This is a genomic window from Kitasatospora sp. NPDC092039 (genome assembly GCF_044756065.1).
In the GTDB taxonomy this organism is placed as follows: domain Bacteria; phylum Actinomycetota; class Actinomycetes; order Streptomycetales; family Streptomycetaceae; genus Kitasatospora.
This window is the reverse complement of sequence record NZ_JBIVSD010000006.1, coordinates 294,235-350,763: the sequence shown is the minus strand read 5'-3', so window position 1 is coordinate 350,763 and position 56,529 is coordinate 294,235. Positions and strand designations below refer to the sequence as shown.

The window sequence follows — 56,529 nt, the reverse complement described above, 5'->3', positions numbered from 1 at the left end:
GCACGATCAGCCCCGAGCCGATGAACATCCCGACGTGCTCCGGCACGGCAGCGGTGCCCCGGGTGAACAGCAGGTCACCGGGCTTGAGCGCGTCCGCCGAGACGGCGGTGCCCTGCTTGACCTGCTCGTAGGTGGTCCGCTCCAGCGAGATGCCGGCCGACCGGTAGGCCACCTGCATCAGCGAGGAGCAGTCACACCTGCCCATCGGGTCCGCACCGTGCGAGTTCGCGCAGGTGCCGCCCCACTGGTAGGCAGTGCCCAACTGGCCGAGCGCCCACCGGATCGCCGTCTGCACCGGCTGCGGTGCGTCGGCCGGGATCGTGTAGCCGCCTGGCAGCGAGCCGGCCGGGATCGTGCCGAAATCGCTACCGTCGCCGCCCGCCGTGGGCGTCCCGCAGCCGCCGCCCGCTGTCGGGCTGACGCTCGCGCCGGCCGCTGGCGTCGGTGCCGGTGCCGGTGCCGGTGCTGGTGCCGGCGTCGGGTTCGGCGTGGGCGAGGCACCGGCGGCGGGGGCGAGCAGCGGCGCGAGGGCCTTCTGGAGCGCCTCCGCCAGGGGCTGCCACTTGGCGTAGGCGTCGGGGAAGCCGGAGCGCTGCACCGCCTGGGCGGCCTGGGTGACGGTCATCGACTCCCAGCCGTTGACCTTTTGAAGTGCCTCATAGAACTTCGTCGAGGCGTAGACCGGCTGCATGATCTGCTCCGGCGTGCCCCAGCCCTGGCTCGGCCGCTGCTGGAACAGGCCCAGCGAGTCCCGGTCGCCGCCGTTGACGTTGCGAAGTTCGCTCTCCTGCAAGGCCGTTGCCAGGGCGACGACCTGCCCGCGCACGGGGATGTGCATCGCGACGCCGGTGGCCTGGATCGTCCTCGCGTTGGGGATCTGCTCGGACGGCTTGCTCAGCCCGGCCACGGCCGGAGCCGACAGCGGACTGGAGCCCTTCAGGATCGCTTCGACCTGCGCCGCCACCGCCGAGGAATCCACACCCTGCGGACTTCCGCCAGGAGGGCAGGAACTGGACGCGGCGGCCGAAGCGTTGCCCGCGCCGACGATCGCCACGGGCAGGGCCAGCACCAGCGGACCGCAGGCGACGACACCGACGAGCGCGCCGACCGTCTTCTTCACGACGGCCCCCGGTCACCGGGCAGCGGCCGACCGGGCAGGGGAAGAGGATGAGGGCACGGGTGTGCCAGGGCATGCTGCATCGCAGCGGCTCCTCGGGGATGCGTAGGAGAACGCGGTGCCGGCCTCTCGTTCGGAGAAGTCGCCGGCACCGCGCCGGTGGTGAAACCGCCCTCGTTCAGGGCGGGCCCGGGTCACGGGAGTCGGTAGCTCCGGGACGCCGGTCTCGGGTCACGCGCGGCAGTCGGCCGCGCTCGTAATCTCAGCCGGAACACGATGGCGCTCCTCGGGATCGGGGGAAGGGGCGATGCTGCCCACGTGGCTCCGCGGGCACAGGACAGCACGGGTCAACACGTGCCGGGCCAGGCGCGTTTGGCCTGCTGCCAGGTCGGCATGGCGAGACAGTAGGGGCGAAAGTCGGCCGCACCAAACGACCCCCGGCCAGGCCCGGAACCCGCAGCCGGCCGTTAGGTACGGCTGCCGATCGCCGCTACCTTCCTCGGCATCCCCGCTCCCGGCGGCTGCCGCCGGGAGCCGCCCGGAGCGGGCCCAACCGCGCCCCGAAGGAGAACCCGTGACCTACACGCTGCACCGAGGCGACGCCCTCACCGTGCTCAAGACCCTCCCCGACGAGAGCGTCAACGCCGTCATCACCGACCCGCCGTACAACAGCGGCGGCCGGACCAGCTCCGAGCGCACCAGCCGCGACGCCCGCGCCAAGTACGTCACCAGCGGCAGCAACCACGACCTGAAGACCTTCCCCGGCGAGAACCGTGACCAGCGCTCCTACCGGGCCTGGCTCACCGAACTGCTCACCGAGGCGTACCGGGCAAGCACCGAGCACTCGGTCGCCATGGTCTTCAGCGACTGGCGGCAGGAACCGACCACGAGCGACGCGCTGCAGATGGCGGGCTGGACCTGGCAGGGCACCATCCCCTGGATCAAGCCCGCCAGCCGTCCCCGCAAGGGCGGCTTCAAGCAGTCTGCGGAGTTCATCATCTGGGGCGTCAAGGGCACCCTCGACAACAGCCGCAACCTCTATCTGCCTGGCCACTTCATCGCGAGCCAGCCCCGCAAGGACCGCGTCCACATCACCCAGAAGCCGCTGGAGATCATGCAGCAGCTCGTTCAGATCTGCCCCGAGAACGGCGTGGTCCTCGACCCGTTCACCGGCAGCGGCTCGACCGGCGTCGCCGCCCTACGCGAAGGCCGGCGCTTCGTCGGCGCCGAGCTCAGCCCGCACTACGCCGACGTCGCCGAACAGCGGCTGCGCGCCGAGCTGACCCAGGACGACCTCGTCCTCGCAGGACCGGAGGCGTGAGCGTGAGAACCGTCACCCGGCCAAGGGGCCGAAGACGCGAAAGGGCGGCCGGAGCACCAGACTCCAGCCGCCCTTCCCCGCCCCGTCAGGACTCCTCGACCGCCCGCCGGATCAACGGCACCGCCTTCTCCACGTCCGCCGACGACGCGATCCGCACCTTCAGGTCACCCGTGCCCAGGTGTCCGATGCCGCGCACGTCCCGGGTGAAGCCCTCCTCCAGCTCCACCGTGTCCGGGTCCAGCCGCAGGTATACCAGCAGCGCCCGATGCGACGGCGACGGCCGGAAGACCACCGACGCCACGTTCAGCAGCCGCTTGTAGGCGATGTAGTGCTTGAGCACCACCACCTCCAGCTCACCCGCCGCGGTCAGCGCTTCGTCCAGCTCGCCGTACAGATCCCGGAGACACTCCGGTACGTCGCCGACGACCGGCAGCTCGGCCGCCTCGGCGGCAGCCGCCGGCATCGAAGGCGTGGTCGGTCTGCGTACGGCTGCCTGGCTGACGGCGGCGGAGACCGGCTCGACCAGCTGGAGGCTCAGCAGCCCGCCGTCGAAGATCCGGTAGCGGACCAGCTCGATCGGCCAGGCCCGGCCCAGGTCACCAACGGCAACCCGGTCGTGGTGCGAGAACCCGGCCGCGATGCACAGCGCCCGGGGAGCACGCCAGTCGATGGACTCGGCCGCCTCGGACCCCAGCCTCTCCCTGACGAGGGCCTCGAACTCGTGGTGGCTGCTCTTCAACCAGGTGAGGTAGGAGACGGCCTGCGAGACGACTCCGCTGTCGTTGCCCTTCTTGAACTCGATCACGACCGGCACGCCGTTCTCGTCCAGGCCGAGCGAGTCCACCCGGCCCCGGTGCCACGGACCGGTCGGGTACTCCGACGCCAGGAACCGGATGCCGAGCATCGCCTCCATGCTCGCCTCCACCCGGCGCTGCAGCTGCACCTCCAGCGCCACCGTCGAGCTGCGCAGCTCCACGTCCTGGCCGTCTGCCCCGAGTCGGAACACCTTGAGATCGCTCACCCAGCCCCCTTCGCGCGATTGTACGAAGGAGCCAATCGAAAACAGCACTCCCATATTCCGGATCTGATGCGACAACGGTGGCCGCCCGGGTCTGTACAAAGTGCGGCTCTGTCCCGTAATCGGTGGCAATGAAGCGTGACGGGTGCCGTTGGCAGGTCATGCGAAATGTCAACGAGCTGGTGGGCACGGTGTTTTCCGGGTTGTCGCCGCTGGTGATCGAGGGCGTAGTGGACGAGGGTGAGGTGATTCGGGTGCTGGCCCGGCCCCAGGACGGTCCGCCGCCTTGCCCGGCCTGCGGGGCGCCGACGGATGAGGCGGTTCGCCGCGCGTGCCGGATCGTCCGACATCAGGACGTGGCCGGTTGCGGCGAGCAGCACGCAGGTGGCCGCGAACACCGCAGCTCCGCCCCACTCGTGCGACTCGTACCGTTTCCATGGCGACCCATCGTCGCATCCCCCACGGGCGCCCGGCGACGCCCCGCAACTCCGGGCGACGGAACATAGTGTGACGCACATCACATCATTGCGTTGGAACTCGGACCGCCTTGCGCTCGACCAACGGTCCAGCGCCTGCCCGTGATTCGGTCGTCGGCAATCGTCGGCCCGCGGGCACGCGACGGGGATGGGCGTTGAGGTGTCGCCCTCGGTCCGTGCTCCCGGAGCATCCGGCCGCGGCGCTCCTCCCCGTCCGGGCCCGAACTGTGACCCACCGTTTCCAGCCTGAGGGCAAGTGAATCCCGTCCCTCGGGACGAGACGGGCCGGCCGGCGGCCGGCCCGGGACAGGAGAGCAGCAACCGTGCGAGACCCCGACCTCCCGATCGCCACGTTCTGCGGCAACTGCAACTGCGGCTGTCCGCAGCTGTTACTCGACCCCGACGCCCCCGCGGACAAGCGGGTGCGCATCACCGACGACTTCGGCCAGCAGATCCAGATGAGCCGCGAGCAGTTCGCCGACCTGCTCGCCCAGGCGAAGTCCGGCGCGCTCGACGCCGCCACTGCGGCGGTCTGACGGACCGTAGGCGGGACGCCCGGTACCGCGCTCCCGCGCCGCCGGGCGTCCCGTCCCTGTCCACCGGCCGGTGCCGCCACTGCGGACCATCCGATGGACGGATCAACACCTTGCCCGGTGTGCCCGGCGGTGTTCGCCACGCGGGCCGCCATGAGACCCGGCGTCCGTGACGGAGGCCGATGGCGCCCCAGGCCACTATTGCGAATAAAGTGCAGTTGCTTAATCTAGGCAATAAGGAGCTGCACACATGGTGGGATCGCCGGTAGTCCTGGGGATCGAGTCGTCCTGCGACGAGACCGGCGCGGGCCTGGTACGCGACGGCGTACTACTGGGACATGCGGTGGCGTCGTCCATGGACGAGCACGCCCGCTTCGGCGGCGTGGTACCCGAGATCGCCGCGCGTGCCCACGTGCACGCCATGGCCCCCGTCGTCCGGGAGGCACTGGACCGGGCCGGGCTCACCCTCGCCGATGTCGGCGCCGTCGCCGTCACCGCCGGTCCGGGCCTGTCCGGCGCCCTGCAGGTCGGCCTGGCCGCCGCCAAGAGCTACGCCTTCTCCCTCGGCGTCCCGCTCTACGGCGTCCACCACCTCGCCGGGCACGTCGCCGCCGCCACCCTTGACGGCGGGCCGCTGCCGAACCCGTGCATCGTCCTCATCGTCTCCGGCGGCCACACCTCACTGCTGCTGGTGCGCGACCTCGCCCGCGACCCGATCGTCCACCTCGGCGACACCCTGGACGACGCCGCCGGCGAATGCTTCGACAAGGTCGCCCGCATCCTCCACCTGCCCTACCCCGGCGGCCCGGCCATCGACCGCGCCGCCCGCGACGGCGACCCGAAGGCGATCCGCCTGCCCCGCCCGCTCAGCGGACCGAACGACCCCCCGTACGCCTTCTCGTTCTCCGGACTCAAGACCGCCGCCGCCCGCTGGGTCGAGGCCCAGCGCGCCGCCGGCACCGAACCGCACGTCCCCGACGCGGCCGCCGCCCTCCAGGAGGCCATCGCCGACACGCTCACCCGCAAGGCCGTCCGGGCCTGCACCGACCACGGCATCGACACCCTCGTCGTGGTCGGCGGCGTCGCCGCCAACTCCCGCATCCGCGCCCTCACCGAACAGCGCTGCGCCGCCGCCGGAATCACCCTGCGAGTCCCGGCGCTACGCCTGTGCACCGACAACGGTGCCATGATCGCCGCCATCGGCGACCTGCTCGCCCGCTCCGGCGCCGAACCCGCACCGATGAACATCTCCATCGACCCCTCCGCCCTGCTGGAATACGCCGCCCTCACCCCGCTCGCCACCACCCTCGTCGCATGACGACCGCCGAGGTCCGCCGACTCGACCCCAGCGAGCTGCTCGGCCTGGCCGCGGACCTCCGCGCGGTGTACGCACGGGCCTTCGAGCGGCCTCCCTGGCACGAGCCCGACCACAAGGCGGACGACTACCTCGCCCGCCTGCGAAGCGACGTCGCCCGACCGGGGTTCACCGCAGTCGCCGCCCTGGACACCTGCGGCCGTCCTGTCGGCTTCGCCACCGCCTGGACTACCCCGCGGCTGTTCCCCTCCGACCGCTGCCACCCCTACGCCAGGAAGGCTCTGGGTGACGGCGCCACGCGCGAACTCCTTTGCGGCGCACGCGAGATCGACGAGTTGGCAGTCCATCCGGACCATCAGCGGAAGGGGATCGGAGCGGCGCTGCTGGAGGCGGTGAGCGCGGACGCGCCTGGCGGACGGTGCTGGCTGTTCACCGCCGCCGCCGCGGGCGGGCCGATGGATTTCTACCTCCGGCTCGGCTGGCAGCCGGTCACCCGGCCGGCGCCGCACCCTGCCGGCGTCCTCGTCCTGCTCGGGCCCCGGCACCCGGGCGCCGACGTGGCCACCCGCCGGGTAGCTCTTGTCGGCGCCACGCAGTGACGTTCATCCCCCGGCCCCGCGCCGGCGACTCACCGGTCGGTGACCTCCGACCTCATCGAAAGGCACCGTGATGGCCACACCCTCTCGAACCGACGGCTCCGCGGACCGACGCACCCGCGTCCTCGGCCGCCCCGTCGACACGTACCCGCAGATCGCGCCCGAGGCCGACCGGGGCCGGGTCCGGCGGATCACCGAGGTCGGCGACTCGGTCCTCCACCGCCCCTGCCGGCCCGTCACCGCGTTCGGGACCGCCCAGCTCTCCCGGCTCGTCGACGACATGTTCCTCACGATGTACGCCGCTCGGGGCGTCGGCCTCGCCGCCAACCAGATCGGCGTCGACCTGCACGTGTTCGTCTACGACTGCCCCGACAGCGACGGGATCCGCCACGTCGGGCACATCGTCAACCCGGTGCTCGACGATCCCGCCGGGCCCCGCAGTCTCGTCGAGGCGAGCGAGGGCTGCCTGTCCGTTCCCGGGCCCCGCCGGGAGCTGGGCCGCGCCGACCACACCGTCGTACGCGGTGTCGACAAGGACGGGAACCCGCTGGTGCTCGAAGGCACCGGGTACTTCGCCCGTTGCCTCCAGCACGAGACCGATCACCTCGACGGCATGCTCTACATGGACCGCCTGTCCGCCCGCGACCGCCGCACGGCGCTCGCCGAGTCCGCGGAGCAGCGCGAACGGGTCCTCGCCGAGCGTCTCGCCCGCGCCGAGCAGATGGGAGCTGCTCACGCCGTGGAGTGACCGGAAGAGCGGCGGTGATCTGCTCGCCGGTCGGCCGACGTCCCGCTTGCCCGGTCCCGTGGAACGGCGGCCGGGCAGCGCACGCGATCGTGAGGAACGCTGTTCGGGCGCCCTGCCGTCACCCGGGCGGTGCGGTGAAGCGGTACCCGGAGTCGATCAGCGCGGGCAGGAACCCGGTGAGGGCCGACACCGTCTGCGAACGGTCCCCGCCACCGTCGTGGGTCAGCACGATCGCCCCCGGCCTCAGCTCCTTCATGAGCCGCCTGGCGATCACGTCCGTTCCGGGCTCCGCCCAGTCCCGCGGGTCGACCGACCAGCCCATCGACCGCATCCCCAGCTCGGCACAGACCCTGAGCGTCGTGGCGGACCAGTCCCCGCCCGGGGCCCGGAACCAGGTGGGGGCCTTGCCGGTGATCCCGGCGAGGAGTTCGGACGTCTGCCCGAGCTCTTCGCGGACCTTCGCCTCGGCAAGGCTGCGCAGGTTCGGATGGCTCCAGGAGTGGTTGGCGATGTGGTGCCCACGACCCGCGATCTCCCGTACCAGCCCGGGGTGTTCGGCCCCGTTCTCACCGATCAGGAAGAACGTCGCCCGGATGCCGTGCTTCTCCAGGAGGGCCAGGACGGCCGGGGTGTACCTCGGGTGGGGGCCGTCGTCGATGGTGATGGCCACCACCTTGCGGCCGGCATCGAGCTCGTTCACCGGCCGGCTCTCCGCCGCCGTGGGGATCCGCGGCGCGGTGGGCGAGCCCGTGGCGGCGACGGTGGCGGCGTCGCCCGGCGCGGCCGCCGAAGTGCGGGACGTCTCCGGCGCTGCCGGGGCCGACGGCCCAGGAGGCGCCTCGCCCGCATTGTCGGCGGTCGGCCTGGCGCTGCTTTCCTCGGCCCGGAAGGAGGTTCGGCCGCACCCGGCGGCCAGGAACGACAGCCCGGCCGTCGCCAGCAGTGCTCTTCGTGAGGTGATGTGACGATACGACAGCATCTCGTATGCGTCCCCCGCCGGGATCGTCCTACTCGACGACGACCCCGGCGGGGGTACGGCACCACCCGGATGGGGCCGGGAGCACGACCACCGGTCCTCCGAGTCGCTTCGATCAGTCGGAGCCGGCCGCCGTCCGGCGAGCCCGGCGCTCTCGGGCAGCGCGCTCGCGACGCTGGTCGGCCGGGCCCCCCGGCGCCAGGGGCGGCACCCGGTGCGGCTGCCCCTGCGCGTCGACAGCGACGAACACCAGCTGCGCCGTCGCGACCCTGGTCACCGGACCGGTGAGGTTCCACCGTTCCGCCGTGACCACCACTGAGACGTCCATCGAGGTACGCCCTGCGTGATCGACCCGGGCGCGGACCGTCAGGAGGTCACCGGCCCGGACGGGAGCGAGGAAGGACATCTCCTCCACCGACACGGTGACCGCGGGCACGCCAGCGTGACGGCCGGCGGCAGCGGCTGCGGCGTCGTCGATCAGCTTCATCACCACGCCGCCGTGCACCGTGCCGTAGAGGTTGGTGTCGTGCTCGCTCATGATGTGGGCGAGGGTGACCGCCGAGTCCGCCGGCGTGCGGGAGACGGCCGGGTATGTCGTCACTCCGCCGTCACCGCCCCCGCGGCTGCCGGGGCGGCGGTCCGCTTCCCGGCCGCCCCCATGACGGCATGCCGGTGTGAACGGGCCTCGGGCCCGGGGGCGGCGCACCGAGTGATGTGCTCCACAGAACTCTCCTTCGCGAGTTCGCGGACCGGGGCGCGCGGAGGAGCACGAGGAGGACGGCTACGTCACCTCCTGCCGTCGCCCGCCCACGGGGTCACGGTGAGACCGCGGACCCCTGCGGTCCGCGGGCAGCGGCAGGTCTTCGGACTCGCGGGCACGGCCACCCTGATTCCAGGGCGGACATCTACTGGCCGTCGCTTCCCAGGCCCGGCCGGGCCCAGTGCGTATGACGGCGGTCGTTCCCACTCACCGCTGCGGGGCAGTCCCGGATTCCCACCGGGTTCCCTCTTGCGACGCGCCTGCCTGGCGGACAGGGCGAACCGACTGCGCGGGCCACTCTACGTCGGCCACCGGGGCGGGTGCCGCGCTCCGGCCGCGTATCCGAAGGTGCGGACGGACCGCGGGGCCGGGTTCAGGGCCGACCCGCGGTGGACTCCCGGACGTTCAGCGCCCAGTCGTGGCGCCGGACGACGCCGGGCTCGGCCGCACCTGACAGCAGGTCGCCGAGGAGGGTGGCGCAGGCGCGCCCGTACTCCGCGGCCCGCAGGTCGACGGCCGTCACCTGCGGACTGGAGCCGCGCGCCGCCGCGCCGTCCACGCAGGCGGCCACCAGCAGGCCGGTCCCCGTCCGCAGGCCCGCGTGCGCCGCGGCCGCGAGCACGCCGGGCACCGCGCCGTCGGGGGCGCACACCACCGCGTCCAGGCCCGGGACCCGGGCGATCAGGTCCGCGGTGGCGGCCTCGGCCTCGGCCGGGGTGGCCGCGAACGGGACCGTCCGCACGACCACCTCGACGCCCTGCCGCCGGCTCCAGTCGTCGGCGGCGGCCCGCAGTGCCGCGGCCCAGTCGGAGCCCGGGCCGGGGGCGAGCAGGGCGGGGCGGCGGGCGCCGCGCGCGGCGAGGTGGTCCAGCAGGGCGGCCAGCGAGGCGGCGTTGTCGCACACCACGGCGCCGCTCGGCGCGACGCCTCCGCCGAGGTAGCGCTCGCCGGTCACGACCGGCACGCCCGCGTTCAGCAGGTCCGGGACGGAGGGGTCGTCAACCTCGGGGTCGATCACCAGCAGGCCGTCGACCCGGGAGGAGAGCCCCTCGCCGGACGCCGTACCGGGGGCCAGCAGGACCAGGTCCAGCCCGTCCTCCCTCGCCCGCTCGACCGCGCCGAACGCCAGGTTCATGTAGTAGTCCAGGCGTGTCCCGGTGCGCGGCAGGTAGAGGCCGATCGCGCCGGTGCTGGCCCGACGCAGGCTGCGCGCCGCGGTGTTCGGCCGGTAGCCGAGTTCCCGAGCCAGATCCCGGACGCGCTCGCGCGTGCTCTCGGAGACCCGGCCGGAGCCGCCGAGTGCGTTGGAGACGGTGCTCTTGGACACCCCGGCCGCCCGGGCTACGTCGATCAGGGTCACGGGGCGGCTGGTCACAGCCCGGAAGTCTAGACGCAGCCCTGCGTCGATCTCCCGCTCCGGTTCGCCATGCCTTGCTGGAACGTTCCAGCAATGCTTAGGGTGCACCTGCTGGAACGTTCCAGCAGAAGCGCCCGACGAATAACGTGACCAGTGCGACTGGGCGCACGACGGACGCGCGCGATCGGCCCGGCGCCCGGCGGTTCGCACGTTCCGACCTGACCGACCAGGAGACACCCGCATGACGCGCGGATTCGATGTTGTGGAGACCGGTATCGCCGACCTGCGCGCGGCACTGGAGAAGGGCGAGACCACTGCGGTCGGGTTGCTCGACGCCTACCTCGCGCGGATCGACGCGTACGACCGGCCCGGCACCGCGACCGCGCTCAACGCGATGGTCGTGATGAACCCGGACGCCCGCGCCGAGGCGGAGGCCTCCGACGCCCGCCGCGCGCGCGGCGAGACGCTCGGCCCGCTGGACGGCATTCCGTACACGGCGAAGGACAGCTATCTGGCGAAGGGACTGACGGCGGCGGCCGGCTCGCCCGCGTTCGAGCACCTCGTCGCCCAGCGCGACGCCTTCGCCATCGAGCGGCTGCGGGCGGGCGGGGCCGTCCTCATCGGCCTGACCAACATGCCGCCGATGGCCAACGGCGGCATGCAGCGCGGCGTGTACGGCCGGGCCGAGAGCCCCTACAGCGCGGACTGGCTCACCAGCGCCTACGGCTCCGGCTCCTCCAACGGCTCGGGCACCGCGACAGCGGCCTCGTTCGGCGCGTTCGGCCTCGGCGAGGAGACCTGGTCCTCGGGCCGGGCTCCGGCCTCGTACAACGCGCTGTGCGCCTACACCCCCAGCCGCGGCGTGATCTCGGTGCGCGGCAACTGGCCGCTCGTGCCGACCATGGACGTCGTCGTCCCGCACACCCGTACCATGGCCGACCTGCTCGAACTGCTCGACGTCGTCGTGGCCGACGACCCGGACACCCGCGGCGACCTGTGGCGCGCCCAGCCGTGGGTGACGCTGCCCCCGTCGTCGCAGGTGCGCCCCGCCTCGTACCCGGCCCTCGCGTCCGCCGATCCGGCGGCGGCCCGTGCCGCACTCGCCGGCAAGCGCGTCGGCGTGCCCCGGATGTACATCAACGCCGACTCCGACGCCGGGACGAACCCCGAGGGCGGCATCGGCGGGCAGACCGGCCAGCCGGTCGACACCCGCCCCTCGGTGATCGCCCTGTGGGAGGCCGCCCGCCGGGACCTGGAGGCGGCCGGCGCCGAGGTGGTCGAGGTCGACTTCCCTGTCGTGACGAACTACGAGGCCGACCGGCCCGGCGCGCCCTCCCTGTTCACCCGCGGCCTGGTCAGCCGTGACTTCCTCACCGTCGAGATCGAGGACCTGTCCGCCTGGGCGTGGGACGACTTCCTGCGCGCCAACGGCGACCCGGCGCTCGACACCCTCACCGAGGTCGACGGCGACCGCATCTTCCCCAAGCACGAGGGTGAACTCCCGGACCGCTACACCGGGTTCGACGACTCCATCGGCGACTACCCGCGCATCGTGCGCGAGCGCCCCTACGCGTCCTTCACCGACATGCCGCACCTCGAAGACGGGCTGCGCGGGCTGGAGGAGACCCGCCGCGTCGACCTGGAGGAGTGGATGGACGACCTGCGGCTGGACGCCGTGGTGTTCCCCGCGGTCGCCGACGTGGGGCCCGCCGACATGGACGTCAACGAGTCCTCCGCCGACCTCGGCTGGCGCAACGGCGTGTGGGTCGCCAACGGCAACCTGGTTCCCCGGCACCTCGGCATCCCGACCGTGACCGTCCCCATGGGCACCATGAGCGACATCGGCATGCCCGTCGGGCTGACCTTCGCCGGCCGCGCCTACGACGACAACGCCCTGCTGACCCTCGCCGCGGCCTTCGAGGCGACGGGCACCCGGCGGACGGCTCCGCCGCGCACCCCGCGCCTGCCGGCCGAATGACGTGACGGCGTCGCGGCACGCCCCCGGGGTGTGCCGCGACGCCGCCGGTGTGAGGGTCGGCACAGGAGTCGTACGACAGGCTTTAGGATGACGGGTCCGCTCGTCCCGCATCCTTGGAGCCGCCCGTGCCCACCACGATCATCAGCGTCAGCGGCATGGACTGCGGCCGCTGCGAAAGGGCCGCGGTCGCTCAGCTCAAGACGGTGCCCGGCATCACCAAGGTCTCCGCTCACGCACCCACCGGACGGATCACGATCACCTGTGATCCGGCGCTGGATGACGATGCCCTTCGGGAGGCCGTCGCCCGCACCGGCTTCACCTTCCTGCGCCGCGTCTGACGCGCACGCCCTACCGGTCGTCGCTCGGTCCTGGCGGGCGCAGCCCCGCGGACCACTTCTCCTCGATGCGGCCGAACTTCCACACCGCGAGCGCGACGATCCAGGTGACGAAGAACAGGCCGACGATGACGAAGCCGACGGCGTTGAGGTCGAGTCCGCTCACCCAGTCCCAGAAAGCGCCGTGCAGGTCGAGCTTGTCCGCGAGCAGGGAGAGGATCTCGACGCTGCCGATGATCAGGGCGACGGCCACGGACAGGCCGGTGATGGTGAGGTTGTAGTAGACCTTGCGGACCGGTTTGGAGTACGCCCAGCCGTAGGCGAAATTCATGAACGTGCCGTCGATCGTGTCGAGCAGGCTCATACCGGCAGCGAACAGGACCGGCAGGCAGAGGATCGCGTACCAGGGCAGGCCGGAGGCCGCACCCGTGCCGGCGAGGACCAGCAGAGCGATCTCGGTGGCGGTGTCGAAGCCGAGCCCGAAGAGCAGGCCGACGGGGTACATCTGCCACGGCTTGGTCACAGCCTTCATCACCCGGCCGAGCAGGCGGTTCATCAGGCCGCGGTGGTCGAGCTGCTCCTCCAGGGCAGCCTCGTCGTACTCGCCCGCGCGCATCCGCCGGAAGACCTTCCAGATCTCGGCGAGGATGACGAGGTTGATGGCGGCGATCACGTAGAGGAACGTGCCGGAGACGGTGGTGCCGATCAGGCCGGTCACATTGTGGAGCTGGGACGCGTCGTCCTCGACCGGGCCGGCCAGGGCTTTGATCCCCAGAGCCAGCAGGGCTGCGAGGCCGAAGACGATGCTGGAGTGCCCGAGGGAGAACCAGAAGCCCACGGACACCGGCCGCTGGCCGTCGGCCATCAACTTGCGGGTGGTGTTGTCGATGGCGGCGATGTGGTCCGCGTCGAAGGCGTGCCGCATTCCCAGCGTGTAGGCGGTGACGCCGATTCCGACACCGAAGCCCTTCTCTCCGAGGCTGAGGCCCTGCGGGGCGACGAGCGCCACGAGCACGAACCAGCCGACCACGTGCAGGGTCGCGATGAAGCCGGCCATGCCGGCGAGTCGGGTCCACTCCTGCCGGGTCATGGAGGCGCCGATGCGCCTGAGGGCGGATCTGCCGCCCTCGCCGGAGGGGCTTTCGGGCGCGGCTGACATGGGCGTCTCCCTCGGTCGCGGGGCGATGGCCGGAATCACTGAGCGCACTTCGTTCGCAGTTGCAATATCTTTGCAACCGGAGCCCGTGTCGACAGGCGCGCGGGTAGCGCGAGGAGGCGCAGTGGATCGCGAGGCAGCACTCGTACGGAACCCCACGCCCCTCCCCGTGGACGATCCCACCCGGTCGGCTGCATCCGGGCCGGACTTCGACCACCTGGATGACTGCCGTCGGCTGCTCCGTGAGGCCGGCGCCCGCTGTACCGGCCCGCGTCTGCGGGTGCTCGGCGCGATCCGGGAGCACGGCGGCCATCTGACTGTGGCCGAGATCCACCAGCGGATCACCTCGGACGGCCGGAACATCAACGTCTCGACCGCCTACCGGTCGGTCGACCGCCTCGTCGAGCTCGGGCTCCTACACGCCGTACGCGGAGCCGGGGGAGAGTTCAGCTACGGGTTGGTCGGCGAGCCCCACCACCACGCACTGTGCGTGGAGTGCGGGCGGATCGCGGAGTTTCCCGACCGCCTCGTGGCCCATGGTCTGAGGGCCGCCGGCTTCCACACGGGTTTCAGGATCGAGGCCCTGGTGGTCAGCGGCCTGTGTCCGGATTGCCAGGAGGGTCGGAGCGGCTGACGCAGGGTCGGCCGTGCGTCCCGGCGGGCGCCGGTTGGGAAGACGATCAGCAGCGGAAGGGCGGGCGCCCCGTGCGGCCGACGGGGCCGACCCCGCTGGCAACATGCTGGGGCCTACTGCTCGCAGGTGCAAGTCATACGCAATAGTGTGGGACCGGCACGATCATCACCGTCCTTCCGAAAGGGGCCGTCCCAGCATGGGCGCCTACTCGCTTCCCGACCTGCCGTACGACTACTCCGCGCTCGAGCGGGCGATGTCCGCCGAGATCCTGGAGCTGCACCACTCCAAGCACCACGCCGCCTACGTCAAGGGCGCGAACGACACCCTGGAGCAGCTCGCCGAGGCCCGCGACAAGGACCAGCTCGGCGGCCTGGTCGGCCTGCAGAAGACCTTCGCCTTCCACCTGTCGGGCCACGTGCTGCACTCGCTGTTCTGGCAGAACCTCTCGCCCGAGGGCGGCGACCGCCCCGAGGGTGAGCTGGCCGACGCCATCACCGAGCACTTCGGCAGCTTCGAGGCCTTCAAGAAGCAGCTCACCACCGCCACCACCGGCGTGCAGGGCTCCGGCTGGGGCATCCTGTCCTGGGAGCCGCTCGGCAAGCGCCTGATCGTCGAGCAGGTCTACGACCACCACGGCAACGTCGGCCAGGGCACCACCCCGCTCCTTGCCTTCGACGCCTGGGAGCACGCCTACTACCTCCAGTACCGCAACGTCCGCCCCGACTACGTCACCCGCCTGTGGGACGTCGTCAACTGGCAGGACGTCCAGGCCCGTTTCGCGGACGCCAAGAACGCCTGACACAGGCCCACGCCCGACTGCCGGCAGGCGTTCGCGCCCCGGCGGTCGGGCGCACCCCTGTCCGTACCACCACAGCGCCGCTCCGCGCCGCCGCTTCCGTACTTCGTCGCGTACACCCGCGTGACGAGACGTTCCGGCACGGCGTCTAACCGTGTGCCGGCACCGCATCGTCCAGCAGGCGCACCACGCGCTCGTCGCACAGCGCGTACCGGACGATCCGCCCGGACCTGGTCGGCTTGACGACGCCCGAAACCCGCAGCAGGCGCAGGACCTGCGAGACGGCCGGCGGATTCATCCCGCACGCGAGCGCGAGATCCGAGACCGCGATCGCCCCCGCCGCGCGCAGGGCCACCAGCACGGCCAGCCGCCCCGGCTCGGCGAGAAGCGCGAACCTGTCAGCGGCGCCCTGCAGTCGGTCCCGGTCGTTCGCCGCCGCGGCAGCCGCCTCGACAGCGGCAGCGTCGATCGTCCCCGGCACGTGCAGCCTCCTTCACCCGCCATGCCCTTGTCATCACTTTGCGTTATTGCAACATATGCGCAGCTGCGCAGGCTTGTCGAGACGGCAGCCGGGCCCATACGGTGTTCCCCGCCGTGGTGCACGGGAAGTCCGGTGACAGCCCCTCAGGGGACGAATCCGGCGCGGCCCTCGCCACTGTGAACGGGAAGTGCCCCCGACGTGCGCGCAGCGATGCGGGCAGTCACCGGCGCCTCAGGGCGCGCGGGAAGACGAGTCGGGGGTGCGCTCCGCCCTGCCCGGATGCGGGAAGGACGGTCCACCCGAAGCCAGGAGACCGGCCACGGCACGCACGACCCCCGAGTCCCCCGGGGGCGCCCCCATCGAGGAGCTGGAGAGGCCTGCCGTCATGACCCTCACCGACGAAACGCCGTCATCGACCCTTCCCCTGCCGCCGCGCTGGCAGCGACAGGACACCGTCCGCACCGCCGCGCTCATGGCCGTCATCGTCGCCATGCATGTCGTCGCCTTCGGCATGCTGTTCCTGCTGATAGCCCCGAACCACTACACCATCGGCAACCAGGTCTTCGGCGTCGGCCTCGGCATCACCGCCTACACCCTGGGCATGCGGCACGCCTTCGACGCCGACCACATCGCCGCCATCGACAACACCACCCGCAAGCTGATGGCCGACGGCCAGCGCCCGGTCTCGGTCGGTTTCTGGTTCGCCCTCGGGCACTCCAGCATCGTCATGGCGATGGCCGCGCTGGTCGCCGGCGGCGCACAGATCGCCGGCACCCTGGTCGACGACGAGTCCACCACGCACCAGTGGCTCGGCGTCATCGGCACCAGCGTCTCCGGCACCTTCCTCTACCTCATCGCGGCGCTCAACCTGATGGCCCTGGCGGGTATCTACCGCGTCTACAAGTCCATGCGCGCCGGCCAGTTCGACGAGAAGCAGCTGGAGAAGCACCTCGACGAGCGCGGCTTCATGAACCGCATCCTCGGCCGCCTGACCAAGTCCATCCGCCGCCCCGGCCAGATGTATCCGGTCGGTGTGCTGTTCGGCCTCGGCTTCGACACCGCCACCGAGGTCGCCCTGATGGTGATGGCCGGCTCCGGCGCCGCCTCAGGCCTGCCCTGGTACGCGATCATCTGCCTGCCGCTGCTCTTCGCCTGCGGCATGAGCCTGTTCGACACCCTCGACGGCACGTTCATGAACTTCGCCTACCACTGGGCGTTCTCCAACCCGGTCCGCAAGGTCTACTACAACCTCACCATCACCGGCCTGTCCATCGCCGTCGCCTTTGTCATCGGCACCATCGAACTCGTCGGCGTCCTCCACGAGAAGCTCGACCTCACCGACCCGGTCACCGACTGGATCGCCGACATCAGCCTCGACAACGTCGGCTACATCCTCGTCGGCATGTTCGTCGTCGTCTGGGCCTGCGCACTCGGCTACTGGCGCTTCAGCAACGTCGAACAGCGCTGGGCCGCCCGTGTCGAAAAGGCCAGCTGACCCCCGACCCGACAAGCCCCGGTGCCCGCGGACCGACCGGTTCGCGGGCACCGGGCGTTCAGTCCGCGAGCGGGTAGGGGACGAAGGTGCTGGTGTGCTCGTCGACGGCCAGTGGGCGGCCGATGGCCGGCGCGGAGCGCTGGGGGCAGGCGGGGCGTTCGCAGACCTTGCAGCCAAGGCCGATGGGGGTGGCGGCGGCCTCGTCGGCCAGGTCCAGTCCCGCCGAGTACACCAGCTGTCCGGCGTGGCGGATCTCGCAGCCGAGGCCGATGGCGAAGGTCTTGGTGGGGCGGGCCCAACCGCCGGGTGAGCGGGTGATGGCGCGGGCGGTCCAGAGGTAGCGGCGGCCGTCCGGCATGGCGGCGACCTGGACGTGGACCCGGCCGGGGGCGGCGAAGGCCTCGTAGACGTTCCACAGGGGGCAGGTGCCACCGGTGCGGGAGAAGTGGAAGTCGGTGGCGGACTGGCGTTTGGAGACGTTCCCGGCCCGGTCGACGCGCACGAAGGAGAACGGCACGCCGCGCAGCCGGGGCCGCTGGAGGGTGCTGAGGCGGTGGCAGACGGTCTCGTAGCCGACGCCGAAGTGGTCGGCGAGGTGCTCGATGTCGTACCGGGCCGACTCCGCCTCGGCGTGGAACGCGGCGTACGGCAGGACCAGCGCGGCGGCGAAGTAGTTGGCCAGTCCGATCCGGGTGAGGGACCACGGGGTGGAGCCCTCCGAACTGTCCTCGGCGGCGAGTTCGGACAGGAGCGGGTCGTGCTCCAGATAGGCGAGTTGGATGGCCATTCGGAACGCCTGCTGGCCCGGGCGCAGCCGGTCCGACAGCCGCAGCACTCGGGTCCTCGGGTGGTACCGGTGGAGCTGCTCGCCCCCGGTGGCGATCTGGACTCCGTGCCTGGCGGCCAGCCGCTCGGCCAGCACCTCCCGCACCCCGCCCCGCTTGAGTCGGATCTTCGCCGCCAATTCCTCGGCTGTGGTGTCGAGTTCGTCGAGGTAGTTCCGGCGGCGGTAGAAGAACTCGCGGACCAGTTCGTGCGGGGTGAGGGTGTCGGGTGCCGGGCCGCGGTCGCCGGCGAGGACGGCGAGTTGTTCGGCGACGGCCCGTCGGTCGCGGCCGAGGTCAATGAGCAGGCGCGCCACGGCGGGCAGTCGGGCGGCCACCTCGTCGAGGTCCCCGGCGGTGACCCGTCCGGCGGCGATCTCGTCGCCGAGTGCGTCGCGTAGTTCGGCGGTGAGCCGGGCGCTGTCCGGCGGGGCGAAGTAGCCGGCCTCGACGCCGAAGGCCTCGGTGAGGCGCAGCAGCACCGGCACGGTGAGGGGGCGGGCGTCGTGCTCCAGCTGGTTGAGGTAGCTGGGCGAAAGGTCGAGCAGCCGGGCGAGGGCGGCCTGGGTGAGACCGCGTTCCTCGCGCAGGCGGCGGAGCCTGGCACCGGCGAAGGCCTTTCCCATGACGTTCTCCCCACTATGCGCCTGAGCTGACCGGGTGCGGGCAGCCTAGCCGGAGGAGCCACCGTCCGGTCTTCGCAAGCTTCGCGGATTCGCCGGGGATCGTTCGCAGAAGTTGGCAGTGGTCCACCGGTGACGCCGGGTTCGCGAGCTGCCAGAGTCGGTGGTGCGGCCGGGAGGTGCGCAGGACAGCAGCAAGAACTCCAGGTCGGTCGCGGTCGGGAGGGCTGTCCGGGCGTCCACGTCCTGCGGTGTTCCACCGCCGCCCGGCGCCACCCGGCCGCCCACTCGCCCCTCGCGATGAGGTGCGTCACATCCTTCGCAACGAGCACCCCTGGGGAGCAGACCCATGACTCAGTCGGTTCGGCAGCAGCAGGAGCAGCGGGCCGCCCAGTTGGACGCCCGTTGGGCCTCCGACCCCCGGTGGACCGGGGTCGAGCGCACGTACACGGCGGCCGACGTCGTCCGCCTGTCAGGCACCGTCCGCGAGGTGCACACCCTGGCCCGGCGCGGTGCCGAGCGGCTGTGGCGCCAGCTCCACGAGCAGGACTACGTCCACGCCCTCGGTGCGCTGACGGGCGGTCAGGCCGTGCAGATGGTGAAGGCCGGGCTCCAGGCGATCTACCTGTCGGGCTGGCAGGTCGCGGCCGACGCCAACCAGGCCGGGCAGACCTACCCCGACCAGAGCCTCTACCCGGCGAACTCCGTTCCCCAGGTGGTGCGCCGGATCAACAACGCGCTGCTGCGGGCGGATGAGATCGACGCGGCCGAGGGCAACCACGGTCCGGACTGGCTGGTGCCGATCGTCGCCGACGCCGAGGCGGGCTTCGGCGGCCCTCTGAACGCCTTCGAGCTGACCAAGGGCATGATCGCGGCCGGCGCCGCTGGCATCCACTACGAGGACCAGCTCGCCTCGGAGAAGAAGTGCGGCCACCTCGGCGGCAAGGTGCTCGTGCCCACCGCCCAGCACATCCGCACCCTCAACTCCGCCCGTCTCGCGGCCGACATCGCGGACGTGCCGACCGTGATCGTGGCCCGCACCGACGCGCTGGCCGCCAACCTGCTGACCAGCGACGTCGACGAGCGCGACGCCCGGTTCTGCACCGGCGAGCGCACCGCCGAGGGCTTCTATCGGGTCGAGCCCGGTATGGCGCCGGTAATCTCCCGCGGCCTCGCCTTCGCGCCGTACGCGGACCTGATCTGGGTGGAGACCGGCACCCCGGACCTCGCCCAGGCCCGGGAGTTCGCCGAGGCGATCAAGGCCGAGCACCCGGACAAGATGCTGGCTTACAACTGCTCGCCGTCCTTCAACTGGAAGGCCGCCCTGGACGACGACCAGATCGCCAAGTTCCAGCGGGAGTTGGGCGCGATGGGTTACCGCTTCCAGTTCATCACGCTGGCCGGCTTCCACGCGCTCAACCACTCGATGTTCCAGCTTGCCCGCGGCTACGCCGAGCACGGCATGACCGCTTACGTCGACCTCCAGGAGGCCGAGTTCGCGGCCGTCCCGGACGGCTACACCGCCGTGAAGCACCAGCGCGAGGTCGGCACCGGCTACTTCGACCTGGTCTCCACCGCGCTGAACCCGAACGCCGAGACCCTGGCGCTCACCGGCTCCACCGAGGCCGAGCAGTTCCACTGAGCCACCCCGGCGGCCTCGTTGGGGACGAGCCGCCTTCCACCCCACCGCCCGGGGCCTCGTTGAGGGACGAGGCCCCGGGCGGCCTCCCACTCGCCTCCTTCGCCTCCTGGAGCACCGGATGACCCAGCCCAGCCGCATCGAGATCCTCGGCGCACACGAGGACCGCTTCGACGAGATCCTTACGCCCGAGGCGCTCGCCTTCCTCGCCCGTCTGCACGAGGCGTTCGCCGGCCGCCGCACCCTGTTGCTCGCCGAACGGGACCGCCACCGCGCTGAGTTGGCCGCCGGGGGAGTCCTCGACTTCCTCCCGGAGACCCGCGCCGTCCGGGAGGAGCCCACCTGGCGCGTGGTCGGCGCGGGGCCGGGCCTGCACGACCGCCGGGTGGAGATCACCGGCCCGCCCGAGCGGCGGATGACCGTCAACGCCCTCAACTCCGGCGCGAAGGTGTGGCTGGCGGACTTCGAGGACGCCACCGCACCCACCTGGCACAACCTCGTCGTCGGCCAGCTCAACCTGCTTGACGCGATCGAGCGTCAGATCGACGACACCACTCCGGAGGGCAAGCGGTACTACGTCGGGAACGACCCGGCCACCATCGTCGTCCGCCCCCGCGGCTGGCACCTGGACGAGCAGCACCTCATGATCGACGGACGCCCCGCAGCCGGCGCGCTGGTCGACTTCGGCCTGTACCTGTTCCACTGCGGCCGGCCACAGATCGCCGCCGGCTCCGGCCCGTACTTCTACCTCCCCAAGCTGGAGAACCACCTCGAAGCCCGCCTCTGGAACGACGTCTTCACCTTCGCCCAGGCCGAACTCGGCATCCCGCACGGCACGATCCGCGCCACCGTCCTGATCGAGACCATCACCGCGGCCTTCGAGATGGACGAGATCCTGTACGAGCTGCGCGAGCACGCCGCCGGCCTCAACGCGGGCCGCTGGGACTACCTGTTCAGTCTGATCAAGACCTTCGCCCAGCACGGCCCCCGGTACGTCCTGCCCGACCGCGCCACCCTCACGATGACGCAGCCGTTCATGCGCGCCTACACCGATCTGCTGGTGCGCACCTGCCATCGGCGCGGCGCCCACGCCATCGGCGGCATGGCCGCCGCCATCCCGCAGAGCGACCCGCAGGCCAACGCCGTCGCGCTGACGAAGGTCCGTGCCGACAAGGAACGCGAGGCCGGCGACGGCTTCGACGGCTCGTGGGTCGCCCATCCCGGCCTGGTCTCCACCTGCCGCACCGCCTTCGACGCGGTCCTCGGAGACCGCCCGAACCAACTGGACCGCACCCGCGAGGACGTCGAGGTCACCGCCGCCGACCTGCTCGGCGTCCACCGGCTGAGCGTCGGCCTGCCGACCGAGCAGGGCCTGCGCGCCAACGTCGCCGTCGCCCTGCGCTACCTCGTCGCCTGGCTGAACGGCTTCGGCGCGGTCGCCGTCTTCGGGCTGATGGAGGACGTCGCCACCGCCGAGATCTCCCGTTGCCAGATCTGGCAGTGGCAGCACCACTGCACCCGCCTCACCGGTGGCTCGCTCGCCACCCCCGACCTGGTGCGCCGGCACATCGACCAGGAACGCGCCACGCTGCTCGCCGAGGGCGCTGACCCGGCGCTGGTGGACGACGCGGTGCGCATCCTGGAGGACACCGCCCTCGGCACCGACCTGCCCGCCTTCCTCACCACCGAGGCCTACGCCCGCCATCTCGTGCGCACCACCGCCCCGGCCGCCTGACCCACCCCCGTCCGCATCCACCCCGAAGAGGGCAACCGCATGAACGACATCCGCCGTGTGGCCGTCGTCGGCGCCGGGCAGATGGGCTCCGGCATCGCCGAGGTCTTCGCCCGCGCCGGCCTGGACACCATCGTCTGCGATAGCGGGCCGGCCGCACTGCGGGCCGCCCGCAGCCGGATCGACCGCTCCCTGCACCGTGCCGTCGACCGGGGCCGGATCAGCGAGCAGCAGCGCACCGACGCCTGGGCCCACCTGCTGTTCGCCGACGACCTGGAGGCGCTGGCCGACCGTCAGCTCGTCGTCGAGGCCGTCGTCGAGGACGAGGGAGTCAAGAGGGAGGTCCTCGGCACGTTGGACAAGGTGTTGTTCGACGGGGACGCCGTGCTGGCCACCAACACCTCAGCCATCCCCGTCACCCGCCTGGGCATCACCACCGGCCGGGCCTCCCACGTGCTGGGCCTGCACTTCTTCAACCCGGCACCGGTCATGCCGCTGGTCGAACTCGTCTCCTCCCTGCACACCGACCCGGCCGTCCTCGACCGGGTGGACGCCTTCGCCAACGAGGTCCTCGGCAAGCACGTGATCCGCTCCCGGGACCGGGCCGGCTTCGTCGTCAACGCCCTGCTCGTCCCCTACCTGCTCTCCGCGATCCGGATGGCCGAGGCCGGACACGCCACCGCGCAGGACATCGACGCAGGCATGGTCCACGGCTGCGCCCACCCCATGGGACCGCTCCAACTCGCCGACCTGATCGGCCTCGACACCGTCGAGGCCATCGCCAGGTCGATGTACGACGAGTACAAGGAACCGCTGTACGCCCCGCCGCCACTGCTCTCCCGCATGGTCGAGGCCGGTCTGCTCGGCCGCAAGAGCGGACGCGGGTTCCACTCGCACCGAGCGGTGTAGAGAAGGGCGCGCGCCTCGCCGCTGCCCGGCCCCTGTCGCGGAGGGCCGTGCAGCGGCGAGGCCTTGTGCTGTCAGTCCGGCAGGACGTTCTCGCGGCAGCACTCCGGCCGTGGACCCTGGTGAGGTGCAGCAGGTCCACACGCCCGTCGGCTGCGATCGAGTTCCGCTCCGTCGAGGACAGCGCGGTGCACCGCCCGGGCCAGCCGGGCGCCCCAGAGCGACCGCGGGCCGCCGAACGGATCGACCTCCCCACGCGCGTCCGGTGCCCGGACCGCCACGCACACCGCGTCGGACGGCGTGCCCGAACAGGCGTAGCCGGCGTCCAGGAGAGCCTGCACCTTGGCCTCGGTGGCGGTCGCCAGCAGGTTCACCAGGCCTGCGTCGGACAGCGGCGCCGGAACGACCGCGAGGATGTTGATCGTGCCGGGAACGTACCGGGCGGGCGCCGGGACGGCGGGGACCGGGACGGTGGTGGGGGAGGCGGCGGCCCAGGTCGGGACACCGATGCCGGTCGTCACCAGGGCGACGGCACTGTTGTCCTCGGCCCAGGTGGATTCGTCGACCTCCGCGGCGGTCATCAGTCCGACGCCGGGCCCGCGCAGGCCCTCGGCCTCCGCGAGTTCCGCCAGATGCCGGTCGGGATCCATCCGGTCGTAGCCCGCCCGGACCTGGGCGTTCAGCACCCAGCCGCGCTCGCCGATCCCGCCGCCCAGGACCGCGCTGCTGACCATCCGCCAGCCCGGGCCGGCCTTCCACACCAGCTGGTGGCGGCACGATCCGTCCTCCGACCGGGCACGTCGCAGGACCACGGGTCGCCGGGCGACCGGCACGTGGCTTTCCGTTGTCCTCACCTCGGAACGTCGGGGATCCGGCCCCGCCGGCCCTCCTGGGGCTTCCGGTGATCACCGACCGGCGGGCTCGTGCGGATCCTAGCGGTCCGCAGAATCCGCAGATCCACAGGCCGACCGTGTACGGATTCCACAGATTGGCATGCTGGATCACCGGCCATCCGGGGAGCAGGCTCGATCACGAAAGTCCCAGAGCCATCCGATGCCGCCGCTTCCGGTCACCCGTGTCGCCATCTGGCCGTGCTCTGTTCTCCGACGCCGCCAGTCTGGCCAGAGCCTCGGCCAGGGCCTGCTGCAGCACCCGCATCCGCGCACTGGTCGCTCCGAGCTACCGCCGGGTGACCAGCAGGCTCTCGTACTCCCGGTCCGGGAGGACGACCAGGACCTCTCCGTTGATACGGACCCGGCGCGGTGCCGGCCTCCTGATCATGTTCGACCCCCATCGGTCACGGCCGTCACCCGCGCCCCACGACGGTCCCGGGAGGGCACGAGCCGCGGGGGGCGCGGCAATCGTGCCGCGCCCGCCCGGACCTCACGCCGATTGTCAGCCGGCGAACTCCGCGCGCAGCAGGCGGGCGGCGGCGACCAGGCTGTCCAGGGAGGCGCGGGTCTCCGGCCAGCTGCGGGTCTTCAGGCCGCAGTCGGGGTTGACCCAGAGTCGCTCCGCCGGGATCGCGGCCAGGCCGGCGCGCAGCAGCGCGACGGCTTCGTCGGTGCTCGGGACGCGCGGGGAGTGGATGTCCCAGACGCCGGGGCCGACCTCGCGCGGGTAGCCGGCCTCGGCGAGCTCCCCGGCCACCTCCATGTGGGAGCGGGTGGCCTCCAGGGAGATGACGTCCGCGTCGAGATCCTCGATCGCGGTCATGATCGCGCCGAACTCGGCGTAGCACATGTGGGTGTGAATCTGGGTGTCGGCCCGGACCCCGGAGGTCGCGAGGCGGAAGGCCCCTGTGGCCCAGTCCAGGTAGGCCGGGCGGTCGGCCGCCCGCAGCGGCAGGGTCTCGCGTAGGGCCGGCTCGTCGACCTGGACGACGGCGGCGCCCGCGGCCTCCAGGTCGGTGACCTCGTCGCGCAGGGCGAGGGCGACCTGGCGGGCGGTGTCGGCGAGCGGCTGGTCGTCGCGGACGAAGGACCAGGCGAGCATGGTGACCGGGCCGGTGAGCATGCCCTTGACCGGGCGGTCGGTGAGGCCCTGCGCGTAGCGGAACCAATCGACGGTCATCGGGTGCGGGCGGGAGATGTCCCCGGCGAGGACCGGCGGGCGCACGTAGCGGGTGCCGTAGGACTGCACCCAGCCGTGCCGGGTGGCGAGGTAGCCGGTGAGCTGTTCGGCGAAGTACTGGACCATGTCGTTGCGTTCGGGCTCGCCGTGCACCAGGACGTCCAGGCCGGCCTTCTCCTGGTAGGCGATGACCTCGCGGATCTCGGCTTCCATCCGCTCCCGGTAGCCGGCCGCGTCGATCCGTCCTGCCGTCAGATCGGCTCGGGCGAGACGCAGCTCGGTGGTCTGCGGGAAGGAACCGATGGTGGTGGTGGGCAGCAGCGGCAGACCGAGCCGGGCACGCTGGGCCTCGGCCCGGACGGGGTAGGGCTGGGCACGGCGGGTGTCGGCCGCGGTGACGGCGGCGGCCCGGGCGCGGACGGCGGGGTCGTGGGTGATCGGCGAGTTGGCGCGGGAGGCGAGGTCGGCGCGGTTGGCGGCGAGTTCGGCGGTGATCGCGCCGGTGCCCTCGCGCAGGCCGCGGGCGAGCAGGGCCGCCTCAGCGGCCTTCTGTTTGGCGAACGTGAGCCAGCGGGCGATCTGCGGGTCGATGTCGCGCTCGGTGGTGGCGTCGATGGGCACGTGCAGCAGCGAGCAGGAGGGCGCGACGTCGACCCGGTCGGCGAGGCCGAGCAGGGTGGCCAGGGTGGCGAGCGACTTCTCCAGGTCGTTGATCCAGATGTTGCGCCCGTCGATCACCCCGGCGACCAGCCGCTTGCCGGGCAGGCCGCCGGCGGCGGCGAGGTCGGCCAGGTTGGCGGCGGCGGGGCCGGTGAAGTCCAGAGCCAGGCCCTCGACCGGGGCCTTGGCCAGGGCCGGCAGGGCGTCCCCGAGGCGGTCGAAGTAGCTCGCGACCAGGAGCTTCGGCCGCTCGGTGAGGGCGCCGAGGTCGCGGTAGGCGCGGGCGGCGGTGTTCAGTTCGGCCGGGGTGCGGTCCTGCACCAGGGCCGGCTCGTCCAGCTGGACCCACTCCGCCCCGGCCGCCTTCAGGGCGGCCAGCAGCTGGGCGTAGACGGGCAGCAGCCGGTCCAGCAGGGTGATCGGCTGGAAGTCGGCGGCCACGCCGGGCGCCGGCTTGGCGAGCAGCAGGTAGGTGACCGGCCCGACCAGCACCGGCCGGGCCTCGTGGCCGAGCGCCAGCGCCTCGGCCAGTTCGCCGACGGCCTTGGCCGGGTTCGCCGCGAAGACGGTGTCCGGCCCCAACTCGGGCACCAAATAGTGGTAGTTGGTGTCGAACCACTTCGTCATCTCCAGCGGCGCGACGTCCTGGGTGCCGCGCGCCATGGCGAAGTAGCCGTCCAGCGCGTCGGCCTCGACCGCGTCCCGGTGCCGGGCCGGGATCGCGCCGACGGCCACGGTGGTGTCCAGCACGTGGTCGTAGAGCGAGAAGTCACCGGTCGGGACCTCCTCGATGCCGGAGTCGGCGAGCTGCTGCCAGTTCCCCCGGCGCAGATCGGCGGCCGTGGCCAGCAGTGCTCCGGCGGTGACCGCGCCCTTCCAGTACCCCTCGATCGCCTTCTTCAGTTCCCTGTTGCGGCCCTGACGGGGGTAGCCGTACACGGTCGCCGCGGCTGCGGACTTCGCTGTCAAGGGACTCTCCTTCGCGAGCCTGATTCCTGATCCCGGGACGGGACGAAGGCGCGAAGGGGTGACGAACCGGGCGACTGCCCGCACGCATGTGCGGCTCCGCCTGGTGTGGTCGCCGACCCGCCCTCGAGGTCACCGGATTGCCGCGCGCGAACGGTCGCGCACGGGCAGTGGCAGGTCTTCGGACTCGCGGGCACACCCACCCTGGTTCCAGGGCGGACACCTACTGGCCGTCGCTTCCCGGACCCGACCCGGGTCCAGTGCGTATGACGGCGGTCGTTCCCGCTCACCGCTGCGGGGCAGTCCCGGACTGGCCAGTTGAAAGGCGTCACCGGGTTCCCTCTTACGACGCCCTGCCTGGCGGACAGGGCGAACCAGCTGCACGGCCAGCTTAGGGGCAGGACGGTGGGAGCTGAACAGCGAATCACTCAAGTTGTCCGGATGCTGAGACGGTGTCGACGGCAGGACCGGACGGAGGGTCCGTGGCATGAGGTAGCGCCTCGCGGATGCCGGCGAGCAGTTCGGGCAGGCCCCGTCCAGGGCAAAGCTGTTTCTCCAGGGTGGTGAATCCTTCGGAATCAGGAGGGCGCCGCTCGGGTTGGCCATGCGGCGTGTTCTTGCGCGGGTGGGGCGTTGGAGCCGTCCGCAGCCTCGAAGCGCACCGTCGGTTCGAAGTTGGCTCGGTGGCCGGCGCGGCGGAAGACGGTGAGCACGGACGGCCCGACGACGAGCACGGCGGTGAAGGTGGTGACGGCACGGCCGGTGTCCCAGCCGAGCGAGGTGGCGAGGTCGAAGAGCAGGTAGCGGTGCCACTGCTCGGTGAAGGGCAAGCCCGGGAGGTAGGCGATAGAGCTGTTCGGGTCGGTCGAGAACGGCCAGAAGGACAGGTTCAGCAGGAAGCCGAACAGGTACCCGGAGAACGCGCCGTAGGCAGCCAGCATCGGCACTTCCCAGCGGCGGCGGACGCGCGGCAGGAGCCCTGCCAGCATGCCGACGAAGGCGCAGCCGAACATCTGGTAGGGCATCCAGGGGCCGACACCGCCGGTGAGCAGGGCGGAGGCGAAGAGCGAGGTGCAGCCGAGGGTGAAGCCGAAGCCGGGGCCGAAGACGCGGCCGGCAAGGACGAGGATGAAGAAGACGGTCTCCACCCCGGCCGTTCCGGCGCCGAGCGGGCGCAGGCCGGCGTTGACGGCGGACAGCACACCGAGCATGGCGAGCGCCTTGGCGTCGATGCCGCCGGCCGAGATCTCCGCGATGACGACGGCGAGCACCAGGACGAGCAGCGCGCCGAAGATCAGGGGCGGGGCGTAGGAGGAGCCGAACTTCCCTGGGGCGACGACGAACGGCCAGGTGAAGGCGGTCAGGCCGACGAAGGCGGCCAGGGCGACGATGACGCGGGCCCGGCCGGGGATGCGGACGGCGGTCATCGGGCGGCCTCCGCCATCACGAGGGCCTCGGCCACCTGCCGGGTTGTCAGGTAGTCCAGTGGGGCGAGGATCTTGGCGGTCTGCGGGGCGAAGGTGGGCGAGGCGACGATGACCTCGGCGGTGGGGCCGTCCGCGACGACCTCGCCCTCGGCCATCACGACCACGCGGTCGGCGGCGGAAGCGACGAACTCGACGTCGTGGGTGGAGACCACGACCGTACGGCCTTCGGCGGCGAGGGCGTCCACGATGCCGGTGAGTGCTTCCTTTGCATGGTAGTCGAGCCCTCGGGTGGGTTCGTCCAGCAGCACGACCCTTGGTGCGGCGGCCAGTTGGATCGCCAGGACGAGCGCCAGTTTCTGCCCCTCGGAGAGGTCCCGGGGGTGGGTGTCGTCGGGGATCCCGGGGGCCAGGCGGTCGAGGATCTGCCGCGCGGTCGGCCCGGCGGCACGGCGGGCCTCCAGGTCGCTCTGGGCGAGCTCCTGGGCGACCGTCTCCAGGTACAGCAGGTCGGTGGGGGTCTGCGGGACCAGCCCGACCAGTTGCCGGGCCTGAGCCGCGGAAAGGCGCTTGGGGTCTTTGGCCGGGCCGCCGTCGGCCCCGGTGACCTTCACGCTGCCGCCGTGGCGGGGGCCGGAGCCCTGGAGGGCCCACAGCAGTGAGGACTTGCCGGAGCCGTTGCGGCCCATCAGCGCGGTGACCTCCCCGGCGCGCAACGCCAGGTCGGCCTCCCGGACGGCGGCCACCGGACCGTACCGGACGACCACCCCCCGGGCGTCCAGTACCCGTTCCGCCGCCGCGGCTGCCCGGCGCGGCGGCGGAACGGGCGTGACGGTGAGCCGCTCGCGCAGCGGCGCGGCGGCGCGGCGGGCGTCTCGTACGGACAGCGGCAGCGGCTCCCATCCGGCAAGGCGGCCGAGTTCGACGACGGGCGGTGCGATCGTGGTGGTCCGGAAGACCTCGGCGGGCGGCCCGTGCACGACGGTGCCGTCGCCGGGCAGGTAGGCGATCCGGTCGGCGTACTGGACGACCCGCTCCAGGCGGTGCTCGGCCAGCAGGACGGTCACGCCGAGGTCGTGGACGAGCCGGGTGATCGCGGCCAGCACCTCCTCGGCGGCGGTCGGGTCGAGCGCGGAGGTCGGCTCGTCCAGGACCAGGACGCGGGGATGCGCAGTGAGCACCGAGCCGATGGCGACGCGCTGCTGCTGGCCGCCGGAGAGCTCGTACAGGGCGCGGTGGCGCAGGTCGGCCAGGCCGAGCAGGTCGAGGGTCTCCTCGACGCGCTTGCGCATGACGTCCGGCGGGATGGCCAACTGCTCCATGACGTAGGCCAGTTCCTCCTCCACCGTGTCGGTGGTGAAGCCGGCCAGTGGGTCCTGGCCCACCACGCCGACCACGTCGGCGAGTTCGCGCGGCGGGTGGTGGGCGGTGTCCCTGCCGTCCACGGTGACCCGGCCGCGCAGGGTGCCGCCCGTGAAGTGCGGCACCAGGCCGTTGACGGCGCCGAGCAGGGTGGACTTGCCGGCGCCGGTGCGGCCGACCACCAGGCAGAGCTCGCCCTCCGGGATGTACAGGTCGACGTCGCACAGGACGGGCGTGGTCTCGCCGTCGTACACCACACTGACCTGGTCGAATCGGATCACGTGCTCACCTCGGAGGTCGTGCGGTCGGTGCGGGTGTCGCGGGTGTCGCTGGTCCTGAGGGGGCGCCAACGGGTATGGGCGTACGGCCCGGTGTCGGGGAGACGATCCCGGCGGCGCCCGCGAGCAGCAGGGCGAGCACCGGGACGAGCGGCAGCGTCGGCCAGGTCAGCGGGTAAAGGGAGGGGCTGAGGTCGGTGGCGTCGTAGCCGACGGTGGCGAACAGCAGGACGGCGGCGGTCACCCCGCAGCCGGCGACCGCCCACTCGGCGGCCCGCCAGCGGTCCGGCCGGTAGGTGGTGCGCCGCACCCGCCGCCCGCCGAGCAGCAGACCCGCCACGCAGAGGGCGGCACCCGCCACGAAGGCGGGCAGGCCGAGCGCGGCGGGGGCCGTTCCGTCCAGCAGCCCGTACACCCCGGCGCACAGGCCGCACATGCCGAGTAGCATCAGCGCACCGGTGAGCCGGCGGGAACGCCGGGAGGCGGTGCCGGAGCGCCCGTAGCCGCGCGAGTCCATCGCGGCGGCCAGGCTGAGTGAGCGTTCCAGCGCGTCCTCCAGCACCGGCACGACGATGCCGCGCAACGCGCGTATGCCCTTGCGCTGTCCGGCGCGCAACCGCCGTGCCCGGGCCACGCGTTGGACGCTCTGCACCAGCTGTGGCGCGACGCTCAGTGACACCGTGACGGCGACGCCGAGCTCGTACAGCGCGCCCGGTAGGACGCGAAGGGCCCGCTTGGGGTTGGCCAGGGTGTTCGCCGCGCCGATGCAGCAGATCAGGCACGCCAGCCGCAGCCCGTCGAAGGCCGCCGAGAGCGTGGCCTCCAGCGAGACGGGGCCACCTATCTGAATGCCCGCGTACCAGGCGGGCGTGGGGATGTGCGGCAGCGAGAAGAGCAGGTGGTCATGCGGGGTGACGCCGGTGGCGAAGACGCACCGGAAGGCCACCCGAATCGCCACCACTGTCAGGGCCACCCACAGGTAGTAGGTGAACCCGCGCGCCCACGGGGCTTCGCTGCGGCGGGCGGTGACCACGTAGCCGAGCACGGCGAGGACGAGCAGGAGCAGCAGCGGGTTGGTGGTGCGGCTGGCCGCCGTCGCCAGCGCCAGCGCCCACGTCCACCAAGCCAGCGGGTGCAGGTTCCGTGGACTGCGCCGGCCCCCCGCGCCCAGGCCGGGGACGCGCTGCGGGGAGGCCGTGTCGCGCTTGTCGAGCAGGGTCACCGGATCACTCGGCCCGTCGGCGGCGCTGTCGCGCGGCGACCAGGGTGGCCACACCGAGCACCACGACGAGGACGGTTCCGAGTACGGCGGGGATCACCGATCCGCTCTCGTGCGGGGCGTCGGCAGCCGGGGCCGCGTCCACCACTGTCGGGCCGGCTGCGTTCGCGGAGGACGGGTCCCCGGTAGCCGTGGGTGTCGCGCCGCCGGTGTCGGTGGCGGACGGGCTGTCAGTGGGCTGCGCGGGAGGCGTCTCGGCGGGGGCGGTCGGTTCGGCGGGGACGCCGGGGGCCGGGGCGGGTGGTGCGGGTGCCTCGGCCGACGGGCTCACGGGCGCGCTGCGACCGCCCGTGCCGCTGGCGGGCCCGCTTGTGCCGCCGCCCGCAGGCGGCTGCTTCACCTCATGGGACGTACCGGCGGCGCTCCCGCCGGAGGAGCCGGCACCTCCGGAGGTGCCGCCGCTCGCCCCGCCGTTCATAGTGCCGGAGGACCCGCCGGCCGGCGGCCGGGGTGGCTCGGGGTCGGAGGCCGAGCCACCCGGGGTGGTGTTGTGCGCGCGCAGGCTGTCCGGCGAGAAGGCCGGACGTCCCTCAGTGCCTTCGATGTTGGTGCCGCCGAAGGTCCACAGGTCCACGCTGCCGGGCTTCGGCTGGTAGCTCATCGCGCCGAGCTGGCTGTACGACCAGTCGTTCTGCCCGGGGTCGGCGTGCCAGTACGACCAGTAGGCGGTGGCCGGGGGCGTCAGGACGCACTTGTCCTGGTCCGGGGTCGGATACTGCTTGCCGCTCTGGAAGCCGCTGTAGCCGATCCGGCAGATGAACGCCGGGCCGTCGTGCCCGGTGCCGGCAGTCTTCCAGCCGCCCTGGTTGAGCAGGGCGTAGCCGGTGGTCGGGGTGGTCCCGCAGGAGCGCAGCAGCGGGCCGCCCCACTTCCCGAAGTCCACCGCGAGTACGACCCCGGAGGTCGTGGTGCACTGATCCATCGGCAACGGCGCCGCAACAGCCGGGGCTGCGCCCACGGCGACGCCGCCGAAGGCGAGGGCGAGGGTCACCGCCGCCGCCCCGGACAGCCGACCGAGCCGGCTGCCGAGCCCCCGGCTCACCGGTGCCGCCCCGGGGTGGCCGCGGTGCGGCGGCGGGCGACCAGGACGGCCACTGCGCCGAGGGCGGTCAGCAGACCGGCGCCCGCGGTCAGGGCCAGGGCCGGGGTGCCGGTGCTGGCCAGATTGCCGGAACCGGTCCGCGCCGCCACGCCCTCGGCGGGGGCACCGCCGCCTCCGGCCGGGGCATCGATGCCGCCGGCCGGCCAGGTGGTCGGGCCGCCGCTGGTCACGGGAGCGGCGGCGGACGAAGTGGATCCGGTGGGGGTGGGCGAGCCCGTCGGGCTCGGCGTGCCGGTGGGAGTCCCCGACGGCGTCCCCGTGGGGCTTCCAGTCGGCGTGCCGGTCGGAGTCGACGTCGGCGTGCCGGTGGGGCTCCCCGTCGGCGTGCCGGTCGGAGTCGACGTCGGCGTGCCAGTAGGGCTCCCGGTCGGCGTGCCCGTCGGGGTCGGCGTGCCGCCGAGGTTCCGGGACAGCGTGCCGAAGGAGATCCCGGTGGCACCGCCGATCACCTGCGTGGACGCGCGGACGTCCGAGCCTCGCTGCCCGGCGGAGGCGACGTTGAAGCCCCCGTCGCCGTTCTGCTGGCCGGCGAGGAAGTCGAGCGCCTTGGCGATCTGCCCGCCGTAGGTGGCCTTGCGCAGCGTCATGCCCTGGACTGCGAGCGCGGCCGAGTTGGTGGAGTCGCCGGCCGCACCGGGGAAGCCGCCGTCGGGCAGCTGCCGAGCGGCGAGCCAGCCGAGCCCCTTGTCGACCGCCTGCGCCGCCTCGTCCCCGGGCACGAGGGCCAGGGTCATGACGGCCATGGCCGTGCTGTCCACGTCGGAGTCGCCGGCAGCGGGGATGAGGCTCGGCCAGGAGCCGTCCGCGTGCTGGAGGCGCTTCAGGTACGTGATCGGAGCGGCGGCGTTCGCCGCGTCGTCGGCGCGCAGCTGCGCCAGGATGCCGAGCGCCTGGGAGAACACCGAGGTGGCGTAGGTGTAGTTGCCCGCGTCCGCGCAGCCGGTGTTCTGGTCGGCCTTGGCGCAGACGGTCTGGTCCAGGGCGGCGATCAGGTCGTGGCCGCCGAAGGCCCGCGGGTTTCGGCCGGCGATCTCGGCGAGCAGCGCCTCCTTGCCGATCGAACCGCCGCCCGCGTACTCGGTGCCGATGGCGGTCCAGTCGTTGACGGTCCGCTCGTTGGGGTCCTTGCCCTGCTGGTCCAGGAAGTCGACGATCTTGCGTAGCGCCGCGTCGTCGGTGCCGGTAGCAGCGAGGGCGTACGCTCCGTCGATCGTGAGGCCGAAGTCGGCGAAGCCCGGGAAGCCCTCGTAGTAGCGGCCGTCGATGAGCCGGGCCGGGTCGGTGAGGTACGCACCGGCCTTGACCGCGTCGGGGGCCCTTCCGGCGGGCGGATTCGGTGGGCCGGCGGCCGCGGCCCCGGGGTTGCCGATCAGGACCGTGCCGCAGACTGCGACCGCGACGGCCCCGACCAGGGACGCGACGTGCCGGCTTCTGTGACGTGTGTTACCGCTGCTGACCCTCACGAAGACTCCCTGGTCGGTCGACGCAGGAGGCCACGGCGCAGCCGACGGTCACTCTCGGCAAGGACCGTTCTGACTGCGTCGTAGTCCGCGACGACGCACGTGCTGTGTGAACAGGCCCTCGGTTCAGGCATTCCGGCTCACCCACACGAGGTGGGTCCACGGTTGCGGGTCAGCGCCGGAGTTGGACCGGCTTCCCCTGAATGCCGAGGGCTACAAACGTTTCATCAGATCACGGCGCCTGAGGACGAGTCAACGATCCGTCAGGCCAATTGGCTCACCGCTCGGATGGCGGAGATCCATACCGCTTGAGCCCCGTGATCCGCTGCCCCTTCCCCGCGCGGGGAAGGGGCCGAGGCACGCGTGCGCTTCCGAACGTCAGGGCGCCGTGATGCCCGGCTGAGCGCCGGCGCCGAAGGACCAGCCCTCGACGTCGCCGGGAGCCGGGTTGTAGCTGCCCGCGCCCAGATTGCTGTACGACCAGGCACCGCCGTGCTGGGCGTGCCAGTACGACCAGTAGGCGTTGCCCGTGGGGTTGGTGCAGGTGGCGGGCAGTGCGTTGATCTTGCAGACGAAGCCCGGGAAGCGCGGGTGGAAGGCGTACGAGAACCCGGCGCCGGTGAGCGCGGCGAGCCCGCTGGCGGGGTCGCCGGGCGCGCAGCCGGTCTCGATGCCGCCGCCGACAGCGGTGAAGTCGACCACGACGGTGACGCCGGTGGTTCCGCTGCAGGCCGCCGCTTGGGCCTGCGGGGCGTGCACGGCGGAGACGCCGAGCAGGCTCGCGGTGAGGGCCGCCGCGGCGGCGATCGACCCGAGCATCCGGCGAACGGGGCGGGCCGGCGTGGGGGTGTCGGTCATCGGAACTCTCCTCGCGGAATCAGTGGTTCACCGTCTCAGCGGGTGGCCGGGGCCGGGCAGGCCAGGGTGGGCGCGTCCGGGCGTGCCCCGGCGGAAGACAGGGTGGCCAGCGGGGCGCCCGCCAGGCCGAGCACGGCCTGCGCGGTGGCCCGGGCACCGTTGCCCGCGTTGAAGCCGGACGCGTCGTAGGCGACGGCGCCGCGGACCGCCGGGTCGGCGGAGCAGCCCTGCTGGAACTTCACCAGCCGGCTCCAGCCCTTGAGACCGGTGCTGTAACGCCCGCCGGAGAGCAGCGCCTGGGTGGCCAGGCCGGTGGTGTTGGCGTTGGAGGCGGTTGCCCCGGAGGCCGCGAACCCGCCGTCGGCGTTCTGGTGCGCGACGAGCCAGCCGAGGCCCCCGTTCGCCTTGGCGGCACGGCCAGTGGCGGCGAGCGCCTGGGCGGCCAGCGCGGTGGCGTCCGGGTCGCTGGCACAGGTCGCCTGGCCGAAGGAGACCGGGTAGCCGCCGTCCGCGCACTGGCTGTTCGCCAGGAAGTCGACGGCCGCGTCGGGGGCGCCGCCGGGGGTGCGGTGCAGGGCGATCAGGGCGAGGGACTGGCCGAAGGCGTTGCTGTAGTCGCCCCACTGCGAGCGGTCGGAGAACCGTCCTTCGGCGGTCTGCAGAGAGCGCAGCCGGGCCGGCAGGTCGACGCCACCGAAGCCTGCCGGGTTCCCGCCGCGCACCTCGACGGCGAGCAGTAGCTTCGCGGTGGCGCCCGCGTAGGCCTCGGTGGTGCCGTCGCCGAGGTAGCCGGAGACGATCTCGGGCTTCGCCAGCCAGGCGGTGGCCTTCGCGGCGGCCTCGTCGGAGCTGTGCGAGGCGGCGAAGGCCAGCACGGCGTCGATGGTCAGACCCTGGTCGGGGTAGGCGGTGCCGTTGAAGACGGACTCGAAGTGGTCGCCGTCCACGAGCTGGCGGGCCAGCCAGCCGGCGGCGGCGGCATCGGGACGAACGGTCCGGGAGGACGTCGTGTCAGCGTGGGCGGCGGTGGCCACCGGGAGCGCGGTGGCGAGCGCGAGGGCGGGTATCGCGAGCAGACCGAGGGTGCGGCGGAGCGGGGGCATGGGTGCCTTTCCGGGCCTGGATGCAGGGGCCCGAAGGACGTCGGCAACGCGCCGGGCAGCCCTCGGAGCTCCGGCCCGCAGACCACGACGGGAGGAGGGGACGACACATCCCCGCCGACGGGTACTCGGGCTCGCCGTCGACGCGGGGGGCGGCGGCCTACCGTTGCGGGTCAGCGCCGGATTCGAACCGGACTTCCCCCGTTGGCGGAGTCACAACGTGACGGCTCATCATGGCGAAACGGAAAAGATCGGGTCAAGGGATCGTGCGTCACATCACGGTGACGCGGGTGGATTCCTGGGCGCGCGCCGGTCCGCCGGTCGGGGAACGTCCGGTCGGAGGGCAGAATGCCTCCCATGCGGCACATCTTCGTCATCGGCATCGGTGCGGGCGAGCCCGACCACCTCACCCTGCAGGCCGTCAAGGCGCTCGCCCGCACGGACGTCTTCTTCATCCTCGACAAGAGCGAGGAACGGCAGGACCTGATCCGGCTGCGTCGACGGATCCTCGTCGAGCACGGCCGGGCCGAGCACCGCGTGGTCGAGGCGCCGGACGCGGAGCGGGACCGCAGCACCCCCGCGTACGCGGCCGCCGTCGACGACTGGCGGGTCCGCCGCGCTGACCTGGTCGAACGGCTCGTCGCCGAGCACCTCGGCGAGGACGAGACGGGGGCGTTCCTGGTCTGGGGCGACCCAAGCCTGTACGACAGCGTCATCGCCGTCGTGGACGACGTCCTGGCCCGCGGCACCGTCGGGTTCGAGTTCGAGGTGATCCCGGGCATCAGCAGCGTCTCCGCGCTCGCCGCCCGTCACCGCACCACACTGACCCGGGTCGGCCGCCCGGTGCAGATCACCACCGGCCGACGTCTGGCCGAGGGCTGTCCCGAGGGCGTGGACGACGTGGTGGTGATGCTGGACGGCCGGGCCGCCTTCACGGAGATCGACCCCGAGGGGCTGGAGATCCGGTACGGCGCCTACCTCGGCACCCCCGACGAGATCCTCGTCGCCGGCCGCTCGCCGAGGCCGCCCCGAGGATCCGCGAGCTGCGCGAGCAGGCCCGCGAACGCAAGGGCTGGATCATGGACACCTACCTGCTGCGGCGGGCCGAGAGCTGACCGTCGGCGCGCTGCCCCGGAGGAGGGGCGGCGCACTGCCCGGCCCGTCAGCGGTTGTCGAACGTCGGCGGGCGCTTCTCGGCGAAGGCCGCCATGCCCTCCTTCTGGTCCGCGGTCGCGAACGTCGCGTGGAAGAGCCGCCGTTCGAAGCGGACGCCCTCGGCGAGGGTGGTCTCGAACGCCCGGTTGACGCTCTCCTTGAGCATGATCGCGGCCGGGGCGGACATCGCCGCGATGGTCTCGGCGGTGGCCAGGGCCTCGGCGAGCAGTTGGTCGGCGGGGACGATACGGGAGACCAGTCCGGCCCGCTCGGCCTCCTCGGCGCCCATCATCCGGCCGGTCAGGCAGAGCTCCATGGCCTTGGCCTTGCCGACAGCGCGGGTGAGCCGCTGCGAGCCGCCGATGCCCGGGATCACGCCGAGCTTGATCTCGGGCTGCCCGAACTTCGCGGTGTCCGCCGCCAGCAGGACGTCGCACATCATTGCCAGTTCGCAGCCGCCGCCCAGCGCGTAACCGGCCACGGCCGCGACGACCGGCGTTCGCAGGGCGGCGAAGCGCTCCCAGGCGGCGAACCAGTCGCCGAGGTAGGCGTCCACGAACTCCAGGGACTGCATCTCCTTGATGTCGGCGCCGGCCGCGAAGGCCTTCTCCGAGCCGGTGACTACCAGACAGCCGATCTCCGAGTCCCGGTCGAACTCCGTTGCTGCCGAGACGACTTCGGTCATCAGTAGGGTGTTCAACGCGTTCAGCGCCTTGGGGCGGTCGAGCGTGATCAGCCCCACCCGGCCCTTGCGCTCGACCAGGATCGTCTCGAACGTCATGCGGTGTCCTTCCTGAGGGTGGTGATGATGGCGGAGAAGTCCAGCCCGCCCGAGCCGTCTCGGGCGAAGGCGGCGAACACCTCGGCTGCCCGCCGGCCCAGTTCGGCCGGCACGGCCGAGGCGGCGGCCGCGTCGGCGGCGAGCCCGAGGTCCTTGGCCATCAGCGCGGCGGCGAAGCCTGCCGCGTAGTCGCGGTTGGCCGGGCTGGTCGGGACCGGACCGGGCACCGGACAGTTGCTGGTCAGCGCCCAGCACTGGCCGGAGGCGGTCGAGGCGACGTCGTAGAGCGCCTGGTGGCTGAGCCCGAGGCTCTCCCCGAGCGCGAAGGCCTCACTGACCGCGATCATGGAGACGCCGAGGATCATGTTGTTGCAGATCTTGGCGGCCTGTCCGGCTCCGGAGGCCCCGCAGTGGACCACCCGGCGGCCCATGGCCGCGAGCACCGGCTCGGCCTCGCCGAAGTCGAGGTCATCGGCGCCGACCATGAAGGTCAGGCTTGCCGCTTCGGCCCCCGCTACACCGCCGGAGACCGGGGCGTCGACGGCCCGGTGCCCGGCGACCCGGGCGAGGTCGGCTGCCACCCGGGCGTCCCCGACGGCGATGGTGGAGCAGTCGATGAACAGCGCACCCGAGGCCGCCTCGGTCAACTCGCCGTAGGAGTCGAGGACATGGCGTCCGGTCGGCAGCATGGTCAGCACCACGTCGGCTTCGCCGACCGCCTCGGCGGCGGAGACCGCGATCATCACTCCCTGCGCCGCGGCCAGGCCCCGGGCCTCAGCCGAGAGGTCGTAACCGATCACCCGGTGCCCGGCCTTGACGAGGTTGGCGGCCATCGGGCCGCCCATGTTGCCCAGCCCGATGAATCCGATGGTCAGGGTCACCAGCGCTCCAGGAATGTGGTGGTGGCGGCGAGGCCGAGTTCGCGCGCGCCCAACGGGGCGAAGTACCGGGCCACGGCGGTGGGTTCGACGGCGCTGAGCGTCGGCGGGTGCCACCGCGGGTCGCGGTCCTTGTCGATCACCTGGGCCCGGATGCCCTCGGCGAGGTCCGGCGTGGCGAGCGCCGCGCAGGAGGTGCGGTACTCCTGGTCGAGGACGGCTTCCAGCGGGCCGAGGGCCCGGGCCCGGCGCAGCGCCGCCAGGGTTGCCTTCACGGCGGTGGGCGAGTTGGCGGCGATCCGGTCCGCGGCCTTCTTCGCCTCCGGTTCGCCGCTCTCCCGCAGCCGGTCGAGGATTTCCTCGACGGTGCCGGCCGCGTAGCAGTGGTCGATCCAGGCGCGCTGCCCCTCCAGCGCACCGCTCGGCACGGGTTCGACGTGCCGCTCCAGGGCGTCGTGCACGGGCAGTTCGGCGAGGTCGTCGAGCAGCGCCGGCACCCGCTCGGAGGGCAGGAAGTGGTCGGCGAGCCCGCAGAGCAGCGCGTCTGCCGCGCCCACCGAGCCGGCGGTGAGGGCGAGGTGGGTGCCCAGCTCGCCGGGCGCCAGGGCGAACAGGTAGGTGCCGCCCACGTCGGGGACGAAACCGATGCCGGCTTCGGGCATGGCGATGCGGGTGGTCTCCGTGACGATCCGCACGCTGCCGTGGGCGGACACGCCGACCCCGCCGCCCATGACGATGCCGTCCATCACGGCCACGTACGGCTTGGGGTAGCGGGCGATCCGGGCGTTGAGGCGGTACTCGTCGCGCCAGAACCCCTCGACGGCGCCCGGGTCCCCGCCGGTGGCGGCGCGGTGGATGGCGACGATGTCCCCGCCGGCGCAGAAGGCGCGGTCCCCGGACCCCGTGATGACGACGGTCTCGACCCGGGCGTCGTCCTCCCACGCGTCCAGCGCCTCGGCGATGCGCAGCACCATGCCGTGGGTGAGGGCGTTCAGGGCCGCGGGGCGGTTGAGGACGATTAGGCCGGCCCGGCCCTCGCGCTGGATGATGACCTCGTCGAGGTCGTGGCCGGCCATCACGCGGCTCCGGTCAGGCCGCGGGCGACGATGACGCGCATGATCTCGTTGGTCCCTTCCAGGATCTGGTGCACCCGCAGGTCGCGGACGATCTTCTCGATGCCGTACTCGGCCAGGTAGCCGTAGCCGCCGTGGAGCTGGAGGGCCTGGTTGGCGACCTCGAAGCCGGTGTCGGTGGCGTAGCGCTTGGCCATCGCGCACAGCTGCGGCGCCCGGGGATCGCCCCGGTCCAGCGCGCTGGCCGCCCGCCACAGCAGCGCCCGGGCCGCCTCCAACTCGGTCGCCATGTCGGCGAGCCGGAACTGCAGGGCCTGGGCGTGCAGGAGCCGGGTGCCGAACGCCTCACGGTCCGCGAGGTAGCCGGTGGCCCGTTCCAGGGCGCTCTGCGCGCCGCCGAGGGAGCAGGCGGCGATGCCGAGGCGGCCGCCGTTGAGTCCCGACATGGCGACCCGGAAGCCTCCGCCCTCGTCGCCGAGCAGACGGTCGGCGGGCAGCCGGACACCGTCCAGCACGACCTGCCGGGTGGGCTGGGCGTTCCAGCCCATCTTCGTCTCGTTCGGTCCGAAGGAGACGCCGGGGTCGTCCCGGTCCACGATGAAGGCGGACAGCCCGGAGGCCCCGGAGCCTCCGGTGCGGGCCATCACCAGGTAGATCTGTGCGGCCCCCGCTCCGGAGATGAACTGCTTGACGCCGTCCAGCACCCAGTGGTCGCCGTCACGCACCGCTCGGGTGGCGATCGCGGCCGCGTCGGAGCCGGCGCCGGGCTCGGTAAGGCAGTAGCTGCCCAGATGCTCGGCTGAGCAGAGCCCCGGCAGCCAGCCGGCCCGCTGGGCGGCGTCGCCGTAGCGGTCGACCATCCAGGCGACCATGTTGTGGATGGACAGGTAGGCGGCGATGGACGGACAGCCGGTGGCGAGTGCCTCGAAGGCGACTACCCCGTCGCGTCGGGTCAGCGCAGAGCCGCCGGCGTCCTCCCGGACATAGATACCGGCAAGGCCCAGATCGGCGGCCTTGCGCAGCACGTCGACCGGGAAGTGCTTGCTTTGGTCCCACTCGACGGCGTTCGGTGCCAGGTGTTCGGCGGCGAAGGCTCCGACGGCCTCAGCGATGGAGGCCTGCTCCTCCGTCAGTTCACTTGCGTTCACAATGCTCAGCCCATCGTCGGCATGGTGAAGCTCGCGCCCTCCTTGACCCCGGAGGGCCAGCGCGAGGTGACGGTACGGGTGCGGGTGTAGAAGCGGATCGAGTCCGGGCCGTGCTGGTTGAGGTCGCCGAAGCCGGAGCGCTTCCAGCCGCCGAAGGTGTGGTAGGCGATCGGCACCGGGATGGGCACGTTGACGCCGACCATGCCGGTGTTCACCCGGCGGGCGAAGTCGCGGGCGGTGTCGCCGTCCCGGGTGTAGATCGCTACGCCGTTGCCGAACTCGTGCTCGCTGGGCAGGCGCAGCGCCTCCTCGTAGTCGGCGGCGCGCACGACGGTCAGTACCGGGCCGAAGATCTCCTCCCGGTAGATCCGCATGTCCGGCGTGACCCGGTCGAACAGCGAGGCGCCGAGGAAGTAGCCGTCCTCGTGCCCCTCCAGGCGGAAGTCCCGTCCGTCGACGACGAGTTCGGCGTCCTCCTCGACCCCGAGGTCCAGGTAGCCGCGGACCCGCTCCAGGGCGTCACGGCCGACCAGCGGGCCGAAGTCCGCCGCCGGGTCGTCCGAGCGGCCGACCTTCAGCGCGGCGATCCGCTCGACCAGCTTCGCCACCAGGGCGTCCGCGGTCTCCTCGCCGACCGGGACGGCCACCGAGATGGCCATGCAGCGCTCGCCGGCCGAGCCGTAGCCGGCGCCGATCAGCGCGTCGGCGGCCTGGTCGAGGTCGGCGTCGGGCATCACGATCATGTGGTTCTTGGCGCCGCCGAAGCACTGCGCGCGCTTGCCGTGCGCAGCCGCGGTCGCGTAGACGTACTGGGCGATCGGGGTCGAGCCGACGAAGCCCAGCGCCTCGACGCGCGGGTCCTCCAGCAGGGTGTCCACGGCCTCCTTGCCGCCGTTGACCACGTTGAGCACGCCCGGCGGCAGCCCGGCCTCCAGGAACAGCTCGGCCAGCCGCAGCGGCACCGACGGGTCGCGCTCGGAGGGCTTGAGGACGAAGGCGTTGCCGCAGGCCAGCGCGGGTGCGGCCTTCCACAGCGGGATCATCGCGGGGAAGTTGAACGGCGTGATGCCCGCGACGACGCCGAGCGGCTGGCGCATCGAGTAGACGTCGATGCCGGTGCCGGCGTTGTCACTGAACTCGCCCTTCAGCAGGTGCGGGATGCCGGCGGCGAACTCCACGACCTCCAGGCCGCGTTGGAGGTCGCCGTGGGCGTCGGCGACGGTCTTGCCGTGCTCGGCGGACAGCAGCCGGGCCAGCTCCTCCTTCTCCTGCTCGACCAGCTGCAGGAAGCGCAGCAGGACGCGGGCCCGGCGCTGCGGGTTCCAGGCCGCCCACGCGGGCTGGGCCTGAGCGGCGTCGGCGATCACCGCCTCGACCTCGGCGCGGTCGGCGAGCGGCACCCGGGCCTGCACCCGGCCGGTGTTGGGGTCGTACACGTCGCCGAAGCGACCGGACGTCCCGGGCGTGCGCTTCCCGGCGACGAAGTGCGTCAGTTCACGGACCATTGGTTCCTTCTCTCAACAGGGTCGGGGAGAGGAGGAATGGAGGCCGCCGCCGACGGACGGGCGCACGGTGGTGCGGCCCCGCGACGTCACGGTGGCGGTGGCAGGACGAACCGTCAGAGCAGGTGGGCCCCGGGGGTCGTCGGCACAGGACAACCAGGAGCAGCAGAACGGGAGCAGCCCGGAGTCATGCGTGTCGTCTCCATCCTCGTGGAAAACACGGATCACCCGCGGCCGGTATCCTGACTCCCGGATCACCGCACGCCCTCAGGCCTTCCCGGCTGGCTGCCAGTGGCCGTGTCCTGCGAGGACGAACTCCCCGGTCACAGTGGCGGGACCGTGCCGGACTCACACCGGCTTCCCTGACACCGCGGACCTGCCATCGACCATATAGTTGGACGTCCTAGTAAGTCCAGAGCTCTCCATGCGCGCGTTGCGCCAACGGGGTCAGCTGAGGATCCGCCCGGTGCGACACCAACGGGCGGAGGACCACCGAGGTGATGTTCAGCAGCCGCTTGTAGGCGATGTCGTGCACGACCACCTCCAGCTCGCCACACAGCGCCCGCAGTCACCCCGGCACCTCGACCGGCCCGGTTGGGGCCGTCGTCGTCACCCCCGACGTTCACCTTATCGACCGACCCGGCCTCCAGCGGCGGGGAGGAAGCGGTGACGCTTGGGACCGTCTCGACCAACTGCAGTGTGAACAGGTCAGGGTCGAACAACCGGTACCCGCCCAGATCCGCACGGTGATCCCGCTGGTGAAGAGAGACTGCGGCCCGGTCGTGGCGGGGAACTCAGCCGCCACACAGATCGTCCGGTGTGGACAGTCTCCGGCGCGCCGTCGTCGGCGAGGCGCTGCTCGCCTCACGGGATCTCGGGAAGCTGTCCCCAGCCCATGCCGTAGCCGCGAGTAGCTCCGGCACCGTCTTGCGCCGGGCCACGACCCTCCCCACCCTGACCGCCTCACGGCGACATCCATCCGGCCTCGGCGAGCCCTATCCACCGACGTCCGCACCGGGTCGGTGGTAAGCGATCAGCGGGCTGAATGTCCGCGCCGCGGCGAATGCAGGCGCCGCCGGCGGGTCCGTGTCTGAGGCCTTTACAGTTCCGCTTCGCGCGCGGATGGGGAACCGGTCGGTGGTCACGATGATCCCGGTGGAGGCCGCCGCATGCACCATCAACCCTGGAGAGGGCGACATCTGCGACCTGGCTGCCCATCAGTCGCGGTGGTACTCCGCCCTGCTTGTTGCCCCTGGACAGTCTCACGCCGAACCGCGCGCCCGCTCAGAGGCTGACTACGGACCAGTCGTCGCGTACCAGGGCTTCGAGGTGCGGATTCGCGCGGCTCTCGTGGACGGCTAGCGCGAGGAGGTGCTTGGCGCGAGTGGCCGCTACGAAGGTGGTCATCGCGGCGTGCCGGCCCGTGGCATTGAGTTCGCCGACGGGAGTCTTTCCGGTGATGACGGGGAGCAGGCTGCCGAGGTCGTGGCTCCTCCCATGCTTGGTGGCGCACTCGAGGACGAGGGTCGCGCAGTGCGTCTCCCCCTTCGCGCTCGCGACGGTAGCTGTGAGCATCGGGGGCGGGGATTCCTCCGAGGCCGGTGGCAGCGGCGTGTGGGACAGCCAGAGGGTATAGGTGGCCATGTCCACCGGGACGGGTGCGCCGACGGCCTGCTCCACCAGTCTCCCGAGGCGGGTCACGAAGTCCCCCCAGGCTGCAGGGGTGTCGCAGCCGTCGTACAGCGTCCTGACCAGGAGCACTCGCAGGTGGTGGCCCGGTGTGCCAGGTCTGCGGTCGAGCTGGGGGAACGGGGGAAGATTCTCTGGGAGAGTCGGGGGCGTGGTCGGTGGCTGCAGCTCCCAGAGGAGAGCGCGGACGGCTCCCCACAGAACGGTGACCGCTGGGCCGACCTGGCCTGTACGCAGCAGGACCGCCCTGGCATGCCGGTAGGCCTGCAGCAGCCGACTCACCGCCACCGTCGTCCCGGTGTCGGTCTGGGGCAGGTAGCAGCCGACCGCGCGGGGGAAGAGTCGTGAGGTTCCTGGGCTCTCGCGAGCGCCGAGGATCTTCGGCGGGTGCGCGACGACGGCTTCGGGCGGCACTGTTCGCCGGACGAGGTCGTCGAAAGCGGGTAGAACCCGGACGATGCTGTCCTCGGTGAAGGTGATGATGGCGAGAGCGCTTTCGGGTCCGTGGCCTCGGATCTCCTGTGGGCGGTGAACCGCGAGCCTGCTCGCCACCCGGGCGGGCCCCGCGCCGAAGCGCAGGCTAACCGGCAGGTCCATCGCCGCCTCGTCCAGGAGGCTCCCGGCCGCAGGTCCGACACCATCTGCACTGAGGATGCGCTGGTTGACATCTCCTACGCACTGCACAACGGCACCGTCCGTGAACACTGCTTCCAACAGGCGGCGCTGTTCCTCACCGGTGTCCTGCATCTCGTCGATCAGGACGAACGGGAACCGGGACCGCAGGCCGGAGGCCAGGCGGGGGTGCTGGTGCAGATGCCTGGTGGCGATCGCGTACATGTCCGAGTAGCGGAAGACACCACGAAGGAAGAGGTGCTCCTTCAGTTTCATCAACTGCCTGTAGCTGGCGGTGCCGCGATTGAGGCCATCGACCCGGATCTGCAGTTCCGGCTCAGTGGGGTCGAAGACGTACGTGGCTTCGGTGACCATCTTCAGCCCGTCACTCCGCCGCTTCAGGTAGGACCTCAGCGTCGTGAACGGGCCCAGGTCCAGAAGCCTGCGGGCCTGGGCGGCGAAGGCCTGGTCGTCGACGGCTCGGGTGACGACCTTCAGCGAACGCAGAGCCGGCAGTGCGAGGAAGGTATGGACGAAGCTTTGAAACGTCCCGATGAAGTGCGGGTAGTGCTCCAACCGCCGTGCCCGTCCGGTCAGTCGGCTCGCGATTTCCTGGGTGGCGGTATTGGTGTGAGACATGACGCAAATGCCCTGGCGGTCGGACGACCAGCCGTCCGCCACCAGGGCGAGTTTCAGGGCAACGAGGGTGGTCTTGCCCGAGCCCGGGGCTGCCTGCAGATGCAGCGGGCCGCGGGCCTCCAAGAACGCGAACTGCTCGGGAGACGTCAGAGCGAGGCTCATGCTCCGGGCCTTGGCTTCGATGACTTCACGGTCCAGGGCGGTGGGGGATAGAGGCAGGGTCACGACCGGGTACTCCCGCTCAGGTAGTCGAGCGCCTCCACCAGGTAGCTCGGCAGGTCCTCGGGCGAGACACTGGATGCCTCCAGCAGGCGCGCAGCATGCTGGGCTGCGATCGGCTTGCTGGTTCCTCCCACGCGCAGCGGACGGTAGATCCTCAGCGCGCACTCCTCCAGCGAGAGACGGTCGTCCTCCCGCCACTTCTTGACCTCCATGGCCGCGGTCTCCTCGATTCCCACGAGGTCCTCCGGTGTCGGCCACTTGGTGCTCTTCGCCGCGCTGATCGCCTGGTGCATCAGCGTTGCCATCGGCCACGAGGCGCGCGCCAAGTCGTATTCGAGGGTCCACCAGTTCGACACGAAGGTCCGGACGGCCCCGCCGTCGCGTTCCCGCTTCTTCAAGACCAGTTCGTCCCGCTCTGCCGCGGTCAGGCTGCTCCACCGCGTGAGCCCTTTCGCCATCTTCTCGTCGACCCCGTCGGGAGCCAGGTCCATGTCCGTGATGCATGCCACGCGCACCGGTGGCAGCGCGGAGTCCGCGCGCTGGAAGATCCGGGAGTACCGGAACAGACGGGTGCTGCCGACGTTCACGATACTGACGCCGTTCTCGGCGAACGAGTGGCCGGCGACGCGGGCGAGAGCGGGCAGGAGCAGGACCTCCGCGTCGCCCTCGACCATGGCCACCGCCCGGGCGAAGAAGAGATTCGCCTTGGTGACGTCCAGGAACCGGCTGAGGAACGCGTAGTCCGAGGCGTCGAGTCGGGTGCATTCCGGACGGAGAGGGAACGTCCGGCCCCGCGCCACGAGGGTCAGGTGCTCCACCGGCACACTGGAGGCAATGTGCGGGCTGTGCGTGGTGGCGATGATCTGGACGGGGGACTCGCCCCGGCTTCGGTCCTGAAGCAGGTCGACGACGCGGGTCTGCAGCTGTGGGTGCATGTGGGCCTCGGGCTCCTCAATGAGGAGGATGGGGGAGGTGCTTTCCCGGCCCAGCAGGAGGAGTTCGGCAGCCATGAACAGGGCATTGTTGTAGCCGAGGCCGTGACGGGTCGACTCGGCGAGGCCGGGTTCGGGCGCGAAGGCCAGTTCCAGGCGCTCCAGGACACTCTGGAGCGATGCGGTCGTGGCGATGCTGATCGCGCCGGAGAGGGTGTCCTGGCCGATGGCGAATCTGCTCAGGTACCCGCTGTTGAGCTCGTCCCGGGCTTTCTGTACCAGAGCGTTGGCGTTGATGTGGTGGTCGGCGCGCTGCAGGATGCCCACCAAGGTGCCGGCGCTGTCCTCGGCGGGCTTGAAGTCGGGCTCCCGCTGCTCGTGCATGCCGGGGTACTGGGTGAGGATCTGCGACAGCCGGGAGTTACGGCCCGCCCGCATCTCCCCTTCGGCGTCGCGCAGCGGCCGCAGGTACGTCGCGCGCAGACGCTCGCGGGCTTCGCCGTCGAGCACGGTGTCGCCAGCACGCACCCTGACGGACATGCGGTGGGGTATATCCGGGTCGAACGGTTCTGCCCGCAGAGTCACGGTCAGCCGGGGCGCTTCTCCTGGAAGTGAGGTCAGGAACTCGCTGAAGGAGCCGAGCTCCTGATTGTCGAGGCCTTCGAACGTACAGCTGATCTGCAGGTAGTCGGCTCTGCCGGCGGAACCGTAGTGGAGGTCGTCCGCTGTGATGCGGGTGAAGTCGGCGCTCGACGTCAGGCAAAGCCGGATCGCGTCGACCACGGCGCTCTTGCCGCTGTCGTTCTCTCCGACCAGAACGGTGAGGCCGGGCTGAAGAGCGAGGTCCAGAGCCGACCCGGGATCCGAGTCGGTGGCAGGCCCGCCGAAAATACGGAAATTCTCGGCCTGCACGCGTGCCAGATACATGAACCCCTCAAGTGCCTTCTGGCCGCCGCAGGCAGCAGCCACTCCCCGTACCGGCACGCTAGGACAGCCGCACTCGGCGACGCAAACGAAGTAACCATGTTGAGACGTGGGCAACCAGCCGCTGGTCGGCGTGGTGCGCACGTGCCCGCCTCGGGTGACCGCCCTGGCGGTGCTGAATGCCAGCAGGCGCCGCGCCGGTCCGGGTAAGCAGGACCCCGTCGTCTGCGGTGGTGGGGCTGCTCCCAGGAGCCACGCCCGCGGCCCGATACCGGTAAAGGTTCCGGGTACACACTCAGAAGAGCGCGTCCTGGCGCGGGGCGATGAGAGCGGCAATCGTGGGGTTGCACACGCCAAGGAGCATGAACGTCCTCGGGCGGGCGGCGATGTTACCGACGAAGAAGTGCGTGGCCCGATCGGGCGTGACCATTCTGGTGGCCGCCGCCGCGCTCATAGGACAGGTCCGCACTGCCATCCACCTCACCGGAACAGGTCCTCGCCCGCACCAACCACGTCCTGGCCGACCTGGAGAGCGACCTGCTCGTCTCCTGCCTGTACGTGCACCTCGACCTGGCGCGTGACCGGGCCGTACTTGCCAGCGCCGACCACCCCCCGCCCCTCGTGTACCAGCCCGGCCTCCCGCGCCGGGTCGTCCGCCTCGACCCCGGCCCCCTGCTCGGCATCGAGACCAGCACCGGCTACCCCACCACCGTTCAGCCCCTCGCCCCGGCCACCACCCTCGCCCTATACACCGACGGGCTTCTCGAAACCATGCTGCTCACCCTGCCCGCCGCCGCGGAGCCGGACGCCCCGGGGAGGAGCAGTGAGCCGCGTCCTCCTGGTCGACGATGATCCGCTGCTGCTGCGGAACCTGCAGCTCAACCTCCGCGCGCGTCAGTGCGAGGTCCTCACCGCGAACAGCGGCCGGCAGGCCCTCGACGCCGCCGAAGGCGAGACGCCCGGCGCCGTCCTCCTCGACCTCGGCCTACTTCTCCGAGGATCGGCTCAGCATCCGATAACAACAAGGCACTTACACGAGATCGCTTACACGCCCGGTGCCCCTGCTTCGGGGTCGCCCGCAGGTGTGCGGGTGCGGCGGAGGATCGTACCGTCGGGGTCGGCCGGTTCGAGTGCAATGGCGCGGCGTAGCTGTTCCATGCGTTGGGGCAGGGGGTGCCAGCCGGGTTCGGCGGCCATCTCGGTGTTGAGGTCGTGGATTGCGCGGGCGTAGGCGCGGGCCAGGCCGCGGAAGTGCAGGGGCAGGCCGGGGCGAGGTTGGCCGCTGGGGGCGATGCTCACCCACAGGGCGTCGGTGGTCTCGTTGCCCGGGCCGACGGGTCGGGTGGTGTCGCGTGCGACGAGGTGGCTGCGAACGGTGAGCCAGTGGCGCATCGCGGCCCGGGTGGGTCTGGACAGGGTGACAGTCTCGGTGGCGGGCTTGGTGTGCGGGTTGCGGTGCTGGGGGAGGCGGGTGAGGCGGATCGTGCCGCGGCGCAGGTCGACGTCGTCCGTGCGCAGGGCGCAGAGTTCACCGGCGCGGCAGCCGGTGTCCAGCACGGTGCCGATGATGGCGAGGATCCGGCTGTGGGACTCGGACCGGCCGGGGCGGGCCGAGTGTTCCAGGTGGCCGAGCAGGATGCTGCGGGGGCGGGCGGCGACCACGGGCCGGAGTTCGACCCGCGGCGGGGTGCGGTCCGGGAGCGTGACGGTGATGCCGGCCCGGGCGCCGAGGATGCGGAGGCAGTCCTCCCGGACACGCATGGACGCCGGTGAGGCTTGGCCGGGTCGTGCGGTGGGCTTGCGCCGCAGCAGGCCCCGCTCGGCGGCCTTGAGGTAGGCGGCGAGGGTGTCCGGCGCGAAGAGCAGGGCAAATGAGCCGGCGGCCGTGGGCCCGAGCGCGCCCCGCTCCAGGGCGGTGCGCAGTTCGCCGGCGACCCAGCGCAGTTGCTTCGCCCGAGACGTGCCGGTCGGCGGTCCGAAGGCACGCTCGACGAGGGCGTTCAGCGCCTTGACCGAGGGTGCTGCTGTCGTCGGGGCGTCCGCCATGAAGTCACCCTAGCGCTGGCGAGGGCCACTCGACGGGTCTCGCAGGGCTCGATCTAATAACTGGCTTGAAGCAAGATCGTCGGTGGGGCGAACGGGCGGCATGGTGGCTGTCTTCGCCGGCCCGCGCCGCTCTGGTGGTGACCGTCCTTCGGCAACCGCCGAGGGGGCTGCGCCAGGACAGCCGTCGGTTCTCGCGGCGGCACCCGACAATGACTTCCCGGGCTCTGTGAGTGCCTTGGTCTGTTCTGATGGACCGTCAGCTAACTCAGCATTGAGTCAGCATCAGTCCTGTCAGACGCTGTCGCGGATGGTCGAACGGTGTCACGCGTCGAGTGCGGACGCGAGTGCCGACAGGGATGCTTCGGGGTGAGCGTAGGGAGACTCCGGCTCGGGGGTGCGGCGGAGCTGGCCGCCGCACCCCCGAGCGGCAAACGCCCAGGTCAGCGGACATTTCCCCGGGGCTTGAGGGGGATTCCCGGGAGCTCTGGGGCCGGCAGGCGGTCGCCAGGGTAGCCTTCGACGGCACCGAAGCGGTCGGGGTTCGCGGAGCTCATCCATTCCTCGCGGGCTCGGGTAATGTCTTCGTGGGACCGCCCGATGAAGTTCCACCACATGACGATCTGCTCCTCGAAGGGCGTGCCGCCGAGCAGGACCAGCCGGGCGTCGGTCCGGCCGGTGTTGGTGAGGGTGAGCGTGGTGCGGCCGGGGGCGACGTAGCCGAGGTCGGCGGGGCGCAGCGGGGTGTCGAGGAGGCGGACGTCGCCGCTGTCGACGAGCAGGCCGTGTTCGAAGGCGGGGTCGACGTCGAGGGTGACGGTGGCCCGCGGGCGCAGGGTCAGTTCGGCGCCGAGCAGCGGGGTGAAGGTGGGGACGGGGGAGGTGTCGCCGGCGAGGGTGCCGAGGAAGACCCGGGCCTCGCCGCCGTCGAGGGCGACCGGGCGGGGCGCGTGGTGGCGGAAGTCGCGTGCGGTGTGCCGGTGCTCCTCGGGGAGGGCGACCCACAGCTGTACGCCGTGCAGGACGGTGGTGGCCGGGGTGGAGACCTCGGAGTGGGCGATGCCGTGGCCGGAGGTCATCAGGTTGACCTCGCCCGGCCGGACGTGGGCGTGCACGCCGAGGCTGTCCCGGTGCTCGATCTCGCCGGTGAACAGCCAGCTCACGGTCTGCAGCCCGGTGTGCGGGTGCGGGGCGACGTCCATGCCGCCGGTGCTCGCGACGTCGTCGGGTCCGTAGTGGTCGACGAAGCACCAGGCGCCGATCATGGTGCGGGAGCGCTGCGGCAGGGTGCGGCGTACGGTCATCGCGCGCGGCCCGCCGAGCGGTACGTCCCGGGCGGGAAGGACCTCCACGCGCGGGTCGGCGGCGGGCGTCGGGGCGGGGTCGGTCTCGGCGGTGCTCACGGGTGGGCCCTCCCAGGTGTCAATTAGTTCTATATTCAACTATCATGCCATGGCAGAGTGGCGGGCGACAGCATGATCAGCCTAAGGAGTCCAGGTGAGTGACGTGACGGTGGTTCCGGCGGACCGGCGGGTGTTCGTCGACAAGCAGAGCCCCAAGGCGTACCAGGCGCTGCTGGCCGCCGCCGAGGCGGCCCGCGAGGTCGCGGCCGAGGCCGGACTGGACCGCCGGCTGATCGAGCTGGTCAACCTGCGCGTCTCGCAGATCAACGGCTGCGCCTACTGCCTGCACGTCCACACCAGGGCCGCGAACCGCGAGGGCGAGACCAGCCAGCGCCTGGGCGTGCTCCCGGCCTGGCGCGACACCGAGGTGTTCAGTGACCGGGAGCGGGCCGCGCTCGGGCTGGCCGAGGCGACCACCGCCCCGGCGGACGCGGCGCTCCAGGAGGCCGCGTACGGCGTGGCGCGCGCGGTGCTGAGCGACGAGGAGATCTCCGCGGTGGTCTGGGTGTCGATCGCCATCAACGCCTTCAACCGGGTGTCCATCCTGAGCAAGCACCCGGTCCGCCCGGCCCCGGCCCGGTAGCCGCGCCGGCCGGAGGGCCTCCGCCTTCCGGCGGACGCCCTCCGTTGCCCGGCGTACGGCCGGCTCCTCCCGGCGGAGGATGACCGGCCGTCAGCGGTGCGGCGAGGCTGGGCGGCACGGGCGAGGAGCTGCTCGCCGACGGCGAAGGTGGGGTCGCATGGCACGTACGGTTTCCGCGCTGGTGGGGGCGGTCTGTCTGGCACTGGCCGGGTCGGTGGTCTCGGCCGGCGCGGCGGGTGCGGCCGAGGCCGCGGGTGGACGGCCGGGATCCGGTGATCCGCGGGCGGCGGCGCTGCGGGCGCTGACCGAGGCCGGTGCGGTCGGGGCGATCGCGGAGGTCAGGGACGGGAACGGGGCCTGGCGCGGGGCGTCCGGCGTCTCCGACCTCGCCACCGGCGCGCCGGTCCGCGCGGACGGACGGTTCCGGGCCGGGAGCGTCACCAAGATGTTCACCGCCACCACGGTGCTCCAACTGGTCGGGGAGCGGCGGGTCGGCCTGGACGAGGCGATCGAGCGCTACCTGCCCGGACTGGTCCCGAACGGCGGGCACATCACCGTCCGCCAGCTGCTCAACCACAGCTCCGGACTCTGGGACTCCACCAACGAGAAGGGCGGGGTGTTCCCCGACCTGGAGGACCCGGCGGCCATCCGCGACTGGCTGGACCAGGGCGGCCTGACCCGGTCCGTCCCCCCGGCCCAGGTGGTGGCCGCCTCGGTGGCGCACGCGCCCAACTTCCCGCCGGGTGCCGGGTTCGGCTACTCCAACGTCAACTACACCCTGCTCGGCATGATCATCGAGAAGGTGACCGGCCGCGGCTACGCCCAGGAGGTCACCGCGCGCATCCTGCGCCCGCTCGGCCTGAACGGCACCTACTTCCCGGGCTCCGCCACCGGCATCCGGGGCCCGCACGCGCACGGCTACTGGACGGTGTCCGAGGGCCCGGCCCCGGAGGACCGCAGCGACCGGGACGTCACGGTGGCGAGCGTCACCTGGGCGAACTCGGCCGGCGAGCTGATCTCCACCCTGGGTGACCTGAACCGCTTCGAGAAGGCCCTGCTGGGCGGCCGGCTGCTGCCGCCGGCGCTGCTGGAGGAGATGACCACGACCACCCCGATCGAGGTCGAGGGGGTGCCGACACAGCTGGGCTACGGGCTCGGGCTGGCCGCCTGGCAGCTCTCCTGCGGCCAGGTCTACGGGCACGACGGCTCGGTGCCCGGCTACAGCACCCAGCTGTGGGGCTCGGGCGACCGGCAGGTGTCGCTGTCGGTCACCCAGCGCGGCGACGGGACGCAGATCGTGGCGCAGCTGCAGGCGGAGGCGGGCTTCCTGGAGCAGGCGTTCTGCGGGGCCGGCCAGGGGGCGGCGGGCGCGGCGCACGGGCCGGCCGCCGTGGCGCCGAAGCTCGGCTGAGCGACTGCCGTTCGCCGGCTTCACCGCCCCGGTTCGTCCTCGCGGGTCCTCGACCGCGGGGGCGGGCCGGGGCGGTGCCGTTTCGGCGGTCAGCCGAGCTTCGTCCGGAGTCGTTCGCGAGCCGCCGCTTCAGGCCGCGCGGCGCTGCTCCGCCAGGTAGTCGTGGACGGGCGTGGCGGGGGAGAGGGTGAGGTCGGTGAGGATGTGGCTGGCCGAGACGACCTCCAGGACCGGCAGGTCCGCCAGCGGCGCCATGACGTGCGCGGAGAGCTGGAGGCGGGCGGGGCCGGTCCAGGCCTCCTTGACGGTGACGTTGGTGATCCGGGTGCGGACCAGGTCGCAGACCCGCAGGCCGCCGGCGTAGTCGGGGACGATCTTCACCCCGTACGTGGGCACGGTGATCTGCTCGCGCGCCTCGGCCTGGTCCAGCGGCTGCCACTTGTAGGCCATGGTCGCGGTGGCGACCCGCTGGCTGCCGTGGTCGAGGGTGCCGACCAGGGCGCCGGCCTCGGTGAAGAGGCGGGGGGTGCCCATCACCTTGGGGTAGGCGCTCAGCTCCCGGCCGGCGGCGGTGGCGGCGAAGTTGTCGAGGTACATGGCGTGCAGGTACTCGCCCTCCTCGTCCCCGTACCGGACCGGGACGACCTGCCCGGCCTCGACGTACGGCCCGAAGCCGTCCACCTCACCCATCCGCATGACCTCGAAGCGGACCAGCGGCTCGTCGATCTCCAGCGGTTCGGGGACGACCGCGCGCAGCGCCTCGGGGTCGGTCCGGTAGACCACGTTCAGGTACTCGCGGTCGGTGAAGCGGGTGGCGCGGGGCGGGTAGAGGGGGGCGGTCAGCGGGGTGGTGGCGTGGCGGACGACCTGGTCGGGGCGCATCGGGGCTCCTTCGCGGCGGCGGGTTGCTTGGTCTCCTCAAACGGATACTATGTGTATCGGATACACCATGCATCCGATTGGGCTTGTAGTGCAAACGTGCGGGATCCGCCGTGCGGCACGGCTCTCGGAGCGCAGCACAGCCAAGGAAGTGATCTCGATGCCGTTCACCGTTCCCAACCCCACCGGCCGACCCGTCGCCGTCGTCGGAGCCGGCACCCTCGGGCGCCGCATCGCCCTGATGTTCGCCACCGGTGGCGGGCAGGTCCGCATCTACGACCCCTCGGCCGAGCAGCTCGCGGCCGCCCGCGACTACGTCGAGGAGCAGCTGCCCGCCGTCGCCGCCGCGGTCGGCGGGGGAGAGCCGGGCACCGTCGCCGTCGGCGACGACCTGGCCGAGGCGCTGCGCGGCGCCTGGCTGGTGATCGAGGCGGTGCCCGAGCGCCCGGAGCTCAAGCGGCGGGTCTTCGCCGACCTGGACCGGACCGCCGACCCGGACGCCGTCCTCGGCAGCAACTCCTCGTCCTACCCGACCAGTGGCTTCGTCGACTGCGTGCGCGAGCCGGAGCGCCTGGTCAACATCCACTTCTACATGCCGCCCACCCAGAACGCGGTGGACGTGATGTCCAGCGGCCGCACCGACCGGGCCGTCATCGACCTGCTGCTGGCCGAACTCCCGCGCCACGGCCTCTTCCCGTTCGAGGCGCGCAAGGAGAGCACCGGCTTCATCTTCAACCGCATCTGGGCGGCCATCAAGCGCGAGTCCCTCGCCGTGGTCGCCGAGGGCGTCGCCACGGCCGAGGAGGTGGACGCCATGTGGTCCGTCAACACCGGCCTGCGCGGCGGCCCGTTCCGCGCGATGGACCAGGTCGGCCTGGACGTCGTGCTCGACATCGAGGAGCACTACGCCGCCGAGCGCCCCGGCCTGCCCGCCGGCCCCCGCGAACTCCTGGCGGAGTACGTCGGGGACGGCCGGCTCGGCGTCAAGACCGGGCGCGGCTTCTACGACTACGGTCCGGCAGCCGGCGCGGCGGCCGCCTGAGGCGGCGTCGGGAGGGCCGGGCGGGTGCCGGGCGCTCCCGGCGAGGCGGGCACCCGGGCGAGGCGCCAACCCGGTTCTGGCGCCCGGGAAAACGGGTGGCGACCCGTCCCGGTGACGGTGAGAATGCAGCGGTGATCCGCTCGCCGCTGTCTCCCGTCCAGGATCCCCGCGCCTGGTCAGTCGCCCCGGACTATCCGGGGATGGGGGACCTGGTCGCCGGCCTGGAGGTGTCCGCCGGAGCCGCGGCGGGCGTCATGAGCGCACTGGAGACCTCCCGGGAACTCGTCCGGCACTCCTACTACCGCTACGAGTTCGCCACCGTCGCCGTCCCCCACGCGCTGTTCGCCCTGGAACAGGTCCTCGTCGACCGGCCGGCCGTCGAGGAGCCGCTCGGCGAACTGGCCGGTCGGGCCGTCGCCGAGGGGCTCCTCGCCGCCGGGCTCGCCGCCGGACTCGCGCCCGGCCTGCGGTTGCGCGAAGGGCTCGCACGCGGCACGGCGACGAGCGACGCCATGACCCCGACGCGCGCCGTCGAGCTGGTGCGCGCCGTCTTCGACGCCGTGTCCGCGCTCCTCGGCCCGCCCGTGGTGGCGGACCCGGCCGAACCCGGCCGCGGACCGGCTCGCCCGGCTGTGGGAGGAGCACCGGCAGGCTCCGTTCCCCAGGAGCTTCCTCGCGGTGGAGATCGCGGGGGTGGACCTCACCATCCTGGACGACGCGGTCGGCGCCGCCGTGTTCCGGGAGCGGTACCGCGAGTTCGACGACCGCAGCATCTCCGATCTCCGGCACCGCATCGCCGACCTCGACAAGGTCGTGCCGTTGATCGACGAGCAGTACTGCCGCGAGTACTTCGCCAGGCTCCGGACGGTGGCCGGGCTGGTGGCGGAGCGCCACCTCCCGCCCGCGAGCTGATCCCGCGCCCGACCACGCGGACCGCGCGGACCGGCGCCGCGCTCGCCCGCCCGTAGACTGGGCCGGGCCGCCCGGCGGCACCCGTCGAGCCAGGAACGAGACCCGAGGACCGCAGTTCGTGCCCAAGTCACCCACGAAGCGGCGCCCGCTGACCGTCGCCGCCCTGAATGACAGCGCCCTCGCCCTGTTCACCGAACACGGCTTCCACGCCACCTCGATCCGTGACATCGTCGCGCGTGCCGGGCTGACCCGCGGTGCGTTCTACTCCAACTACCAGGACAAGGAAGAGCTGTTCCTCGCTCTCTACGACCAGCAGATCGACCGGCTGCTCGCCGACCTGCGGGCCGCCTTCGCGGACGCCGCGCCGGGCCAGGACGTCCCGTCCCGGCTGCTGCGCGAGCTGGCCGGGCGGCGGCGGGAGGACGAGGGCTGGTTCCTGCTCTCCATGGAGTTCACCCTGCACGCGGCCCGCCACCCGGAGGTCGCCCGCAGCCTCGCCGAGCACGAGGCGCGGCTGGTCGACGGGCTGGTGGAGCTGATCGAGGCGACGCCGGACCACACCTCGAAGGTCCACCCGCGCGACCTCGCCCGGCTGCTGGTCATCCTGCACGAGGGCGCCACCGCGATGCGGCTGACCGAGGAGGCCCGCGGTGAACTCGCCGAGTTCCCGGAGGAACTCCTCCACCAGGTCGTGGACGGGCTGTTCCACGCCGGCGCCCGCTGAGCGGACCGCGCCCGGGCGTCGGGGCGTCGGGTACCGGAGTGCCGGCCGGCGGCCCGGGTGCGTACGGTGATCCGGACAGTCGTCGGAGAGGGGTGCGGGCATGACCGAGGTGGCGGGCAGCGCGGACGGGTGGGGCGCGGCGGACGTGACGCTGAACCTCTGGCGCCGACCGCTCGACGAGGTGCCGGCCGAGGTGTGGGACCGCACCGAGCTGACTGTGCTCATCCTCGCCGACACCGGCATCCGCGAACTCCCGTCCGGCATCGGCCGGTTGACCGGGCTGCGGACCCTCGACCTCGGCCACAACCGGCTCGCCGGACTCCCCGGTGAGGTCTGGGACCTCACCGGGCTCGGGGACTTCCTCTACCTGCACGACAACGAGCTGACCGCCCTGCCCGAGGGGATCGGTCGGCTCACCGCGCTGCGCTACCTCAACGTGGGCGAGAACCGGCTCACCGAACTCCCGTCCACCGTGGGCGGCCTGGCCTCACTGGTCGAGCTGCGCGCCCAGCACAACCGGCTCGCCGCGCTGCCGGAGTCGATCGGCGAGCTCGGCGCGCTGCGCGAACTGTGGTTGCGCGGAAACGAGTTGACCGCTC

47 protein-coding genes, 3 pseudogenes and 6 riboswitches (2 of these 56 cut by a window edge) are annotated in these 56,529 nt (G+C 72.1%); of the genes and pseudogenes, 22 read left to right on the top strand and 28 right to left on the bottom strand.

The window, feature by feature from the left end; genetic code table 11:
• A protein-coding gene (locus ACIQI7_RS15405) for a C40 family peptidase (protein ID WP_401109514.1) crosses the window boundary here: on the bottom strand, positions 1-1,120 show its 5' portion. 86 nt of this gene lie to the left of the window's left edge; only the first 1,120 of its 1,206 coding nucleotides appear in the window; it begins with the start codon at positions 1,118-1,120; its stop codon lies off the left edge, out of view.
• A 571-nt stretch (positions 1,121-1,691) separates the two neighbouring features.
• Here ACIQI7_RS15405 and ACIQI7_RS15400 point away from each other — a divergent pair.
• Positions 1,692-2,438: a DNA-methyltransferase gene (locus ACIQI7_RS15400; RefSeq protein WP_401109511.1), complete on the top strand. Its 747-nt coding sequence runs from the start codon at positions 1,692-1,694 to the stop codon at positions 2,436-2,438.
• An 85-nt stretch (positions 2,439-2,523) separates the two neighbouring features.
• On the opposite strand, the gene ACIQI7_RS15395 is transcribed toward ACIQI7_RS15400, so the two are convergent.
• A complete protein-coding gene (locus ACIQI7_RS15395; RefSeq protein WP_401109508.1) occupies positions 2,524-3,459 on the bottom strand; it encodes a hypothetical protein in 936 nt (311 codons plus the stop codon).
• A 796-nt stretch (positions 3,460-4,255) separates the two neighbouring features.
• Between ACIQI7_RS15395 and ACIQI7_RS15390 the strand changes: the two genes are divergently transcribed.
• The 4 genes from ACIQI7_RS15390 (at position 4,256) to def (ending at position 7,124) form a co-directional block, all read left to right on the top strand.
• Positions 4,256-4,468 (top strand): hypothetical protein, encoded by a 213-nt coding sequence (locus ACIQI7_RS15390; RefSeq protein WP_401109505.1) that lies wholly within the window; start codon positions 4,256-4,258, stop codon positions 4,466-4,468.
• A gap of 247 nt (positions 4,469-4,715) precedes the next feature.
• A complete protein-coding gene (tsaD, locus tag ACIQI7_RS15385; RefSeq protein WP_401109502.1) occupies positions 4,716-5,783 on the top strand; it encodes a tRNA (adenosine(37)-N6)-threonylcarbamoyltransferase complex transferase subunit TsaD in 1,068 nt (355 codons plus the stop codon).
• Positions 5,780-6,379: a GNAT family N-acetyltransferase gene (locus ACIQI7_RS15380; protein ID WP_401109500.1), complete on the top strand. Its 600-nt coding sequence runs from the start codon at positions 5,780-5,782 to the stop codon at positions 6,377-6,379. The genes tsaD and ACIQI7_RS15380 overlap by 4 nt, the downstream gene beginning before the upstream one ends.
• 70 nt (positions 6,380-6,449) lie before the next feature.
• Positions 6,450-7,124 carry a peptide deformylase gene (def, locus tag ACIQI7_RS15375; protein WP_401109497.1) on the top strand — a complete coding sequence of 225 codons (675 nt, stop codon included), beginning with the start codon at positions 6,450-6,452 and terminating at the stop codon, positions 7,122-7,124.
• A gap of 118 nt (positions 7,125-7,242) precedes the next feature.
• On the opposite strand, the gene ACIQI7_RS15370 is transcribed toward def, so the two are convergent.
• From ACIQI7_RS15370 to ACIQI7_RS15360, 3 genes are all read right to left on the bottom strand, one after another.
• Entirely contained in the window at positions 7,243-7,824 is a 582-nt protein-coding gene (locus ACIQI7_RS15370) for a polysaccharide deacetylase family protein (protein ID WP_401109496.1), read from the bottom strand.
• 391 nt (positions 7,825-8,215) lie between these two features.
• The gene (locus ACIQI7_RS15365; protein ID WP_401109494.1) at positions 8,216-8,701 is read right to left on the bottom strand and encodes an acyl-CoA thioesterase; all 486 of its coding nucleotides are present in this window, start codon (positions 8,699-8,701) and stop codon (positions 8,216-8,218) included.
• A 256-nt stretch (positions 8,702-8,957) separates the two neighbouring features.
• A riboswitch (cobalamin riboswitch) is annotated at positions 8,958-9,111 on the bottom strand.
• 122 nt (positions 9,112-9,233) lie between these two features.
• Positions 9,234-10,235, bottom strand: a complete 1,002-nt coding sequence (locus ACIQI7_RS15360; protein WP_401109491.1) for a LacI family DNA-binding transcriptional regulator — start codon at positions 10,233-10,235, stop codon at positions 9,234-9,236.
• A 223-nt stretch (positions 10,236-10,458) separates the two neighbouring features.
• On the opposite strand from ACIQI7_RS15360, the gene ACIQI7_RS15355 reads away from it, so the two are divergent.
• Positions 10,459-12,195, top strand: a complete 1,737-nt coding sequence (locus ACIQI7_RS15355; RefSeq protein WP_401109489.1) for an amidase — start codon at positions 10,459-10,461, stop codon at positions 12,193-12,195.
• A 125-nt stretch (positions 12,196-12,320) separates the two neighbouring features.
• The gene (locus ACIQI7_RS15350; protein ID WP_401109486.1) at positions 12,321-12,533 is read left to right on the top strand and encodes a heavy-metal-associated domain-containing protein; all 213 of its coding nucleotides are present in this window, start codon (positions 12,321-12,323) and stop codon (positions 12,531-12,533) included.
• A gap of 10 nt (positions 12,534-12,543) precedes the next feature.
• On the opposite strand, the gene ACIQI7_RS15345 is transcribed toward ACIQI7_RS15350, so the two are convergent.
• Positions 12,544-13,689, bottom strand: coding sequence for a HoxN/HupN/NixA family nickel/cobalt transporter (locus ACIQI7_RS15345; protein ID WP_401109485.1), 1,146 nt, complete (start codon positions 13,687-13,689; stop codon positions 12,544-12,546).
• Between ACIQI7_RS15345 and ACIQI7_RS15340 the strand changes: the two genes are divergently transcribed.
• The gene (locus ACIQI7_RS15340; RefSeq protein ID WP_401109483.1) at positions 13,574-14,320 is read left to right on the top strand and encodes a Fur family transcriptional regulator; all 747 of its coding nucleotides are present in this window, start codon (positions 13,574-13,576) and stop codon (positions 14,318-14,320) included. The genes ACIQI7_RS15345 and ACIQI7_RS15340 overlap by 116 nt on opposite strands.
• Before the next feature lie 196 nt (positions 14,321-14,516).
• Positions 14,517-15,119: a superoxide dismutase gene (locus tag ACIQI7_RS15335; RefSeq protein WP_401109480.1), complete on the top strand. Its 603-nt coding sequence runs from the start codon at positions 14,517-14,519 to the stop codon at positions 15,117-15,119.
• A 145-nt stretch (positions 15,120-15,264) separates the two neighbouring features.
• Here the strand turns inward: ACIQI7_RS15335 and ACIQI7_RS15330 are convergent, their stop codons facing one another.
• Positions 15,265-15,597, bottom strand: coding sequence for an ArsR/SmtB family transcription factor (locus ACIQI7_RS15330; protein ID WP_401109478.1), 333 nt, complete (start codon positions 15,595-15,597; stop codon positions 15,265-15,267).
• A gap of 97 nt (positions 15,598-15,694) precedes the next feature.
• Positions 15,695-15,934: riboswitch (cobalamin riboswitch) on the top strand.
• Between the two features lie 48 nt (positions 15,935-15,982).
• On the opposite strand from ACIQI7_RS15330, the gene ACIQI7_RS15325 reads away from it, so the two are divergent.
• Positions 15,983-17,092 (top strand): HoxN/HupN/NixA family nickel/cobalt transporter, encoded by a 1,110-nt coding sequence (locus tag ACIQI7_RS15325; protein WP_401109475.1) that lies wholly within the window; start codon positions 15,983-15,985, stop codon positions 17,090-17,092.
• A gap of 58 nt (positions 17,093-17,150) precedes the next feature.
• Here ACIQI7_RS15325 and ACIQI7_RS15320 read toward each other — a convergent pair whose 3' ends face one another.
• The gene (locus tag ACIQI7_RS15320; RefSeq protein WP_401109473.1) at positions 17,151-18,542 is read right to left on the bottom strand and encodes a short-chain fatty acyl-CoA regulator family protein; all 1,392 of its coding nucleotides are present in this window, start codon (positions 18,540-18,542) and stop codon (positions 17,151-17,153) included.
• Between the two features lie 346 nt (positions 18,543-18,888).
• Here ACIQI7_RS15320 and aceA point away from each other — a divergent pair, with 346 nt between their 5' ends.
• The 3 genes from aceA (at position 18,889) to ACIQI7_RS15305 (ending at position 22,819) form a co-directional block, all read left to right on the top strand.
• Positions 18,889-20,181 (top strand): isocitrate lyase, encoded by a 1,293-nt coding sequence (gene aceA, locus ACIQI7_RS15315; protein WP_401109470.1) that lies wholly within the window; start codon positions 18,889-18,891, stop codon positions 20,179-20,181.
• A 118-nt stretch (positions 20,182-20,299) separates the two neighbouring features.
• Complete coding sequence (aceB, locus tag ACIQI7_RS15310; RefSeq protein ID WP_401109467.1) at positions 20,300-21,913, top strand: malate synthase A; 1,614 nt, start codon at positions 20,300-20,302, stop codon at positions 21,911-21,913.
• Positions 21,914-21,952: 39 nt separating this feature from the next.
• Positions 21,953-22,819 carry a 3-hydroxybutyryl-CoA dehydrogenase gene (locus ACIQI7_RS15305; RefSeq protein WP_401109464.1) on the top strand — a complete coding sequence of 289 codons (867 nt, stop codon included), beginning with the start codon at positions 21,953-21,955 and terminating at the stop codon, positions 22,817-22,819.
• Between the two features lie 71 nt (positions 22,820-22,890).
• On the opposite strand, the gene ACIQI7_RS15300 is transcribed toward ACIQI7_RS15305, so the two are convergent.
• The 9 genes and pseudogenes from ACIQI7_RS15300 to ACIQI7_RS15260 all read right to left on the bottom strand — a co-directional run bounded on the left by ACIQI7_RS15300 (position 22,891) and on the right by ACIQI7_RS15260 (position 35,381).
• Complete coding sequence (locus ACIQI7_RS15300) at positions 22,891-23,628, bottom strand: adenosylcobinamide amidohydrolase (RefSeq protein WP_401109462.1); 738 nt, start codon at positions 23,626-23,628, stop codon at positions 22,891-22,893.
• Positions 23,629-24,211: 583 nt separating this feature from the next.
• Positions 24,212-26,518: a 5-methyltetrahydropteroyltriglutamate--homocysteine S-methyltransferase gene (gene metE / locus ACIQI7_RS15295; protein WP_401109459.1), complete on the bottom strand. Its 2,307-nt coding sequence runs from the start codon at positions 26,516-26,518 to the stop codon at positions 24,212-24,214.
• 151 nt (positions 26,519-26,669) lie between these two features.
• Positions 26,670-26,909: riboswitch (cobalamin riboswitch) on the bottom strand.
• A 184-nt stretch (positions 26,910-27,093) separates the two neighbouring features.
• Entirely contained in the window at positions 27,094-27,942 is an 849-nt protein-coding gene (locus ACIQI7_RS15290) for an ECF transporter S component (protein WP_401109457.1), read from the bottom strand.
• The gene (locus tag ACIQI7_RS15285; RefSeq protein WP_401109456.1) at positions 27,939-29,582 is read right to left on the bottom strand and encodes an ABC transporter ATP-binding protein; all 1,644 of its coding nucleotides are present in this window, start codon (positions 29,580-29,582) and stop codon (positions 27,939-27,941) included. Before ACIQI7_RS15285 ends, ACIQI7_RS15290 begins: the two co-directional genes overlap by 4 nt.
• Before the next feature lie 4 nt (positions 29,583-29,586).
• Positions 29,587-30,795 carry a CbiQ family ECF transporter T component gene (locus tag ACIQI7_RS15280; protein WP_401109743.1) on the bottom strand — a complete coding sequence of 403 codons (1,209 nt, stop codon included), beginning with the start codon at positions 30,793-30,795 and terminating at the stop codon, positions 29,587-29,589.
• A gap of 10 nt (positions 30,796-30,805) precedes the next feature.
• Positions 30,806-31,900, bottom strand: a complete 1,095-nt coding sequence (locus tag ACIQI7_RS15275) for a hypothetical protein (RefSeq protein WP_401109454.1) — start codon at positions 31,898-31,900, stop codon at positions 30,806-30,808.
• Positions 31,897-33,303, bottom strand: a pseudogene (locus ACIQI7_RS15270) (prenyltransferase/squalene oxidase repeat-containing protein); the annotation flags it as partial. The gene ACIQI7_RS15275 and the pseudogene ACIQI7_RS15270, both read right to left, overlap by 4 nt.
• A gap of 226 nt (positions 33,304-33,529) precedes the next feature.
• Positions 33,530-33,656, bottom strand: a riboswitch (cobalamin riboswitch).
• A 142-nt stretch (positions 33,657-33,798) separates the two neighbouring features.
• Positions 33,799-34,278 (bottom strand): flagellar hook-length control protein FliK, encoded by a 480-nt coding sequence (locus ACIQI7_RS15265; RefSeq protein WP_401109451.1) that lies wholly within the window; start codon positions 34,276-34,278, stop codon positions 33,799-33,801.
• 35 nt (positions 34,279-34,313) lie between these two features.
• Entirely contained in the window at positions 34,314-35,381 is a 1,068-nt protein-coding gene (locus tag ACIQI7_RS15260; protein WP_401109449.1) for a prenyltransferase/squalene oxidase repeat-containing protein, read from the bottom strand.
• A gap of 98 nt (positions 35,382-35,479) precedes the next feature.
• A riboswitch (cobalamin riboswitch) is annotated at positions 35,480-35,621 on the bottom strand.
• 114 nt (positions 35,622-35,735) lie between these two features.
• On the opposite strand from ACIQI7_RS15260, the pseudogene cobF reads away from it, so the two are divergent.
• Positions 35,736-36,493, top strand: a pseudogene (gene cobF / locus ACIQI7_RS15255) (precorrin-6A synthase (deacetylating)).
• A gap of 47 nt (positions 36,494-36,540) precedes the next feature.
• Here cobF and ACIQI7_RS15250 read toward each other — a convergent pair.
• The 7 genes from ACIQI7_RS15250 to ACIQI7_RS15220 form a co-directional block, all read right to left on the bottom strand.
• Complete coding sequence (locus tag ACIQI7_RS15250) at positions 36,541-37,314, bottom strand: enoyl-CoA hydratase (RefSeq protein ID WP_401109447.1); 774 nt, start codon at positions 37,312-37,314, stop codon at positions 36,541-36,543.
• Positions 37,311-38,195 carry a 3-hydroxyisobutyrate dehydrogenase gene (mmsB, locus tag ACIQI7_RS15245; protein WP_401109445.1) on the bottom strand — a complete coding sequence of 295 codons (885 nt, stop codon included), beginning with the start codon at positions 38,193-38,195 and terminating at the stop codon, positions 37,311-37,313. Before mmsB ends, ACIQI7_RS15250 begins: the two co-directional genes overlap by 4 nt.
• Positions 38,192-39,268 carry an enoyl-CoA hydratase/isomerase family protein gene (locus tag ACIQI7_RS15240; protein WP_401109442.1) on the bottom strand — a complete coding sequence of 359 codons (1,077 nt, stop codon included), beginning with the start codon at positions 39,266-39,268 and terminating at the stop codon, positions 38,192-38,194. Before ACIQI7_RS15240 ends, mmsB begins: the two co-directional genes overlap by 4 nt.
• Positions 39,268-40,413, bottom strand: coding sequence for an acyl-CoA dehydrogenase family protein (locus ACIQI7_RS15235; RefSeq protein ID WP_401109440.1), 1,146 nt, complete (start codon positions 40,411-40,413; stop codon positions 39,268-39,270). The genes ACIQI7_RS15240 and ACIQI7_RS15235 overlap by 1 nt, the downstream gene beginning before the upstream one ends.
• A 5-nt stretch (positions 40,414-40,418) precedes the next feature.
• Positions 40,419-41,918, bottom strand: coding sequence for a CoA-acylating methylmalonate-semialdehyde dehydrogenase (locus ACIQI7_RS15230; protein WP_401109437.1), 1,500 nt, complete (start codon positions 41,916-41,918; stop codon positions 40,419-40,421).
• A 211-nt stretch (positions 41,919-42,129) separates the two neighbouring features.
• Positions 42,130-42,321, bottom strand: a riboswitch (cobalamin riboswitch).
• A gap of 878 nt (positions 42,322-43,199) precedes the next feature.
• On the bottom strand, positions 43,200-45,080 hold the full coding sequence (locus tag ACIQI7_RS15225; protein WP_401109435.1) for a UvrD-helicase domain-containing protein: 1,881 nt from the start codon (positions 45,078-45,080) through the stop codon (positions 43,200-43,202).
• Positions 45,077-46,936: an ATP-dependent nuclease gene (locus ACIQI7_RS15220; protein WP_401109432.1), complete on the bottom strand. Its 1,860-nt coding sequence runs from the start codon at positions 46,934-46,936 to the stop codon at positions 45,077-45,079. Before ACIQI7_RS15220 ends, ACIQI7_RS15225 begins: the two co-directional genes overlap by 4 nt.
• 465 nt (positions 46,937-47,401) lie before the next feature.
• Between ACIQI7_RS15220 and ACIQI7_RS15215 the strand changes: the two genes are divergently transcribed.
• Positions 47,402-47,785 (top strand): PP2C family protein-serine/threonine phosphatase, encoded by a 384-nt coding sequence (locus ACIQI7_RS15215; RefSeq protein WP_401109740.1) that lies wholly within the window; start codon positions 47,402-47,404, stop codon positions 47,783-47,785.
• Positions 47,757-47,909: pseudogene (locus ACIQI7_RS15210) on the top strand (DNA-binding response regulator); the annotation flags it as partial. The gene ACIQI7_RS15215 and the pseudogene ACIQI7_RS15210, both read left to right, overlap by 29 nt.
• A 68-nt stretch (positions 47,910-47,977) precedes the next feature.
• Here ACIQI7_RS15210 and ACIQI7_RS15205 read toward each other — a convergent pair.
• Together ACIQI7_RS15205 and ACIQI7_RS15200 are read right to left on the bottom strand one after the other, a co-directional pair.
• A complete protein-coding gene (locus ACIQI7_RS15205) occupies positions 47,978-48,979 on the bottom strand; it encodes a site-specific integrase (protein ID WP_401109430.1) in 1,002 nt (333 codons plus the stop codon).
• 440 nt (positions 48,980-49,419) lie between these two features.
• Positions 49,420-50,379, bottom strand: a complete 960-nt coding sequence (locus ACIQI7_RS15200) for a pirin family protein (RefSeq protein ID WP_401109426.1) — start codon at positions 50,377-50,379, stop codon at positions 49,420-49,422.
• A 94-nt stretch (positions 50,380-50,473) separates the two neighbouring features.
• On the opposite strand from ACIQI7_RS15200, the gene ACIQI7_RS15195 reads away from it, so the two are divergent.
• Both ACIQI7_RS15195 and ACIQI7_RS15190 read left to right on the top strand, forming a co-directional pair.
• A complete protein-coding gene (locus ACIQI7_RS15195; RefSeq protein WP_401109423.1) occupies positions 50,474-50,962 on the top strand; it encodes a carboxymuconolactone decarboxylase family protein in 489 nt (162 codons plus the stop codon).
• Positions 50,963-51,119: 157 nt separating this feature from the next.
• Positions 51,120-52,373, top strand: coding sequence for a serine hydrolase domain-containing protein (locus tag ACIQI7_RS15190; RefSeq protein WP_401109420.1), 1,254 nt, complete (start codon positions 51,120-51,122; stop codon positions 52,371-52,373).
• 129 nt (positions 52,374-52,502) lie between these two features.
• Here the strand turns inward: ACIQI7_RS15190 and ACIQI7_RS15185 are convergent, their stop codons facing one another.
• Positions 52,503-53,255 (bottom strand): acetoacetate decarboxylase, encoded by a 753-nt coding sequence (locus ACIQI7_RS15185; RefSeq protein WP_401109417.1) that lies wholly within the window; start codon positions 53,253-53,255, stop codon positions 52,503-52,505.
• Positions 53,256-53,412: 157 nt separating this feature from the next.
• On the opposite strand from ACIQI7_RS15185, the gene ACIQI7_RS15180 reads away from it, so the two are divergent.
• Positions 53,413-54,294 carry a 3-hydroxyacyl-CoA dehydrogenase family protein gene (locus tag ACIQI7_RS15180; RefSeq protein WP_401109414.1) on the top strand — a complete coding sequence of 294 codons (882 nt, stop codon included), beginning with the start codon at positions 53,413-53,415 and terminating at the stop codon, positions 54,292-54,294.
• Positions 54,295-54,470: 176 nt separating this feature from the next.
• On the opposite strand, the gene ACIQI7_RS15175 is transcribed toward ACIQI7_RS15180, so the two are convergent.
• Entirely contained in the window at positions 54,471-55,001 is a 531-nt protein-coding gene (locus ACIQI7_RS15175) for a hypothetical protein (protein ID WP_401109412.1), read from the bottom strand.
• Here ACIQI7_RS15175 and ACIQI7_RS15170 point away from each other — a divergent pair.
• From ACIQI7_RS15170 to ACIQI7_RS15160, 3 genes are all read left to right on the top strand, one after another.
• Entirely contained in the window at positions 54,988-55,206 is a 219-nt protein-coding gene (locus ACIQI7_RS15170) for a hypothetical protein (RefSeq protein ID WP_401109409.1), read from the top strand. The genes ACIQI7_RS15175 and ACIQI7_RS15170 overlap by 14 nt on opposite strands.
• Positions 55,207-55,324: 118 nt before the next feature.
• Positions 55,325-55,930, top strand: a complete 606-nt coding sequence (locus tag ACIQI7_RS15165) for a TetR/AcrR family transcriptional regulator (protein ID WP_401109406.1) — start codon at positions 55,325-55,327, stop codon at positions 55,928-55,930.
• 100 nt (positions 55,931-56,030) lie between these two features.
• On the top strand, positions 56,031-56,529 hold the 5' portion of the coding sequence (locus ACIQI7_RS15160; protein WP_401109403.1) for a leucine-rich repeat domain-containing protein. It continues 269 nt past the right edge of the window; 499 of the gene's 768 nt are visible here — the first part of the coding sequence; it begins with the start codon at positions 56,031-56,033; its stop codon lies off the right edge, out of view.

Excerpts from the sequence above, each read along its gene's own strand:
- tsaD (WP_401109502.1), top strand. The coding sequence starts at position 4,716 with ATGGTGGGATCGCCGGTAGTCCTGGGGATCGAGTCGTCCTGCGACGAG.
- ACIQI7_RS15380 (WP_401109500.1), top strand. The coding sequence starts at position 5,780 with ATGACGACCGCCGAGGTCCGCCGACTCGACCCCAGCGAGCTGCTCGGC.
- def (WP_401109497.1), top strand. The coding sequence starts at position 6,450 with ATGGCCACACCCTCTCGAACCGACGGCTCCGCGGACCGACGCACCCGC.
- ACIQI7_RS15355 (WP_401109489.1), top strand. The coding sequence starts at position 10,459 with ATGACGCGCGGATTCGATGTTGTGGAGACCGGTATCGCCGACCTGCGC.
- ACIQI7_RS15340 (WP_401109483.1), top strand. The coding sequence starts at position 13,574 with ATGAAGCCGGCCATGCCGGCGAGTCGGGTCCACTCCTGCCGGGTCATG.
- ACIQI7_RS15345 (WP_401109485.1), bottom strand. The coding sequence starts at position 13,689 with ATGTCAGCCGCGCCCGAAAGCCCCTCCGGCGAGGGCGGCAGATCCGCC.
- ACIQI7_RS15335 (WP_401109480.1), top strand. The coding sequence starts at position 14,517 with ATGGGCGCCTACTCGCTTCCCGACCTGCCGTACGACTACTCCGCGCTC.
- ACIQI7_RS15325 (WP_401109475.1), top strand. The coding sequence starts at position 15,983 with ATGACCCTCACCGACGAAACGCCGTCATCGACCCTTCCCCTGCCGCCG.
- ACIQI7_RS15320 (WP_401109473.1), bottom strand. The coding sequence starts at position 18,542 with ATGGGAAAGGCCTTCGCCGGTGCCAGGCTCCGCCGCCTGCGCGAGGAA.
- aceA (WP_401109470.1), top strand. The coding sequence starts at position 18,889 with ATGACTCAGTCGGTTCGGCAGCAGCAGGAGCAGCGGGCCGCCCAGTTG.
- aceB (WP_401109467.1), top strand. The coding sequence starts at position 20,300 with ATGACCCAGCCCAGCCGCATCGAGATCCTCGGCGCACACGAGGACCGC.
- ACIQI7_RS15305 (WP_401109464.1), top strand. The coding sequence starts at position 21,953 with ATGAACGACATCCGCCGTGTGGCCGTCGTCGGCGCCGGGCAGATGGGC.
- ACIQI7_RS15290 (WP_401109457.1), bottom strand. The coding sequence starts at position 27,942 with ATGACCGCCGTCCGCATCCCCGGCCGGGCCCGCGTCATCGTCGCCCTG.
- ACIQI7_RS15265 (WP_401109451.1), bottom strand. The coding sequence starts at position 34,278 with ATGACCGACACCCCCACGCCGGCCCGCCCCGTTCGCCGGATGCTCGGG.
- ACIQI7_RS15260 (WP_401109449.1), bottom strand. The coding sequence starts at position 35,381 with ATGCCCCCGCTCCGCCGCACCCTCGGTCTGCTCGCGATACCCGCCCTC.
- ACIQI7_RS15250 (WP_401109447.1), bottom strand. The coding sequence starts at position 37,314 with ATGACGTTCGAGACGATCCTGGTCGAGCGCAAGGGCCGGGTGGGGCTG.
- ACIQI7_RS15240 (WP_401109442.1), bottom strand. The coding sequence starts at position 39,268 with ATGGCCGGCCACGACCTCGACGAGGTCATCATCCAGCGCGAGGGCCGG.
- ACIQI7_RS15230 (WP_401109437.1), bottom strand. The coding sequence starts at position 41,918 with ATGGTCCGTGAACTGACGCACTTCGTCGCCGGGAAGCGCACGCCCGGG.
- ACIQI7_RS15220 (WP_401109432.1), bottom strand. The coding sequence starts at position 46,936 with ATGTATCTGGCACGCGTGCAGGCCGAGAATTTCCGTATTTTCGGCGGG.
- ACIQI7_RS15205 (WP_401109430.1), bottom strand. The coding sequence starts at position 48,979 with ATGGCGGACGCCCCGACGACAGCAGCACCCTCGGTCAAGGCGCTGAAC.
- ACIQI7_RS15190 (WP_401109420.1), top strand. The coding sequence starts at position 51,120 with ATGGCACGTACGGTTTCCGCGCTGGTGGGGGCGGTCTGTCTGGCACTG.
- ACIQI7_RS15185 (WP_401109417.1), bottom strand. The coding sequence starts at position 53,255 with ATGCGCCCCGACCAGGTCGTCCGCCACGCCACCACCCCGCTGACCGCC.
- ACIQI7_RS15180 (WP_401109414.1), top strand. The coding sequence starts at position 53,413 with ATGCCGTTCACCGTTCCCAACCCCACCGGCCGACCCGTCGCCGTCGTC.
- ACIQI7_RS15175 (WP_401109412.1), bottom strand. The coding sequence starts at position 55,001 with ATGGTGAGGTCCACCCCCGCGATCTCCACCGCGAGGAAGCTCCTGGGG.